General features: G+C 50.5%; 49 protein-coding genes (2 of these 49 cut by a window edge). 17 read left to right on the plus strand and 32 right to left on the minus strand.

What is annotated here, in order from left to right; translation table 11 throughout:
• From C5S61_RS02795 to C5S61_RS02860, 13 genes are all read right to left on the minus strand, one after another.
• Positions 1-489, minus strand: the start of a protein-coding gene (locus tag C5S61_RS02795; protein WP_110513597.1) for an ABC transporter permease. It extends 840 nt beyond the left edge of the window; only the first 489 of its 1,329 coding nucleotides appear in the window; the start codon lies at positions 487-489; its stop codon lies off the left edge, out of view.
• A gap of 11 nt (positions 490-500) precedes the next feature.
• Positions 501-1,178, minus strand: coding sequence for an ABC transporter ATP-binding protein (locus C5S61_RS02800; protein ID WP_110513598.1), 678 nt, complete (start codon positions 1,176-1,178; stop codon positions 501-503).
• On the minus strand, positions 1,178-3,106 hold the full coding sequence (locus C5S61_RS02805; RefSeq protein ID WP_110513599.1) for an efflux RND transporter periplasmic adaptor subunit: 1,929 nt from the start codon (positions 3,104-3,106) through the stop codon (positions 1,178-1,180). The genes C5S61_RS02800 and C5S61_RS02805 overlap by 1 nt, the downstream gene beginning before the upstream one ends.
• Before the next feature lie 353 nt (positions 3,107-3,459).
• Positions 3,460-4,326, minus strand: coding sequence for an STM4011 family radical SAM protein (locus C5S61_RS02810; protein ID WP_110513600.1), 867 nt, complete (start codon positions 4,324-4,326; stop codon positions 3,460-3,462).
• A complete protein-coding gene (locus C5S61_RS02815; protein ID WP_110513601.1) occupies positions 4,323-5,642 on the minus strand; it encodes an STM4012 family radical SAM protein in 1,320 nt (439 codons plus the stop codon). The genes C5S61_RS02810 and C5S61_RS02815 overlap by 4 nt, the downstream gene beginning before the upstream one ends.
• On the minus strand, positions 5,629-6,432 hold the full coding sequence (locus C5S61_RS02820) for an STM4013/SEN3800 family hydrolase (RefSeq protein WP_110513602.1): 804 nt from the start codon (positions 6,430-6,432) through the stop codon (positions 5,629-5,631). The genes C5S61_RS02815 and C5S61_RS02820 overlap by 14 nt, the downstream gene beginning before the upstream one ends.
• A gap of 47 nt (positions 6,433-6,479) precedes the next feature.
• Positions 6,480-7,637, minus strand: coding sequence for an STM4014 family protein (locus C5S61_RS02825; protein ID WP_110513603.1), 1,158 nt, complete (start codon positions 7,635-7,637; stop codon positions 6,480-6,482).
• The gene (locus C5S61_RS02830) at positions 7,634-8,566 is read right to left on the minus strand and encodes an STM4015 family protein (RefSeq protein WP_110513604.1); all 933 of its coding nucleotides are present in this window, start codon (positions 8,564-8,566) and stop codon (positions 7,634-7,636) included. Before C5S61_RS02830 ends, C5S61_RS02825 begins: the two co-directional genes overlap by 4 nt.
• Before the next feature lie 11 nt (positions 8,567-8,577).
• Positions 8,578-9,519 (minus strand): STM4015 family protein, encoded by a 942-nt coding sequence (locus C5S61_RS02835; RefSeq protein ID WP_110513605.1) that lies wholly within the window; start codon positions 9,517-9,519, stop codon positions 8,578-8,580.
• 89 nt (positions 9,520-9,608) lie between these two features.
• The gene (locus C5S61_RS02840; protein ID WP_110513606.1) at positions 9,609-10,550 is read right to left on the minus strand and encodes an STM4015 family protein; all 942 of its coding nucleotides are present in this window, start codon (positions 10,548-10,550) and stop codon (positions 9,609-9,611) included.
• 80 nt (positions 10,551-10,630) lie between these two features.
• On the minus strand, positions 10,631-11,584 hold the full coding sequence (locus C5S61_RS02845; RefSeq protein WP_110513607.1) for an STM4015 family protein: 954 nt from the start codon (positions 11,582-11,584) through the stop codon (positions 10,631-10,633).
• 184 nt (positions 11,585-11,768) lie between these two features.
• On the minus strand, positions 11,769-13,406 hold the full coding sequence (locus tag C5S61_RS02855; protein ID WP_110513609.1) for an aspartate:alanine exchanger family transporter: 1,638 nt from the start codon (positions 13,404-13,406) through the stop codon (positions 11,769-11,771).
• 158 nt (positions 13,407-13,564) lie between these two features.
• The gene (locus tag C5S61_RS02860; RefSeq protein ID WP_110513660.1) at positions 13,565-13,945 is read right to left on the minus strand and encodes a VOC family protein; all 381 of its coding nucleotides are present in this window, start codon (positions 13,943-13,945) and stop codon (positions 13,565-13,567) included.
• A gap of 420 nt (positions 13,946-14,365) precedes the next feature.
• On the opposite strand from C5S61_RS02860, the gene C5S61_RS02870 reads away from it, so the two are divergent.
• Entirely contained in the window at positions 14,366-15,106 is a 741-nt protein-coding gene (locus tag C5S61_RS02870; protein ID WP_110513611.1) for an SDR family oxidoreductase, read from the plus strand.
• Between the two features lie 64 nt (positions 15,107-15,170).
• On the opposite strand, the gene C5S61_RS02875 is transcribed toward C5S61_RS02870, so the two are convergent.
• Positions 15,171-16,094, minus strand: a complete 924-nt coding sequence (locus tag C5S61_RS02875) for an SDR family NAD(P)-dependent oxidoreductase (RefSeq protein WP_110513612.1) — start codon at positions 16,092-16,094, stop codon at positions 15,171-15,173.
• 157 nt (positions 16,095-16,251) lie between these two features.
• Here C5S61_RS02875 and C5S61_RS02880 point away from each other — a divergent pair, with 157 nt between their 5' ends.
• The 3 genes from C5S61_RS02880 to C5S61_RS02890 all read left to right on the plus strand — a co-directional run bounded on the left by C5S61_RS02880 (position 16,252) and on the right by C5S61_RS02890 (position 17,958).
• Positions 16,252-16,635, plus strand: coding sequence for a MerR family transcriptional regulator (locus C5S61_RS02880; RefSeq protein WP_110513613.1), 384 nt, complete (start codon positions 16,252-16,254; stop codon positions 16,633-16,635).
• A 107-nt stretch (positions 16,636-16,742) separates the two neighbouring features.
• On the plus strand, positions 16,743-17,138 hold the full coding sequence (locus tag C5S61_RS02885; RefSeq protein ID WP_110513614.1) for a hypothetical protein: 396 nt from the start codon (positions 16,743-16,745) through the stop codon (positions 17,136-17,138).
• A 70-nt stretch (positions 17,139-17,208) separates the two neighbouring features.
• A complete protein-coding gene (locus C5S61_RS02890) occupies positions 17,209-17,958 on the plus strand; it encodes a DsbA family protein (RefSeq protein ID WP_110513615.1) in 750 nt (249 codons plus the stop codon).
• 48 nt (positions 17,959-18,006) lie between these two features.
• Here the strand turns inward: C5S61_RS02890 and C5S61_RS02895 are convergent, their stop codons facing one another.
• The gene (locus C5S61_RS02895) at positions 18,007-18,786 is read right to left on the minus strand and encodes a hypothetical protein (protein ID WP_110513616.1); all 780 of its coding nucleotides are present in this window, start codon (positions 18,784-18,786) and stop codon (positions 18,007-18,009) included.
• Positions 18,787-19,152: 366 nt separating this feature from the next.
• Positions 19,153-20,340, minus strand: a complete 1,188-nt coding sequence (locus C5S61_RS02900) for an MFS transporter (RefSeq protein ID WP_110513617.1) — start codon at positions 20,338-20,340, stop codon at positions 19,153-19,155.
• Positions 20,341-20,438: 98 nt separating this feature from the next.
• Between C5S61_RS02900 and C5S61_RS02905 the strand changes: the two genes are divergently transcribed.
• A complete protein-coding gene (locus C5S61_RS02905; protein WP_110513618.1) occupies positions 20,439-21,527 on the plus strand; it encodes a LacI family DNA-binding transcriptional regulator in 1,089 nt (362 codons plus the stop codon).
• A gap of 59 nt (positions 21,528-21,586) precedes the next feature.
• On the opposite strand, the gene C5S61_RS02910 is transcribed toward C5S61_RS02905, so the two are convergent.
• Both C5S61_RS02910 and C5S61_RS02915 read right to left on the minus strand, forming a co-directional pair.
• Entirely contained in the window at positions 21,587-22,462 is an 876-nt protein-coding gene (locus C5S61_RS02910; protein WP_110513619.1) for a slipin family protein, read from the minus strand.
• An 18-nt stretch (positions 22,463-22,480) separates the two neighbouring features.
• Positions 22,481-23,791, minus strand: a complete 1,311-nt coding sequence (locus C5S61_RS02915; protein ID WP_110513620.1) for an NfeD family protein — start codon at positions 23,789-23,791, stop codon at positions 22,481-22,483.
• A 266-nt stretch (positions 23,792-24,057) separates the two neighbouring features.
• On the opposite strand from C5S61_RS02915, the gene C5S61_RS02920 reads away from it, so the two are divergent.
• Both C5S61_RS02920 and C5S61_RS02925 read left to right on the plus strand, forming a co-directional pair.
• Entirely contained in the window at positions 24,058-25,542 is a 1,485-nt protein-coding gene (locus C5S61_RS02920) for a serine hydrolase (protein ID WP_110513621.1), read from the plus strand.
• A 25-nt stretch (positions 25,543-25,567) separates the two neighbouring features.
• Positions 25,568-25,801: a hypothetical protein gene (locus C5S61_RS02925; RefSeq protein WP_110513622.1), complete on the plus strand. Its 234-nt coding sequence runs from the start codon at positions 25,568-25,570 to the stop codon at positions 25,799-25,801.
• Here C5S61_RS02925 and C5S61_RS02930 read toward each other — a convergent pair.
• The 5 genes from C5S61_RS02930 to C5S61_RS02950 form a co-directional block, all read right to left on the minus strand.
• On the minus strand, positions 25,788-26,825 hold the full coding sequence (locus C5S61_RS02930) for an HD domain-containing phosphohydrolase (protein WP_110513623.1): 1,038 nt from the start codon (positions 26,823-26,825) through the stop codon (positions 25,788-25,790). The genes C5S61_RS02925 and C5S61_RS02930 overlap by 14 nt on opposite strands.
• A gap of 2 nt (positions 26,826-26,827) precedes the next feature.
• Positions 26,828-30,964, minus strand: coding sequence for a PAS domain S-box protein (locus tag C5S61_RS02935; protein ID WP_110513624.1), 4,137 nt, complete (start codon positions 30,962-30,964; stop codon positions 26,828-26,830).
• A 285-nt stretch (positions 30,965-31,249) separates the two neighbouring features.
• Complete coding sequence (locus C5S61_RS02940; RefSeq protein WP_110513625.1) at positions 31,250-31,702, minus strand: hypothetical protein; 453 nt, start codon at positions 31,700-31,702, stop codon at positions 31,250-31,252.
• A 97-nt stretch (positions 31,703-31,799) separates the two neighbouring features.
• A complete protein-coding gene (locus C5S61_RS02945) occupies positions 31,800-32,435 on the minus strand; it encodes a lysophospholipid acyltransferase family protein (RefSeq protein WP_110513626.1) in 636 nt (211 codons plus the stop codon).
• 19 nt (positions 32,436-32,454) lie between these two features.
• The gene (locus C5S61_RS02950) at positions 32,455-33,786 is read right to left on the minus strand and encodes a DnaJ domain-containing protein (protein WP_124033367.1); all 1,332 of its coding nucleotides are present in this window, start codon (positions 33,784-33,786) and stop codon (positions 32,455-32,457) included.
• A 168-nt stretch (positions 33,787-33,954) separates the two neighbouring features.
• On the opposite strand from C5S61_RS02950, the gene C5S61_RS02955 reads away from it, so the two are divergent.
• From C5S61_RS02955 to C5S61_RS02965, 3 genes are read left to right on the plus strand one after another with little or no spacing between them, the layout of a single operon-like run.
• Positions 33,955-34,656 carry an ABC transporter ATP-binding protein gene (locus C5S61_RS02955; RefSeq protein ID WP_110513628.1) on the plus strand — a complete coding sequence of 234 codons (702 nt, stop codon included), beginning with the start codon at positions 33,955-33,957 and terminating at the stop codon, positions 34,654-34,656.
• Positions 34,653-37,202, plus strand: a complete 2,550-nt coding sequence (locus C5S61_RS02960; protein ID WP_110513629.1) for an FtsX-like permease family protein — start codon at positions 34,653-34,655, stop codon at positions 37,200-37,202. Before C5S61_RS02955 ends, C5S61_RS02960 begins: the two co-directional genes overlap by 4 nt.
• A 33-nt stretch (positions 37,203-37,235) precedes the next feature.
• Entirely contained in the window at positions 37,236-38,699 is a 1,464-nt protein-coding gene (locus C5S61_RS02965) for a potassium/proton antiporter (protein WP_110513630.1), read from the plus strand.
• A gap of 46 nt (positions 38,700-38,745) precedes the next feature.
• On the opposite strand, the gene C5S61_RS02970 is transcribed toward C5S61_RS02965, so the two are convergent.
• A complete protein-coding gene (locus C5S61_RS02970; RefSeq protein WP_110513631.1) occupies positions 38,746-39,252 on the minus strand; it encodes a YbjN domain-containing protein in 507 nt (168 codons plus the stop codon).
• A gap of 458 nt (positions 39,253-39,710) precedes the next feature.
• Here C5S61_RS02970 and C5S61_RS26555 point away from each other — a divergent pair, with 458 nt between their 5' ends.
• Together C5S61_RS26555 and C5S61_RS02975 are read left to right on the plus strand one after the other, a co-directional pair.
• Positions 39,711-39,998, plus strand: a complete 288-nt coding sequence (locus C5S61_RS26555) for a hypothetical protein (protein WP_124033368.1) — start codon at positions 39,711-39,713, stop codon at positions 39,996-39,998.
• Positions 39,999-40,011: 13 nt separating this feature from the next.
• Positions 40,012-40,263, plus strand: a complete 252-nt coding sequence (locus tag C5S61_RS02975; protein WP_110513632.1) for a hypothetical protein — start codon at positions 40,012-40,014, stop codon at positions 40,261-40,263.
• A gap of 421 nt (positions 40,264-40,684) precedes the next feature.
• Here the strand turns inward: C5S61_RS02975 and dusB are convergent, their stop codons facing one another.
• The 5 genes from dusB to C5S61_RS03000 form a co-directional block, all read right to left on the minus strand.
• Positions 40,685-41,764 (minus strand): tRNA dihydrouridine synthase DusB, encoded by a 1,080-nt coding sequence (dusB, locus tag C5S61_RS02980; RefSeq protein ID WP_240614409.1) that lies wholly within the window; start codon positions 41,762-41,764, stop codon positions 40,685-40,687.
• A 91-nt stretch (positions 41,765-41,855) separates the two neighbouring features.
• Positions 41,856-42,434, minus strand: a complete 579-nt coding sequence (locus C5S61_RS02985; protein WP_110513633.1) for a sugar O-acetyltransferase — start codon at positions 42,432-42,434, stop codon at positions 41,856-41,858.
• A 110-nt stretch (positions 42,435-42,544) separates the two neighbouring features.
• Complete coding sequence (locus tag C5S61_RS02990) at positions 42,545-43,063, minus strand: ankyrin repeat domain-containing protein (RefSeq protein WP_110513634.1); 519 nt, start codon at positions 43,061-43,063, stop codon at positions 42,545-42,547.
• Between the two features lie 2 nt (positions 43,064-43,065).
• Positions 43,066-43,839: an ankyrin repeat domain-containing protein gene (locus C5S61_RS02995; RefSeq protein ID WP_164689191.1), complete on the minus strand. Its 774-nt coding sequence runs from the start codon at positions 43,837-43,839 to the stop codon at positions 43,066-43,068.
• 204 nt (positions 43,840-44,043) lie between these two features.
• Positions 44,044-45,222 carry an FAD-dependent monooxygenase gene (locus tag C5S61_RS03000; RefSeq protein WP_110513636.1) on the minus strand — a complete coding sequence of 393 codons (1,179 nt, stop codon included), beginning with the start codon at positions 45,220-45,222 and terminating at the stop codon, positions 44,044-44,046.
• A 185-nt stretch (positions 45,223-45,407) separates the two neighbouring features.
• Between C5S61_RS03000 and C5S61_RS03005 the strand changes: the two genes are divergently transcribed.
• Positions 45,408-46,688, plus strand: coding sequence for a DUF3344 domain-containing protein (locus tag C5S61_RS03005; protein WP_110513637.1), 1,281 nt, complete (start codon positions 45,408-45,410; stop codon positions 46,686-46,688).
• A gap of 72 nt (positions 46,689-46,760) precedes the next feature.
• On the opposite strand, the gene C5S61_RS03010 is transcribed toward C5S61_RS03005, so the two are convergent.
• Both C5S61_RS03010 and C5S61_RS03015 read right to left on the minus strand, forming a co-directional pair.
• Positions 46,761-50,573, minus strand: coding sequence for an adenylate/guanylate cyclase domain-containing protein (locus C5S61_RS03010; protein WP_110513638.1), 3,813 nt, complete (start codon positions 50,571-50,573; stop codon positions 46,761-46,763).
• A 127-nt stretch (positions 50,574-50,700) separates the two neighbouring features.
• Complete coding sequence (locus C5S61_RS03015; protein WP_110513639.1) at positions 50,701-51,354, minus strand: SOS response-associated peptidase; 654 nt, start codon at positions 51,352-51,354, stop codon at positions 50,701-50,703.
• A 195-nt stretch (positions 51,355-51,549) separates the two neighbouring features.
• On the opposite strand from C5S61_RS03015, the gene C5S61_RS03020 reads away from it, so the two are divergent.
• Positions 51,550-52,275 carry a glycosyltransferase family 2 protein gene (locus C5S61_RS03020; protein ID WP_110513640.1) on the plus strand — a complete coding sequence of 242 codons (726 nt, stop codon included), beginning with the start codon at positions 51,550-51,552 and terminating at the stop codon, positions 52,273-52,275.
• Positions 52,276-52,338: 63 nt separating this feature from the next.
• On the opposite strand, the gene C5S61_RS03025 is transcribed toward C5S61_RS03020, so the two are convergent.
• Positions 52,339-53,598, minus strand: coding sequence for a cysteine desulfurase-like protein (locus tag C5S61_RS03025; RefSeq protein WP_110513641.1), 1,260 nt, complete (start codon positions 53,596-53,598; stop codon positions 52,339-52,341).
• Positions 53,599-53,817: 219 nt separating this feature from the next.
• On the opposite strand from C5S61_RS03025, the gene C5S61_RS03030 reads away from it, so the two are divergent.
• From C5S61_RS03030 to C5S61_RS03040, 3 genes are all read left to right on the plus strand, one after another.
• Positions 53,818-55,194, plus strand: a complete 1,377-nt coding sequence (locus tag C5S61_RS03030; RefSeq protein ID WP_110513642.1) for a hypothetical protein — start codon at positions 53,818-53,820, stop codon at positions 55,192-55,194.
• A 138-nt stretch (positions 55,195-55,332) separates the two neighbouring features.
• Complete coding sequence (locus C5S61_RS03035; protein WP_110513643.1) at positions 55,333-56,418, plus strand: isocitrate/isopropylmalate dehydrogenase family protein; 1,086 nt, start codon at positions 55,333-55,335, stop codon at positions 56,416-56,418.
• A gap of 174 nt (positions 56,419-56,592) precedes the next feature.
• On the plus strand, positions 56,593-57,671 hold the start of the coding sequence (locus tag C5S61_RS03040) for a diguanylate cyclase (RefSeq protein ID WP_110513644.1). The gene runs 4,246 nt beyond the window's last position; the window shows 1,079 of its 5,325 coding nt (coding positions 1-1,079); it begins with the start codon at positions 56,593-56,595; its stop codon lies off the right edge, out of view.

Raw genomic sequence — 57,671 nt, forward strand, 5'->3', positions numbered from 1 at the left:
ATTAACCACTTGAAATGCTGGCGTAATGCCAATAATCTGGGCATTTTTATCAGCAGATTTGGCTACGATTTGAGCACTTGAATTCAGCTGCGGAGCTACGCCGATGACTGGCAATTGCAAAGCTTCAATCGCCTTGGCATCATCCATGGTTAGGTTTTGGGCGGCGGTTGCATTGCCAGGCCCACGGTTTTGCGAGCCAGCAGAAATTGTCAGAATATTGGTGCCAATCGCCTCAATTTCGCCAGTAATCGAAGCGCTCGCGCCATTGCCCAGCGCCAACAGCGAAACTACCGAAGCCACGCCAATAATCACGCCCAACATTGTCAACAACGAGCGCACTTTATTCGCCAGCAAGCTGCCAAACGAAATTCGCACAACCTCCCAGAGGCTGCCAAAGCCGCTCGAACTGGCAGTAATCGGCTGAAACAAAATGCTATCGGCGGCAACAGGAGCCGGTTCAGGTGCAGCATGCACATCAAGCGTTGTCATCGTTGCATCCTTTAGTTACGCTGATCGCCGATTAACTGGCCATCGCGCATGGTCAGCACACGCGCTGCATAGGCTGCCACGTCGTGTTCGTGGGTCACGAGCACAACCGTAATGCCTTGCTCACGATTCAAGCGCCGCAGCAATTCCATAATTTCGATGCTGGTTTTGCTATCCAACGCGCCAGTTGGCTCGTCGGCCAGAATCACCGAAGGGCTGCCAGCCAAGGCGCGCGCAATCGCCACCCGTTGTTGCTGACCGCCGCTCAATTCGTTTGGGCGATGATCAACGCGCTGGCCCATTCCCACCAAATTCAGCGCAGCCAAGGCTCGACGTTGGCGCTCAGCTCCTGAAACGCCGCGATATATCATGGGCATTTCGACGTTGCGCAAGGCCGATTGGCGCGGCAATAAATTGTATTGCTGAAAAATAAAGCCCAATTTTTGCCCACGCACCAGCGCCAAGTCGTTGCTCGAAAGCTGATCGACCGCCACGCCATCGAGCACATACTCGCCCGAAGTTGGCGTATCCAAACAGCCAATTAAGTTCATGACGGTGCTTTTGCCGCTGCCGCTTGGCCCCATAATCGCCACAAAATCGCCTTTGTCGATGCTGAAACTCACGCCTTGCAGCGCCGCCACCAGCACATCACCCATTTGGTAGGTTTTGTGAATATCGCGCAAGCTAATCATTAGCGGCCTCCGCCGAACAAGCCACGGCTGCCGCTATCCGAGGCGGCGGTTGGCACGGCAATAATCGTATCGCCTGCATTTAAGCCGCTCAGCACCTCGGTAAACGAACCATCACTAATGCCCGTCACGACATCGACTTCGCGCACGCCAGCACCATCGGGCACTTGCACCGCCCGCCCGCTGCCTTTGGGCAACAAGGCCGAATTTGGCACCAGCAAAACATCGCTTTTTTCGCTGAGAATAATGTTGGTGTTGACCGTCATGCCAACTTTAACCAGCGGATCGTTGCTCGGCACGCTGATTTTGACCCGATAAATTACTACGCCATTCGAGACTTCGGCAACCGGCGAGATATAACTGACCACGCCCTCGGTATTCCATGTATCAAGTGCGTCAATCGTTAATTCTACTTTTTGATTCAGCGCCACCAAAGCAACATCGGTTTCGCTCAAGTTGAGTTCAACATAGAGGTTGCTGCGATCAAGAATGTGCATCACCACGCCGCTCGCCGAGCCACCAGGCACGATTGAAACCGAGGTGATTACGCCAGCAAACGGCGCGCGCAAGGTTGCATTATCACGTTGCAATTGGGCTTGTTTCAACGATTGTTCGCTTTGCGAAACTGCCGCTGCTTGAATTGCCAAATCGGTATCGGTTGGCGGTGCAGTCAGCTTATCGCGATTGGCTTCAGCTTGATCAACATTGGCTTGGGCCGCAGCCACATCAGCCGCCGTGCCACCTTGGGTCAATTTGCGCAAATTGGCCTTGGCTTGGTCGAGGTTGGCTTGGGCTGCTGCCACATCATCGACCGTGCCGCCTTGCTTGAGTTTATCCAAATTGGCCTTGGCTTGGTCGAGCGCAGCCTCTGCTTGGGTAATTTCGAGCGCGGTTGCACCCTTCAAAACCGTTTGCAATTGCACTTCAGCATCGCGCACTTTGGCCTCGGCGTTGGCAATATCCAAGCCTTCTTGGGTAACTGCGTTGTCGTAGGCCAATTGGGCAGCGTTGAGTTTGGATTGGGCATCTTGCTCATCGCGCTGGGCATTGGTATAGCGATCAACATCATTTTGATAGCCAGCATCGTCGGGCTTTTTCTTCCAATTGCCAGCCTCATCGTGGGTTTCCCAATAGATTTGGCTAAGGCTGGTTTGGGCATTACGCACCGCATTCGCCGCCGTGTCACGGTCAAGCCCAGCTTGGGTTTTGGCCTTCGAGGTATCGGATTTGACTTGCTCTAGGCTTGATTTTGCTTGATCCAACGTGGCTTGGGCGCTTGAAACTTTTTCTGGTTTTGGCCCAGCCCGCAGATCATCGAGTTTGGCTTGGGCTGAACGCACCGAGGCTTCGGCATTGGCCAAATCGGCAGGCGTGGCAGTGCCATTTTTGGCCTTGCGCAATTGGGCTTCTGCATTGGCAACGCTGGCTTGGGCAGCAGCAATATCCGCAGAGGTACTGTTACCAGTCACAGTTTTTTGCAAATTGGCCTTAGCGTTATCAACGCTGGCTTGCGAGGCCGCTAAATCTTCAGGCCGCGCATTGCCATCTTGAGTTTGGCGCAAACGGGCTTCGGCACTTTGTAAATTAGCTTCTGCCGAAAGCACACTTAATGCCAAATTGCGATCATCAAGCTCAGCTAAAATCTGGCCTGCAACCACATTTTGACCTTCACTCACCAACACTGTGCTCACGATTCCCGTAGTCTGAAAGCTCAAATCAAGGCTTTGCTTGGGGTTGATCGTGCCACTCCCAAGCACCGACGAAACCAAACGCCCACGTTGGATAGTTGTGGTGGTGCTGGCCGAAACGGTCGCAGGATCTTTGCCGCCAAGCACGAACGGCAGCAAGACCAACACTAAAATCACCGCACCGCCAATCACAAACCATTTGTAGCCTCGTTTTTTGGGTTGTGCTGAGCTTGATTCAGCCATGGGAACGCTCCTTGTTGGGCAATTTGGATTAAGCACAAAGCGCAACGATCAAGCTTGATCATCGTCGCTATTCAAATTATGTCAATTTAATTTAACGTTATGCATTGTGAATGGAATGTTTGCTGAGCACGTGGATGCGCTTGGCGAGCAGCGTTGTGTTCAGCACGCAAAAGCATTGTATATCCCAGAAGTAGCTTAGCCCTACCAGCAGATATTATCCAACTATTACCATTGATTGCCACGCCAATAGCAATGCGTACAACTAAATAGTTATGTCAATTTCAAACAATAACGAGACAAAAAAAAACATCCAGCCTTGCGAGAGCTGGATGCGACGGAGCAACTGCTGAAATTTAGCCCAAGGCCTCAAGCGGAATCTGTGGAATTCGTTCGAGCATGCCTTGGCCAAAAACCTGTTGCAAACCCAAATGCGGCATATGAATGTAGCCAATATGGCAGCCACAGGTAGCATTGTCACAAACTCGTTGTTGCAAGGCAGTCTGCCAAGCGGGATTGTAAATATTGCCAATTGGCTCGCGCACAAAATGACAACGCCGCATCGTGCCATCGCCATCAACTGAAATCACGCTTTCGCCGGTGGCACAAGCCCGACCCGCCGAAGGATGGCGGGTGTTGTTGATCGGAAAGAGCGGATCAATCGCTGTCAGTTGGGCAATTTCCTCAGGGCTGTAATAGCCAACTTCGCGTTTATAGGCATTAACCCAAAGGTAAATTTGCTTGGGCAGCAGTTCACGCAAGGCCACAATTTCAGCCTGATGTTCGTGCATGCCAACCACACCAACGCTAATTGGAATCCCACGCTCAATTGCTTCGTGACAACGGGCCAAAAAGCGATCGCGTGGCGTTTGGGTTGGATGATAGGTTGCCCACAAACCAAGCCGCTGCTTTGGGCAATCCTCGGCCCAATCAAGCCGCGCCGAAAGATTGGTCTGAATCGCGACTTTTTGCACATGCGCCATGTTGGCCAATTCCACGATTGCCCGTTGATAGCGCCGCCGAATCAAGGCCTCGCCCCATGGCGTGAAGAAAATGCTTAATTGCAGCTGAGTTTGTTGAGCAGACCATTCTACAAAGCGTTGCAAAGCAGCTTCATCGTGGGCATGCTCGGCGGCAGTTTCTTGGTGCTTGGCAAATGGGCAATAGCTACAACCATAATTACAGCTCGATAAAGGGCCACGATACAGAATTGCTAAATTCATCGCAGAATAAACTCCTCGCTAAGCTGACGAATCTGGGGCGAGTAGAGCCATGGCCCAATCAGATCCGAGCGTTCTAAGCCAGCAGCCGTTAATTGATAAATTCCATTGTGATGCTCAGCCCAGCCACATTCCAATAATTCGTTGATTTGGCCTAAATCGTCCAAAAGCTCGCTGCCAAACTGCGCTCGATAGGCTTGTGCATCAAGTCCGCTGACTTGCAACAACGATTGAATCACAAAGCGGCGGCGTTGCTCAGCGCTCGAAACCTCACAGCCATAATCAACTTGGCTCAAATCAAACAGGCTGCGCTGGTTGTAGCTTTGAATAATTTGGCGTACTGAACTCGCTCCAACCGCATAATCGCTGGAGTAGTGCAAGGCGCGGGTATACGAACGAGCGCCAGCACCCAAGCCCAGCATGCCATCGGTTTGGCAACAATAACTTGGCGCTTGGCTATCGTCGGTAGCGTGAGCAGCGCGAAACATGCGCATTGAAATTTGCTGATAGCCTGCCGCTAACAAGCGTTCGCGGCCAACCCGATAGCATTCCAAGCGCAAATCCTGTTCCCAACCCGTGCCACGCCGATCCAAGCCGGTCAACGGTCGCACATACAACGGATACAAATACAGTTCTTCTGGCTGCCATTGCAAGGCAATTTCCAACGATTCGAGCCATGTTGCCACGGTTTGGTTGGGCAAGCCATAAATCAAATCAATATTCAAATTGGGAATTTGGGCAGCGCGAATCGTCGTTAATGCCTGCTCAACCTCTGGGCGGCGTTGAGCACGGCCAGCGCCATGAGCTTCATGATCAAGGAAGCTTTGCACCCCAATGCTCACCCGATCAACCCCTGCTTGGCGCAAAACGGCCATACGATCGGCGGTTGCGGTGTGTGGCGAGGTTTCAACCGAAAGCGGAATCAGCCGCGAATTGACTCCTAGCCAACGTTGGCTCATGTTAAACAGCTGCTCCAACTCGGCTGCATCGAGGTAGGTTGGCGTGCCACCACCAATCGCCATACGGCTAAAATGCAATGGGCCAAGCTCGTTATGCACTGCCTGCATGTGAGTTTCTAAAGTTGCCAAATAGCGTTGCACCACCGCTGCTTGTGGGTTGGTCGTGGTGAACAAATTGCAAAAACCACAACGCATTTCACAAAACGGAATGTGTAAGTATAAAAATAATTGTTCGTGCGATTCACTAGCCCAAACGTCGCGCAACGAACGTGGCTCAAGCTGGCGATAGGCCGATTTGTGCGGGTAACTATAGCTATAGCCCATATATGGCGTAGCATTGGCATATTCACGCAGATGCATCGGCTTCCTCCAAGCAGCAATCAGCATAGGGCACGGTCCAAACGCTGGGGTGCGCCAAGCGATGGCCATAAAAACCATCATCGCCATAGGCCGTGCCATGATCCGAACAGAGCATCATAAAGGTTGGGTTGCGCTGGTGTAACGCAGCAAATAACGCAGGCAATTGGCTGTCAACATAGCGCAAAGCAGCAGCATGGCTTTCAATCGTATCGCCCGTAGCGCCAGCCAAATAATGGGCATTGGGTTGATGCAACGCTGAAATATTGATAAACAAAAAGATCCGTTGCTCAGCGGGAATCGCTTGCAAGCGCTCAACTGCCAACTCCACCTGAAACTCGGTCGAACGTGGCTCGGTCACACCCAAACGCGGCTCCCAATATGCTTCATGAAATAAATCGGGCAGCACACAACTCAAGGCAGTTTGGCGATTGAAAAAGCCCACGCCGCCAATGCAAATTGTGCGATAGCCAACTTGCGCCAAGCCAGTTACCACCTCAGGAGCATCAAACCCAAAGGTTTGGTCAACCGTGGTTTCGCTGCCAGCAAAGCGTGCCGCAAACAAACGTGGATGCGGGCCGGGCGTGGCTGGCGTTGGCATAAAGCCAGCAAACATCGCTTGATGGGCTGCATAGGTAAACGAGCCTGGGCTATGCCGCTCCTGCCAACCATCTGGCAAAAGTGCGCCTAAATTCGGCGTGCCGCCATTGGCCCACTCAGCACATGCCACGTCGTAGCGCAAGGTATCAAAGGTCAAAAGCACAATATCGTGCGTTGGAATGTATTGTTTCATTGTTTTCTCTGGGCTTTGGGGATTGGTTGTTGGGGATCGGGATAAGCCTAGATTCTATGTTCGATGTTCTTACTACCGATCCCCGACCCACAACCCCCAGCCCCTACTATTTCTGCTTCATAACTATCGTAGCCATCAACCAAAACATTGGGCAGCAAATCGCCAAAAGCATTGACTTCGCCAATTAAGCAATGTTTGAGGCTATTGGCAATCAGCAAATCAACGCCTGCGTAGAGCGAACGATCAAAACATGCCGCCGCCGCTTGGGCTTGCTGCTGCACCGTTTGCCAAAACTCAGCACCTAATTGCGCTTGCACTGCCGCCAAATCGCCGCGCGGATTCAACAAGTGCAAGTTGGTAATCGGCGAGCTACTGGTGCGCACCACTGTGTGCTGGGCTTTGCCAGCAATCACCAACATGCGCAGATCGTAGACCTTGCCAGCCAGTCGCGCCTTGGGCACCCATTCCTCGACATGAATTCGTTGCTGCGCCAAAGCATCGATTAATGGTTGAATCTCGTGCAGATGGGTATAAGTACGGATGTTGCGCGAGTTGTACAATTGCAAGCCAGCGCTGGTTTGCAGCAACTCAACCGTGGTAATGGCCTGCATCTGGCGGCCATTGGTACGATACGCTACCACACCTGAGGCGCTTGAGCCATGAGCAAGTTTGATAAACACCCGCTGCCAGCGCTGGGCTTGCATCGCCATTTGCAATTGCTCAAACGAGCCAATCGCTGGCAAACTGCGTGGCACAAGGACATCTGCTTGTGCTAATCGCGCATGGCAAGCAACTTTATCAAACATCACCGCAATATCAGCGGGATGTTGCAACAGCTGCGCATTCAACGTAGTTAATTGCTGTTCGAGTTGGCGCAACACGTGGCAATAGCCCCGATACCACTGACGACTGCCCCACAAACGCCCATGTTCTTGCGGCAAATCAGCCTCAAGCGGCCAATGCTCAAATGCTGGCTCAGGCGTTAGTTCAGCAGCAAAGCGCACCAATTCACGATACAGCTGCTCATCTTTGCCCGGCGATTCGATGCGCACCAGCTCGTTGAGCGTGATCAAGCTCGCTAGATCAAGTCTATTAGCCAGCAAATCGTAATAGCTGATGACCCGAGCGGGCGGCTGGCCTTGACGCGCCAACGCCGCCTGCCAAAACGCCACCCGCCGATCACGCGGATTGCCAATAACGATCATTCACTCACCGCAATATAGCGATCATCATGGCGAGTGGGGTCTTGCGGTTCGGAAATATCAACCTCGATTCCCAATTGTTTGAATTGCTGTGCCAACTCGCTATCAATAAAGTGATAGTGCAAATCAAGCAATTTCAGCTGTTTAATCGCCGGGCAGGCGAGCAGCGCCTTGGCACCTTCGTCGCCAAGGTTGCCCAATGAAAGATCAAGTATCTCAATGCGGTTGATAATCGGCGATTGGCTCAAGGCAATGGCCAAATCATCAGCAAACGAGCAATCGCGCAACGCCAGCACCTTGAGTTGCGGAAACAATTCGCCGCTGAGCAATGGCTCAAGATTGGTCAAGGTCACATCGCCGCCATACCAATCAGAGCCAAGCCACAATTCCAAATGCTCCAGCGCAGGCAATTTGCCTTGAAAAATCTCCTGCACAACCCGATTGGGCAGGCCGCCGCTTTGAATAACCAAGGTTTTGAGCTGGGCATGCTGGCACGAACCAAGGCTCAGGCCGTTGGCTCCGCGAATCGCAAAATGCTGCAAGTTGGGAAACGCCGAGAGCAATGGCGAAAGATCATCCTGCTCGATCCACGAGATTTCCGATTCTTCGCTCATAATATCGCCGACGAATAAGGCGCGTAAATTGGGCAATTGCGGCGCAGCACTGACTAAACTTTCAACGACTTCATCAACGGGGCCATTGCCATCATCAAGCTCCCACCACGTGCCAATCACCAAGCCGGTGGTTTTTTCAACGCTCGGCAAGGCCAAGAAATCGGCAAAGCGGTCGCTCCACGCAACCTTGCTATCATAATCATCTTCGTAGCTCAGCCCAACCCGATGCACCACACCGCTTGGTTGCAAAATACCAGGGTGATCCCAATCGGCAATATTCGATGGCAAAAGCTCTGACATCCATGGCAATTGAGCCATTCTTGTGCTCCTTACTCGCTAACGGCGATATAGCGATATTCTTCGTCACCATCTTCGTCGGCGGTTTCTTGGCCGCTAACATCGCTCTTGAGATCAATCGTTGCCCAGCAATCGCGCATGCCATCGCTCATATAGTGGTGGTGCAAATCGAGAAATTCGAGCTTGCGAATTGCTTCGCTGGTAAACAACACTTCAGCGCCAGCATCGCTCATATTGCCAAGCGAAAGATCAAGCACCTTGATTCGTTCCAGAATTGGAGCTTTCGCCACCGCTTGGGCCAGCGCATCTGCATATTCACAATCACGCAAACCCAAATTGATTAAGCTTGGAAACTGCTCGCCGCTCAAAATCGGTTGCAAATCATCGACGGTTGAATTGCCGCCATATTCATCGTTGCCCAGCCAGAGCTCCAAGTGCTCAAGCGCTGGTAGATTAGCAGCAGCCACGTCGCGCACCACTTGCACAGGCAAGCCACCAGTCTGAATCACCAAGCCTTTCAGCTGTTGATGCTGAATCGCGCCAAAACTCAAGTTCGAGCCACCGCGAATTGCCAAATATTCAAGTTGTGGGTAGGCTGCCAAAACCGCTGCATAATCGCCTTGGATAATCCACGAAATTTCCCATTCATCATAGGTAAAATCGCCGACGAACAAGGCTTTGAGCAACGGCAAGCGTTCGCGAGCATTCACGATGCCTTCAAGCACAAGGTCAATATCGTTATCCTCGGGCGAATCATGCCACCAACGCCCAATCACCAAGCCCGTGGTTTTGGCAGGCTCATCGGTCGCCAACCAGGCATTAAAATAATCCTGCCAGGTCGGTGCTGGCGCTTTCGCGCTATAGTCGTATTCCAAATGCAGCCGCACAGGGTGGCCAATCGGCTCAAGGTTTTTTCGTCCGTCCCAATTAGCGATGGTCGAATCGCCAAAATAGCCCATCCAATCAAAGATCATGTCTACCTCACAAACAACCAGCGTAGGCCGATTGAAGCCTACCTGTAGCATAGCGCGATTTGTGACAAACAATGTCACAACAACTGTGCTTATTCGGTAACCGCTGCATAACGATGTTCTTCGCCCTCATGTTCTACGGGAAATTGTTGCTCGGACACATCGCTCCATAACCCAATTGTATTCCAGCAATCAAGCATTTCGTTGCTCATATAGTGATGATGCAAATCAAGAAATATAAGGCTCCGAATGGCCTCACTGGCAAATAAAACCTCGGCTCCCACATCGCTCAACGTGCCCAGCGAAAGATCGAGCATGCTAATTTGAGCTAGAATCGGCGCATCAACCAGCGCTTGGGCCAATTCGTCTGCATATTCGCAATCACGCAAGCCCAAAACTTCTAAATTTGGAAATTTTTCAGCCTGCAAAATTGGCTGCAAATCGGCAACTGTCGAATCGCCGCCATAAAAATCAGCACCCAGCCAAAGCTCCAAATGCTCAAGCGCTGGCAAATCGGCAGCAGCAATCTCACGCACGATTTGGGCCGCCAAACCACCACTCTGAATCACTAAACCTTTCAGCTGTTGATGCTGAAGCGCCCCAAAACGCAGCTCTGAGTCGCCACGAATGACCAAATATTCAAGTTCAGGAAAGGCTGCCAACACTGGCGCATAATTGCCTTGGATAATCCAAGAAATTTCCCATTCTTCGTAGGTAAAATCGCCAACAAACAAGGCTTTGAGCAAGGGCAAGCGTTCGCGGACAGCAATAATACTGGCCAAAACGCTATCAAGTTTGCCATCATCCAGCGTATCGTGCCACCAGCGGCCAATCACGAGGCCGGTCGTTTGGGCTGGCTCGTCGGTTGCCAGCCACGCATTAAAATAGTCTTCCCAAGTTTTGGTGGTGTGTTTGAGCGTATAATCGTATTCTAAATGCAGGCGCACAGGGTGGCCAATCGGCGCAAATGCTTCTTTTCCATCCCATTCAGCAATCGTCGAATCGCCAAAATAGCCAATCCAATCGAAAACCATACCGTACCTCACAAACAGCAATAGTAGGCTCAGCTTGGCCCAGCATTAGCATACGTAGATGTGTGACAAGCACTGTCATCCTAGTCTTGTAAGTATTCGCTCACAGCGATCGCACGTGCTCTGTTGCCCGCATGGTCGCCAACAAATTGCTGGCAGCTCGCCTCAACTGCAAGCTCAATTGATGACCAACAATCAAGCATGTCATCGCTCAGATAGTGGTGGTGCAACACAAGCAGATCGAGTTTCCGAATCGCAGGGCTAGCAAATAAGGCTTCAGCTCCAATATCGCTCAAATTGCCAAGCGAAAGATCGAGCATGTTGATGCGCTCAAGCATGGGAGCAGTGGCAAGCGCTTGGGCTAGCGCATCGGCATAATCACAATTGCGCAAGCATAAGTTTTTGAGTGCAGGAAAACGCTCGCCATTCAAGATTGGGTGCAAATCGGCCACCGTTGAATTACCGCCAGCTTCATGGCTGCCCAGCCAGAGTTCCAAATGCTCAAGCGCTGGCAAATCGGCGGCAGCTAGCTCGCGCACCACCTTGGCTGGTAAGCCAGTTGTTTGAATAACCAAGGTTTTGAGCTGTTGATGCTGAATTAGGCCAAAACTTAAATCAGTGCCACCGCGAATCACCAACGATTCAAGTTGCGGGTAGGCTGCTAAAACTGGCGCATAATTGCCTTGGGTAATAGATGAAAGAGCCCATTTTCGCTCAGTAATATGGCCCACAAACAGCGCTCTCAACAGCGGCAAGCGTTCGCGGGCCTTGTCAAGCTGGGCTAATACATAGTCAGCACTCATGCGCTCAACAGGATCATTCCAAGTCCACCAGCGATCAAGCACGATGCCCGTGATTTGGGCTGGCTCATCACTGGCGAGCCAATCGTTAAAGAAAATCTCCCATGGCTCTGGTTCGTAATCGTGATCATCTTCGACATAAAAGCGCATCAGATGATCATTGGGCTTGAAATACTCCCAGCCAGTGGAGTTGCTAACCGCCAATTCAGCGTAGTGGTTTTTCCACTCAAAAATCATGCCTACCTCACAAACAGAAATGTAAGATAATCATTGGGCTTGAAATGCTCCCAGCCAGTGGAGTTGCTAACCGCCAATTCAGCGTAGTGGTTTTTCCACTCAAAAATCATGCCTACCTCACAAACAGGAATGGCAGACCAAGGATGGTCTGCCATTAGCATATGTAGGTATGTGTCAACCACTGTCATAGTAGTTGAATCAGCATCAGTTGGGCGAGAATAATTTTGATAATTAATGCTAATGGATAGACCGCAGCATAGCCTTGGTTTGGCAATTCGTTATTGCTTTGTTGCACTGCAAAACTCAGCAAGGCTGGTTGGGTCTGAAAGCCAGCCAACATGCCCGTCAGAATGCCCATTGGAATTTTCAATACTTTATAGCCAATCGTGAGAATCAGCATCGCGATTGTAAAGGTAATTGCAGCGCCAACCCCAAACAGGAGCAAGCCATTGCTGCTGAATAAGAATTTGACGAAATCGTAGCCAGCCCGTGTGCCAACTCCAGCAAGGAACATCACAATCCCAATTTGGCGCAACGTCAGGTTGGTGCTATAGGGCATGTTCCAAACCAACGGACCAGTGCGATCGAGCGCTCCCAAAATCAAGGAAACGACCAACGGCCCGCCAGCAAAGCCAAGTTTGATGCTCACGCCGCCAGGCAATGGCAAAACTAACGAACCAATCACCAAGCCCATTACCAAGCCCAAAGTGAAGGTCAAAATATCAACTTCGCTCAAAGCACGATACGAATCGCCAAAGAACCGGCTCACTTGGGGAATATCAGCGCGGCGGGCAATCACCCGCACCCGATCGCCAAGCTCCAAGCGGGTATCTGCGGTTGGCAACATTTCCACATCGCCACGTCGAATGCGGGTAATGGTTGCGCCCAGCACTTGAGGCAAATTCAGTTGTTCGAGCCGAATCCCCACAATTTTAGAATTTGAAACAAACATCCGGCGATAATCAAGCTCGCGGCGATCGTTGGAAATATCCTCGGTTTCTTGGCCAAGCACCGCGATAACTTGCTCCAGCACATCGATTGAACCAACAATGCTCACATGATCGCCGAGCATAAATTGGGTTGCGCCCGTCGTGACCGCCACATGGCCATCGCGGCGATAGCGCCCAAAAACCATCGACCAATGATATTTGGCAATCAACGCTTGAACTGACAAACTGGTTGCTTCAGGGTTGGTAATTTCAACCGTGCGGCTGGTAATATCGTGGTGATTGCCTTCTAAATCGTGGCGCGAAGCCAATTCTTTGGCATAATCGACGCGCCATAAACGTTGCACCAGCACAATTGCCAACATCATTGCCACCACGCCCATTGGGTAGGCAATCGAATAGCCCACCACCGGATCGTTGACCACAGCGGCTAATTGTTGCTCAGGCAAGGCCGATTTCAAATATTCAATTGCCGCTGCCAAGGCTGGCGTATTCGTGATCGTGCCAGTGAACAAGCCAACCGTCAAAGTTGGTTTAATGCTAAAGAAAGAATGGGCCAGCAAAGCAAACATATAGGCCACAACGATCATCCCACCAATAAAGAGATTATCGCGCAAGCCTTTGCTGCGCCACGAGCGAAAAAACTGATGCCCGCTGCTCAACCCGACGGTATAGACAAACATCACCAAGCCAAATTGATACAGCACTTCGGGTAGTTTCAGCCGCTCATCAAGCGAGCCAATTGCCAAGCCCACAAACAAAACGGCGGCAACGCCGAGGCGCACACCGCCGAGATTCAATTGCCCCAAAGGATAGCCGATTGCTGCAACCACAAACAACAGCAATAGAGGATTCGACGCTAGCAAGTCCAACATAACATTCCTTTCGCAGCGTACAGCCAGTAGGCTGTTTCTCTCGATGCCATCTTAGCATAGCCGAGCGATCCACCTTGCAGGGTTGCAGCCTCGCTACGATCATTGTGAATTTCGTAACGAGATGCTCAATATTTGGGTTTGGCTCAATTTAACTGGGTTTATTCCCAGATATAAGGATGGGTGATCAATTCAAGCCCATGGCCTGCTGGATCGAAGAAATAGCAGCCACGGCCATTGTTTTCATGATTAATTTCGTTGGGAAACTGCTGGCGGGGGTCGGCCCAAAACGGAATATTGCGTGCTTTAAGCCGTTCGAGGCTGGCATCAAACACCGCATCGCTAACCAAAAAGGCATAATGTTGGCTTAAAATCGGAATTTTCGGCTCGCCAAAATGCAAAATCACATTATTTTCCATTTCGACAGCCATAAAGAAACCAGCAGGGATAGCTTCGGGGAGACCAAGGATTGAGGTGAGAAACGAGGCCGATTCGTACTTGTCGTTGGCGAAAATCAACAGATGATTGAATTGAACTGACAATGGGTTACACATCCTTTCTGCCTCAAGGAGGCTAGTCCAAGCAAGCTTGTACTGAACTATCATAATCGTAGATTGATCAAAGTCAAGCAGATCATCGCAGTGGCGATTGGCCGAAGGCTATGGGCTATAAATTGATCCCCCAAGAACACGGAGCATTATTTTCGCCACAGATTCCACAGATTGTTTTGATTATTGTTTTGCTAGCCAAGAGCCATACATTTCGCAGAGCCGCTGCGTTAAAGATTGAAACCGCGAAGGGCACGAAGCGCACGAAGAAGGGCTATGGGCTTCTGGCTCTTGATTTTTGACTTTTGACTTCTGACTTCTGACTTCTGACTTTACTTCTTGCCAGCGTATGTATAATCGTGCTAGCTTTTCTCACAATGGGAAAACCAACCAAGCAAGGTGAAAGGATCATGTGTGCCAGAGGATTTTGTTGGGCAAGTTGCCCTGATAACTGGAGCATCGCGCGGCATTGGAGCCGAAATTAGCCGCCAACTGGCCCAACGGGGAGCCGATATTGTGCTTAATTATCGCAGCAAGGCCGCCCGTGCCGAAGCGGTTGCTGCCGAAATAACCGCCCTTGGCCGGCAGGCGTTATTAGCTCAAGCCGATTTAACTCAAATCAACGACCTAATAACCACCCAAACCCAAATTCAACAAGCGTTTGGCAAACTTGACATTTTGGTGCTAAACGCCAGTGGCGGCCTCGAAAAAGATAAGCCAGCAACCTATGCCATGGATCTGAATCTGACCGCCCAAGTGCAAACCGTCGAAACAATGTTACCCTTGATGCCTGCTGGCAGTTGCATTGTGTTCGTTACCAGCCATTGGGCGCATTTTTATGGCGAACGGCCAATTATTGCTGGCTACGAGCCTGTTGCTAGCAGCAAAAAAGCTGGCGAAATGGCATTGCGCGAGCGAATCGCCGAATTTAGCCAACGCGGCATTCACTTCTATGTCGTGAGCGGCGATATGATTGAAGGCACGATTACGCCCAAATTGCTTGATCGGGTGCAGCCTGGCTTTTTAGCAGCCCGCAAAGAACACAGTCCTGAGCCAATTCCCACCATCGAGGAATTTGCCCAAGCCATCGTCGATGCCGCCGCCGACCGCAGCCAACCCAACGGCCATACCGTTTTCGTAGGGCCGATTATTTAACTAATTCAAAAAGCCTACCGATCTAAGCCTTGAACTTGGATCGGTAGGCTTTGATTTTTAGGCTTTACAAGCCAAGTAACTCCAGCGAAACCTCCCACAAACGCTGGGCATTCTGGCGGTCAAGTGCATAGCCAGCAACCCCAAGCAGCGGGTTTTGTAGCGAACGCCGAGTTATAATTGGCTGCTCATTGCAATCGGCAAAATAGCGCCCGCCAACCTCGGCCAGCAATGGCGAGATTGCCAGCAGCACCGAGGTTGCCGCACCTTGCTCAACAGTTTTTTGAATTTCAGGCGCAACCCGCATTGTGCCACCAATATGGCGTTGCAAGTTAGTCAAAATCGCGCCTGGCATCAAGGCATTAACTCGAATACCTTGGTTGGCCCAGCGGGCATCAGCCTCAACCGCAAACAAAATATTGGCAGTTTTGGCTTGACCATAGGCCAACCATGGATCGTAGGGACGAAAGGCAAAATGCAAATCATCAAAAATTACTGGCGAACGCATATGCGCGCTAGAGCTGACCGCAACCACGCGCGCGCCACCAGCCGCCGCTAAAGCAGGCTGCAAACCAAGGCTTAGCGCAAAATGGCCAAGATGATTAACCGCAAACTGCGATTCCCAACCTTCGTTCGTATAGTGCTCAGGCGAAGCCATCACCCCAGCATTATTCACTAGCACATGCAACGGCCCTTGCCATTGAGCCACAAATCGCGCAATCGAAGCCCGATCAGCCAAATCAAGCTGGCTGACCACAATCGCATCATTGCCAGTGCTGGCCCGCAGTTCAGCTGCAACCGCTGCGCCAGTAGCACGATCACGCACGGCCAAGGTAACTTCGGCTCCAGTGCTGGCTAAAGCGCGGGCAGTTTCTACGCCAATGCCCGACGAAGCGCCAGTTACAATCATGCGCTGGCCACGGCAATCGATTCCGGCGGCAACCTCGGCGGCGGTGCTGGCAAAGCCAAATGGTGTGGTTATCAAACTCATCACAAGCATCCTTCACACTAAATCACGTGCTCAGTCTAAACCTTCGTGCGCGCTCTAAGTCAAGCCCGCATTTTTGGCGAAATTGCTACTTGCTTTAGAGCGCACTCTAGGCTATACCATAGACCGTAGCTGATTGTTATTGTGCAGGAGCTGAATCATGGTGATGCAACAAGTCGTGCCCGAAAACCTAACCATTCAACAAATGGCCCAAGTTACGGGCCTGAGCGCCCATACCTTGCGCTATTACGAACGCGCTGGCTTGCTCGATCTGGTCGATCGCAATCAGCAAAACGGCTATCGCTACTACAACGAACGCCATATCAAATGGATTCACTTTATCAAATGTTTGCGCGCCACGGGCATGCCAATTCGCGATATTCGGCGCTATACCGAGCTGTTATACGAGGGCGACCACACCGTGCGCGACCGCCTCAATCTCTTAAAAGCCCATCGGCAGCGAGTTGAGCAACAATTGCTTGAAGTAAAAGAACATCTTGAAGCGGTTACCCGCAAAATTGGCTATTATGAAACGCTTGATTAACGCTGATTAAAAATTCATGCAATTGCCCCAAAATCGGCACTTAACCTGATGTTTCTGGCCCAAGCTATGGTATGATCGCGCTAGGTTGGTCGATCAGGGGTTTGGGTGTGCTGAAATTGCGCCAAATAACCAGTGTGCTCGGAATTTTATGGCAGCCATTGCTCTGTTGGGCGATGGTTCTGCACCTTGGCGTGGGCTGCCCAGTTGGCTGCGTCGTCAATGGGGTTGCCCAAGAACAGCTTGGCCAGCAGATTCCACGCAGCGATCAATCAAGCGCCTTGGATTGTCCAAGCCAGCGCGAATTGCTGCCGAGCCAATCAATCGAACCAAGCACGCCCACCAACACGGTTGTGCAGTTGGTGGCTTGGTTTCCAATGGTGTTGATTGTGCCTCGGCTCAAGCAAAGCCTTGCAAGCCAGCGCCGCCAATGGCGCATCCCGCTGCAAAAGGCTTGCTCGTACATTATGCTGCTGATCACGCCACCTCCTCGTTCAAGCATTTGAATCCACATTTATTCGCGATTCAAGTGTTGTTAATGCTGTAAAGCTACAGCGTTTATTGAGGATGTGAACTATGGCTAGCTCAACTCGTTCTGGCAAAGGCCAGCGCCGCAATCAACCAAATCGTTCATTCAAAATGTTTTATCTTGCCTTGGGCTTAATTGCTGTTTTGGGGATTGGCTTTGTGCTATTTCAAGCCCTGAGCAAGCCCGCCAGTGTCAGCAACACCGGCCCAATGCCCAACCAAGCTGGCCTCAACGCTCCAGTTGGCAAAACCGACGATAACTATTGGTACAAAGGCAAGCCCGATGCACCAGTTAAAGTCGAAATCTACGCCGATTATGAATGCCCAGCTTGCCGCAGCTTAGAAGTTGAATTGGCCCAAGCCAATTTCGATGGTTTGTATGTGGAAACTGGCAAGGCACAAGTGATTTTCCGTGAGTTTCCACTGAAAACCATCCATAAATCAGCGCAACTCACTGCTGAAATTGCCCGTTGTGCTGGCGATCAAAATTTGTTCTGGCCGATTCACAATGCCTTATTCGATAGCCAAACCCAATGGGCCAAAAGCCTGGGGCCAAAAAGCCAAATTATGGCCGCCGTCGAGCAGGCTGGCGCAGATCGCCAACAAATCGAAAGCTGCATCGAAGCAGGAACCTATACTGGTGTGATTAACGACGCGTACGATGCAGCAATTAAACGCCAATTGCAACAAACGCCAACCGTCTTTGTCGATGGCCAGCAGGTCAATTTCGAAACCGATTTTGCCAAAACGTTGATGGCAGCTGTCGATGCGAAATTGCCAGCCAGCAGCAATAATTAATCATAAGCAACGCGAGCGATTCATAAAACTGGATCGCTCGCATTTGATTTAGGCTTGTTTGAAGAAGCGAATAAGCTCGCGGGCATGCTCCAAAAATTGGCCATCGGTGGAAATTTGAGCCACAGCATGCTCAATCTCACGGCTAATTTGGCGATGTGCTGCTTCGTTGTTGGTGCTAAGGCTTTGCAACTCAACTTTTAATTGTTCAATTTGGCGCTCCAAGTGTTTGGCATGTTTGACCTGAGCGCTTGCCCATGAATCTGGCTCTTCTAAATTCAATTGCTCAATTTTGTACTCAAGAGTGTTAACCTGACTTTTAAGCAACATAATATCGTCGCGGGGAAAGCGCACTTCCTCGTGAATTGTGGCTAAACGCTGAGCTATGTACTCGTAGCCACGCAAAGCAGGCCGTAAACCAGTCAGCAAAATTGCTGCGCCTGCTGCCACATAGCCCACGCTGCTAATATTGCTGGCGGCAATTCCATACAAGGCCAACGCCGAAATCAGATGCAAAAATACAGCCCCAATCAATGAGCGTTTGGCAATTCCCAGCGCATATTGCTGTTGGCTGGCTTGCACCGTAATGCCTCGTTGCTGCGAAATCTCAGCATCGGCCATCACTGTGCGCGCATCAAAATAAATATTCCAAGGAATGACCGTAATTGCCAGCAACCACCAAACGCTCACAATCCCCACCAACCAATCGGTCACATTGCCAGCAGGAATATCAAACCAGCGGGTCATGGCAAACAACAGAATCAAAAGCCCCGTCAAGAGGCTACTCATCAATAAAAAACGGCTAAAACTTGGGCGGCGAGCAGTAATCATCGCAAGACCTCCAGCGCATTAATCGAAGGGTGCTGCTGCTAGTCTAGCAGGCTGTTGGCTACTAGCAATGCATCATTCGATACACGCAAGGGGGTATAAAGGTCAGGGAGCGAAGATCAACCACGTTGAAACTGCGAAGAGCGCGAAGGTCACGAAGATTAATTTTTTAGCCACAGATTCCCACAGATTGGTAGGATTATGTTCTATGATCTCTGCTCTCTGCTCTTCATCCCTCATCCTTCATCCCTCATCCTTCGGTTCCCCTGCGCCTCTGCGTTAACGGATTGCTCCCCAACCCCTCCATTTCCAGCAAAATCCTGCGTGGGAACGATTGTAGAGTCGGTGAGCAAATACAGTAAAACCGATTTAAGCCGCAGGTTTTAGGCGATTCAAGGCTTCGAAAATCAACGCCATCGCCAATGCCACCACAAACAAATATGTTCCCAGCACTTCAATGCCCATCCAATCGGCAAACAAGCCGAAGCTACTAGCAATCGAAGCCCCGCCCAAGGTTGCTGCGGCAATTTGGAAGCCAATCGTATTAGCCGAATGGCGTGGCCCCATGCGCGCTGGTGTTAAGGCAATAAACGATGGGAACATTGGGGCCAGCGCCAAGCCAAGCAAGGCAATCCCAATCACGGTGAGCCATGGCGCGAGATTTAGCCAGAACAAAATCACCCCCAGAATTGCCACCAGCATGCTCAAACGCAACAAACTAACCACGCTCATGCGGCCAACAATCACGCCCGAAAGCAAGCGGCCAACGGTTAAGCTGCCCCAATAAATGCTCACCCAAATCCCAGCAAGGCCTGGCTCCATGCCACGTGAGGTTGTTAGCAACGTATACAGCCATTGGCCAGCACAAAATTCTAAGCCCGTATACAGAAAGAACAAAAGAATATTCAGCCATGTGACTGGTAGGCGCAAAGTTTGCAGCATCGTTGCGCTTGCAACCGGTTCCACCACGGTTTCAGGTTGATTGGTTTGCCACTGTTTGCGGGTGATGGCAAAGGCAGCAGCGAGCAACAATTGAGCAATGCCAACCACCACATAGCCAATCCGCCACGATTGATTTGCACTGATAATGCTACTCATAATGACCGGGCCGCTGGCTGCACCCAAACCAAACGACGCATGCATCCAATTAAGCATACGTGGATTGAAATTGTCGGCAGCATAGGTGTTGAGGCCAGCATCAATCGCGCCCGCGCCCAAACCTGCTAAAATACCCAAACTAGCCATAAATAGCCATGCTGGGGCATAGCCATAGCCCAGCAGGCTCACCGCAGTTGCCAAACAACTGAGCACCAACAGCCAACCAACACCAATTTTGTTCAAAACGCGCCCGCTGCTGAAGCTCGAAATCAAATAGCCAATTGTGCCGCTGGTAATCAACGCCCCCAGCGCATCAAGCGGCAAACCAAATTCCGCTCGGACCGATGGCCATGCAACGCCTGTTAGGCCGTCGGGCAGCCCTAAACTAATAAATGCTGCATAGGCCAAGCCAACTAAAAGCGTCGAATGCCGCCGAAGCGAAGGTACAGAATATGACACAATGCAACCTCTTGCCTTTCTGAAACGTTTTTTCTGTAACGATTCAGAAGTATAGCATGTATAATAAAGCCTGACAATCAGCCCAAAGGAGCAGATCTGTGGCAAACGAGCACGAACCCGCCAAACCGCACCGCATCACAATTAGCACCGTTGCCGCTGCTTTAGGTGTCGCCGTCTCAACTGTTTCCAACGCCTACAATCGGCCCGACCAACTTTCAGCAGAACTACGCGAACGGGTGCTGGCGGTGGCCGCCGAGCTTGGCTACCCCGGCCCGAATCCTGTGGCCCGTAGCTTACGCCAACAACGGGCTGGCGCGGTCGGGGTCTTGTTTGCAGAACGCTTGCCCTATGCCTTTCGCGACCCAGCCGCCTTGATGGTGCTTGAAGGAATCGCAAGCACGCTTGAGCAAGCCAAACTTGGTTTATTGCTTGTGCCAGGCCGCGACGACGATACAACCACCGTTCAGCAGGCCTTGGTCGATGGCTTTATCGTTTATTCAATGATGGACAACGATCCTTTGGTTGAAGCAGCATTGAAGCGGCGCTTGCCAACGGTTTTGCTTGATCAACCGCCACGGCCCGATGTACCATCGATTATTGTTGACGATGAGGCTGGCGCGCGCATGGCAACCGAGCATCTATTAAGCCTTGGCCATCGCCATTTTGCGATCATCACCGATCGCTTAATTGAGACCCACGTTCGGCCATCACATGCGCCAATCAATGTTCAAACGCACAGCGAAGCAACCTTTTTTGTAACGCAATTGCGCTTGCAAGGCTATCGCCAGCCACTCGAACAAGCGGGCATTGCCTGGAGCGATGTGCCAATTTACGATTGCAACGATAATAACGAAGCCGATGGTGCTGCCGCAATCCAAATTTTGCTGGCTCGCACGCCGCGGCCTACTGCAATTCTGTGTTTGACCGATCGCTTGGCCTTGGGGGCAATCGTCGGGGCGCAACAGGCAGGCTACAACGTACCCGAGCAGCTATCGATCGTTGGCTTTGATGATATTCCTCAAGCGACCAGAATCACGCCAGCGCTCACAACGGTTCGCCAAGATCACCGCCAAAAGGGCTTATCCGCAGGTCAAGCATTGATTGAACTTCTGGCAGGCCAAAGCCCAACCAGCTATCAACGGCTGGCAGTTGAACTTGTGGTGCGCGATTCGACAGCAGCAATTTAACTAAAAAGCCCTGCTCCTTTGTAATAAAGGAGCAGGGCAACTTTCGAATTCGATTAAGCTTATTCCAATGGTAAGCCCGTCATTGGGTCAAACAGACCGCGCCGCGCTTCAGGATTCGCAGGGCGAGCTTCGGCTGGCTTTTTCCCACCTTCCGAATAGTGATCATTCTGTAAACCACTATAGGCTCGATCAATAAATGGGCGAATCAAGTCGATTGGCAATGGGAAGACCAAGGTCGAGTTCTTTTCAACTGCAATTTCGGTCAGGGTTTGCAAATAGCGCAATTGCAAGGTCACTGGCTCGCGTGAAATCACATCGGCAGCTTCGGCCAAACGCTTTGAAGCTTGGAATTCACCGTCGGCGTGAATGATTTTGGCGCGTTTTTCACGTTCAGCTTCAGCTTGTTTTGCCATGGCCCGTTGCATCGATTGGGGCAATTCAACGTCTTTAACTTCGACGATATTGACTTTAATGCCCCAAGGCTCAGTTTGCTCATCGATAATTTGTTGCAAACGATGGTTAATTTGCTCGCGTTGCGAAAGCATTTCGTCAAGCTCAAATTGACCAACGACTGAACGCAAGGTTGTTTGGGCAATTTGCATGGTCGCGCGAATGTAATCCATCACATTAACCACCGCCTTGCCTGGATCAATCACCAAGAAGTAGAGCACCGCATTAACCCGAATGGTCACGTTATCGCGGGTAATAACTTCTTGGGCAGGCACGTCCATCGTAATCACCCGGGTGTCGATGCGGAACATGCGCTCAAGCATGGGAATCACAAAGAATAACCCAGGCCCGCGCACGCCAACCAAGCGACCCAAGCGAAAAATGACCCCTTTTTCATATTCAGGAATAATTTTGATTGCCGAAATCAAAAAGAAAAATAAGATCACGGCAATGAAAATCAAGGCAATACCGCCAAACTCACCCATTGTACTTACCTCCGCGCATTAGCGCCCACTATGTGCCACACGACGCACAATCAAGGTTAACCCTTCTAAACCAACAATTTCAGCCTGATCACCGACCGTCAAAGCATCGTCCGAACGGGCTTGCCACAAGGCTCCATCAACAAAAACTGTGCCTTCAGGTGCAACCGCTGAGCGAACTTTAGCAATCGTGCCAATCAGGCGTTCGCTACCAGCGCCACGCCCAACCAGCTTGCTGCGCCGCATAATCCAAAGACTTAGCCCAATGATCAGCGCCAAACCAACGCTCAACCCAGTAATTAAGGCCCGCGAGACGATAATCCCCGGTGCTTCTGCTGGATCAACCAGCAACAACGCGCCAATCACGAATGAAGCCAAACCGCCAACCGTCAAGGCTCCGTGCGCTGTTGCAAAAATATCAATTGCAAACAGCACAAAAGCTAAGATCAACAGCACAACCCCAACCGTATTCAATGGCAACACGCTCAGGCCATACAAACCCAAACAGATGGAAATTAGGCCCAAAAAGCCACCTACGCCTAAACCTGGGTTGGCCGCCTCGAAATAAATTCCTAGGCTGCCCAAGCTAATCAGCATCGTGGCAATGGTCGGGTCGCCCAAGAAGTGCAAGAGGCGTTCGAGCCATGTCATTTCGATTGCTTGAAAGGCACTGGCTTGGGTTTGCAATGTAACCTGGGTGCCATTAGCCAAATTAACTTGGCGACCATTCAGTTGACGCAATAAATCAGCATCATCTTGGGCAACCAGATTGATCACGCCCCGTTCGAGCGCTTCGCTGCTGCCAATCGAAACACTTTGGCGCACCGCTTGTTCAGCCCATTCTGGGTCGCGGCCATGCGATTTGGCCCAAGTGGTGATACGCGCAACGGCATCGTTGGTAATTTTATCGCGCAGATCGCCATCAATATCCGAGCCGCTACCATCAACGGGATGGGCCGCTCCAATGTTGGTGTTGGGCGACATTGCTGCAATATGAGCAGCATAGGTAATGAAAACTCCTGCCGAGCCTGCATTCGCTCCCTGCGGCGTAACATACACAATCACTGGCAGTTTGGCATTGAGCAAGGTCTCGCCAATTTGCCATGTTGAAGATGTGAGGCCACCTGGAGTATTGAGCTTGATGACTAAGCCTTGGCAAGCTTGCCGCTCTGCTTGAATCACGCTGCGTTGCAGATAATCGGCGACCGCTGGGTTGATAATGCCGCTGACTGAAGCCATACACAGCGCATTATCCGCTGCTGCATAACTTAAGCTTGGCAGCGTTACCAAACTGAGCCAAACAAATAACGCTAGTATACGAAGCTGTCTCATCGTACCTCCCTTGGCGATGCCATACAGCCTATACGAGGCAACGTGCAAAATGATGCAATGGTTCTGGCTGTATTGTAGCAGGCTTCGCAAGGGCTGCGTCAAATGGCAAGGTTAAAGAGATTAAACATTCTCATACAATCTTCATTTTAAACAGCGAACTCTAGATACCCGCAAAGCGGCAACCTGCGGTATACTTAGGGGGTTCTCACTGTGCTGGTTAGCCGTATCGTACACAATTCTATTCACTTATCAAGCTACATGCATCAATGAAAAAAGCTTTTTTGCTCTTTTGGGTGACGATGCTCTCAATTCTGGCCTGTGGGATAGCAATTTACTATCTTCCTGCCACCGAAGCAGTCACTCCCTCCAATTCACATCCTGAACGCACTGCTGCTGCTCCTTCCGAGTTTGATGCGCCACCGACGCTTTCGATGCTGGCTCCAAGCGAATGGGTTTTTCCTGATCGCGCCAAAATTGGCAGCATTGAGATTGGTGGCCTCAACGAAGATCAGGCCCTAGCCGCACTCCAAGCTGCCTATCCCAATGCCACGCTCAGCTTGACCAACCCAGCTTTGCTAGCGCCAATCGAGCTTAGTATGCAACAACTTGGCTATCAGCATGATTTTGGCCAAGCTTTGCTTGACGCACGCGATCTGGCCGACAAGCAAATTCCTGTTCGCTTGGCAATCAATAGCAGATTCGATCAGCAATTGCTCGATCAAGAATTTGCTAAAATTGAGCAAGCAATTGCTATTTCGCCAACAGTTGCCTACGATCGCGAACGCTCAGCCTTTGTGCTGACCCCAGGCTTAACCCTTGATCGCACCGCGCTGCTAGCAGAAATTAGCCAAACCTTGCAGCTCAGCCAAACCCTGTTGATTCCAACCCAAGTTGTAACCAACAATCTGCAAGCCAGCCCCGAGCAACTAACGGCGGCATTGGCCGAACGCGAAGCTGAATGGGATGGCATCTTTGGAATTTCAGTCTACGATATTAAAAGCGATCAATGGTACGATTATCGCGGCGATACGGTCTTCTCTGGCATGAGTGTGCTGAAAATTCCGATTCTGTTGCAATCGTTCATCAGCCGCGAAGAATTCACCGACGACCAATACGCCATGATCGATCTGATGATTGGCGATAGCGATAACGAAGCCTCGAACGATTTGCTGGCCATGATTGGCGATGGCGATGGCTTAGAAGGCGCAAAAATCCTCGACCAAACCTTGACCGATATTCTAGGCCTAGAATATACAACCTTGGCAGCACCGTTCGAGTCGATCGATTATCTTTCGCTGGTGCAGGGGATAGAAGTGCAAAAACGCGGCCAAGAAGGTGCGCAACCCTATACCAATGCCGACCCGTATGTGCGTTCGTCGCCGCGCGAAATGGCGCAAGTGGTCTTAGCAATTTTCGAATGTAGCCAAGGCCACGGGGTTTTGCTCGAGGTTGAAGATACATTGCTCAATGTTGAACGCTGCAACGAAATTATCGAGATTCTTAGCCGCAATCGCGATACCAACAAAATTGTGGCGGGCGTGCCTGAAGGCAGCTATGTTGCGCATAAAAGCGGCTGGGTCGAGGATGCGCGGGCCGATGCAGGCTACGTACGCGACCCCAACGGCGATGAATATATCGTCAGTATGTGGATTTGGCAGGATACCGATTTTATTGAAACTCCGGTTTCCGATCCCTTACTCGCTGATATTTCGCGGATCATCTATACTGCACGCCATCCCCAAATTCGCTAGTCGTTGTTTGGAAAGGGTCATAGGGATGATTGGAACAGAACCACTCTACATTGAACAGTTGAAGGTTGAAGCCGAACGCTTGCAACGCCGTTTTGAGCAAGCAAGCGATGTCGATGAGTTTATTCGGGTCAGCCAAGAAGCGAGCCGCCGGATTGCAGTGTTGGCTCCAATTGCCAGCATCATTCAGCGTTATATGCTGATTTCCGAGTTGGCACACCGTGAATACGAAGCCCAAAAGCCCCAAACTACCGAAGCGTAGCCGGGGCATACTGCTGCAGCAATAGCGGCTCACTCGCCTCCTCAACAAACTGCAAAAAGAGTGGCACAAGCGCAGGATCAAAGTGGCTGCCCGCCAAATTTGCAATGTGTTCGCGAATCCGTTCGACCGGCCAGCCCAAGCGGTATGGTCGGTCGGAACGCAAGGCATCCCATACATCAGCTAAGGCAAAAATCCGCGCCGCTAAGGGAATTTCCGTGCCTTTTAATCCCCGAGGATAGCCACTGCCATCCCATTTTTCATGATGACAATAGGGAATATCGAGCGCTGGCTGCAAATAATGAATTGGCCGCAGCAAATCGTAGGCATAGGTTGGGTGTTTTTGCATGACCAGCCATTCTTCGTTGGTTAATGGGCCTGGTTTATGCAAAATCGCATCGGGAATCCCCATTTTGCCGATGTCATGCAACAATGCGCCGCGCCAAATTTGCACTAAATCGTCGCCAGTAATGCCCAAAGCCTCGGCAATGCGCACGGTCATTTCGGTTACGCGCTTGCTATGGCCTTCGGTTTCTTTATCGCGCAAATCCAAAGCCCGCGACCAAGCCTCAATGCCAGCGTTGTAGGCATCGATAATTTCTTGATTCAAGCGCTCGACTTGACGGCGTTCGTCTTGCAAACGGCGGTAGCGATTCAGGCGCGTAATCGTTTGCAAACGGGTTTTTATTTCAAGGCTATCAATCGGCTTGCTCAGAAAATCGTCGGCTCCAGCTCGCAAGCCTTGCAAACGCGATTCACGATCATCCAAGGCTGTCACCATTACCACCGGAATTTCGGCCAGCAATGGGTTGGCGCGAATTTGGCGACAAACTTCAAAGCCATCCATATCAGGCATCATTACGTCAAGTAAAATAGTATCTGGCAAAAGCTCGAGGGCTTTGGCAATTCCAGTGATGCCATTTTCGGCAAAAACCAACTCATAGCCTTCGCCTTGCAACACTGCATTCATACTTGCTCGCGCAACGGCGAGATCGTCAATGATCAAAATTGTAGCAGCAGAATTCACGATCAAGCCTCCTTTGATGGATTGCACAAACCATCGATTAATCGTTCAAGCTCGACTAAATTTAATGGCTTGTATAAAACTGTATCAGCATGCTCGGCAATATGCTGATGTTCAATTATGGCGAGCGCACTCAAGGCAATTATTGGTAGATCATGGTAGTGTTTATGGCGGCGAATCGTGCTAATCATCTGAATCGCATCACCACCAGCCAATTGTAAATCGAGCACTAACAAATCGATTACTTGATTGGCAATTGCCTCATAAACGTCGTGTTGATTGTAAACAAGCGTTACTTCCCAGCCAAATTCACTCAAGAAATCACGAATCAACAGACTATTAGCCAAGTTATCAGCAGCAAATAGAATCTGCTTTGCACTATTAACTGGCAATTTTTGGGCCATCTGGTACGTCGAATCAATATATTTAAGGGTATTGAACAAACGCTGTTGATTCATTGGTTGATACATACAATGCCAATGCTCAGGAAGCGTCATATCGAGCTTGAAATCTTGATCACAGAATAAAATAACCGGATGATTATTCGTTTGCTGGCGTAATTGCTCAAAAATATGCTGTGATAAGCCGATTTGGCGCAAATCGTAGAGGATTGCTTGGTTAGCATCCTGTAAATATGGTTGTAAATCGAAATAGGGCTTGCAGAAACGCACATCCCAAGTTAATTGCTCAGCATAGGCCACCAATTGAATATTGAGCGTACGATCTTCAGTTATCGCTAAAAGCATTGGTTGTTGCACTGGCTCAAGCGCAGCGTGATCGATGCCATACCACGGCAAAATTAAGCGGAATTGGCTACCAACTCCAACCTCGCTTTGTAATTCAACCCGCCCGCCATGTAAATTGGCCATATGATAAACTAGCGCCAAACCCAAGCCGGTTCCTGCATATTGGCGCGAAAGTTTGCTATCGAGCTGCGAAAATGGCCGAAATAGTTTTGGAATATCTTGGGTATTGATCCCAATTCCTGTATCCCAAACGGTGAGCGCAACTTGGCGCAATTGACTATCAAGCTTGACACTTAAGCCAATACGGCCACCATTTGGGGTGAATTTCACCGCGTTGCTTAATAAATTGACCAACATCTGCTTTAATCGGCGCGAATCAGCACAAATCAGCGCATCTTCGGCACATGGCTCGTACAATAATTCAAGGTGTTTGTTATGAGCTAATTTTTGCACCATCCGAATGCTTGCTTGGCAGATTTCGTCGATAATCATCGTTTGATAATTAATCGTCAGCTTGCCTGCTTCGATTTTCGAAAGATCAAGAATATCGTTGATCAGATCAAGCAAATGGCGGCTATTTTCATCAATCTGGCTGAGGGCTTGGGCTTGCTCTTGGTTCAAAGCGCCATATTGCTCGTAGCGCAAGGCCTCGCTAAAGGCCAAAATGCCAGTCAAGGGGGTGCGTAATTCGTGGCTCATGCTCGACAGAAACTCATCTTTGAGCCGCGCTGCTTTGGCTAATTCGGCGTTGGCAATGCTTAATTCATCGGTTTGTTGCTGAAGCCGCTGCTCAATGCGCTTGCGCTCGGTAATATTGCGAATAACCATCACAACCTCATCGCCACCACTCGGCGCAATCCGCGCCTCAAAGACGTTGTTACCCTTGGGCAAGCTCAGTTCGTACTCAACATTTTGGGTGCTGTTGGTTTCAATCGCCCGTTGGGTTGCGCTCAAAATATTAACGACCTGGGGCTGAGGCAGCTGGTTGTTGGCATTTGCGCCGATCATCGCATCTTGGGGCAAAAAGAGATCTGATGGATCGTTGGTGTGATAATCCAAAATCTCGCCCTTGGCAGTAAAGCGAATCATCAAATCGGGCATGGCTGCCAAGAGCGCGCGATTTTTGGCTTCGCTTTGGCGCAGTTGCATTTCTGCTTGTTTGCGTTGAAACAGCGTGCCCAATTGGGTCGAAATGACCGAAATCAACCTGCTGGTGCGTTCGTTATCGGCACCTTTGCTGCTACGGAAGAACTCAAGGATTGCCACAACTTGATCGTTGGCCAAAATTGGCACAACCACTGCTGATTGCAGGCCAACCTGCTGCGCCAATTCATAGCCACGCTGGCTGAGATTCCATTCGGCCCAATATTGCTGCTCAAGCAGATACTGGGCTGATTGTTTGGTTTGCCAGACGCGCCCAGCCATGCCCGCACCTTGGGGCAATTCCAAGTTTTGCAGATACTGATAAAAATGCTGAAAGCGCTCGTTGCTGCTCCAGCGAATTGGCGCTAAGGCGAGATAGTCGTGATTGGCGTTTGGCACCCAAGCCACACTCAGATCCCAGCCGATTGCGGCACAAATATTACGCAACACCACCTCAAGCGCACTATTGAAATCGGCGGCCTCGCTCACCGAGCGGGTTGTACGATAGAGCAAATGAAATTCTTCTTCGGAACGCTTGCGGGCGGCGATATTATTGCCAATCAGCAAAAAGCCCTCTAAAACATCTGCATTCAACAGCGGTGTGATGGTTAATTCGACTGGAAAGCGTGCGCCAGAGCGATGCACCGCTTGCCATTCGTATGGCTCGGAAATGCCGCGCCGCGCCTCGGCCAGCAAAATATCCAAATCGGAATAGAACAAGCCCTGATTGCGATGTTGCTCCATCTCCCAGCGATAGGTCAAATCGGCGCGATCGAATAATTTGGTAGGGAATGGTCGACCCAACAACTCAGATTCTTGATAGCCAAACTCAAATTCGGCAGCTTGGTTGAAGCCACGTACCACGCCGCCAGGATCGAGTGAAATAATAATTGAGGGTGCATGTTGAATCATAGTGCGCTGAAATCGATACGATTGAGCTAACTCTTGGGTTCGTTCGATAACACGTTGTTCAAGCTGCTCATTCAATTGACGAATTTGTTGCTCTTGCAATTTGCGTTCGGTAATATCGCTGGCTACGCCAAGCAACTGGGCTACGCTCCCATCGGCATCGGTTGTAAAGGGGGTGATACGTAGGGCAAAATAGCGGTATGGGCCTTCAGGCGAGCGTAAACGACACTCAAAATCCAAAATTAATGGTTGACCATCGTTAGCTACTATACTACCTCGTAGAGCGTGATGGATGCTAGCCTGATCGTCAGGATGGAACAGGGACCGAATAGTACTAATATCAGTAGGATCAATATTAAAGCTTTTAAACCACTGGCGACTAACCTCATTGGTATAAATAATCGAGGCAGAATCGCGATCGTAGATAAATAATTGCGATGGAAGCGTATCAGCAATTTTCTGAATAAAATGTTGATTATCTTGGGCAGCGGTTTCGGCTTTTTTCAAGGCGCTCAGATCGTCGGTAATGCCGACAAAGCCACACAGCACGCCAGCTTCAATCACTGGTGAAATTCGCAAGCGCAGCCAGATTAATTGATTGATGTTGGTATGCAAGCGCACAGTTTGATCAAACAAAACTACTGGAATCGGCAATTGCTTGACTGACAGCGCCAAATCGAGCCAAAAACTGCTGCTGTTCGAGAGATCGGTTGGGTGCAAAAATTCCATCCAGGCATCGCCGAGCACAGCTTCGAGCTTAACTTCGAGCATCTGCAAGAGCGCAGTGTTGGCATACACACATTGGCCCTCGGTATCGCAGAAGAACACGCCATAGGGAGCAGCTTCGTTGATCGCGCGGTAGCGAGCTTCGTTGCTGCGCAGCATTACTTCGGCCAAACGGCGGCTGCTACTATCGCGGCCCGAAATATTAACCCCTTGCACAACTCGTTGCTCATCGAGGATTGGCGCAAAATGAAATTCGTAATAGCGGGTTGCCCCAGCATATTGATGCACAAATTCTTGGGCAAATGCGTCGCCCTGCAAGGCGCGGTTATAAGCATCGTTCCATGGTTTGGCAATTGCTCTGGGTAGTCGCAGCATACTGATCGGCTGACCTAACTCAATGTGTTGGTCGTACCATTGATGCAAATACTCATGAAACGTGCGATTGCTCATGATCAAATGATAACTTGTATCAATCGACCAAATCAGGCTCTCGGTATGGTCAATCAAGGCTTGGAGTTTGGCAGTATGGCCGCGTACGTGCTGCAATTCGGCCTCAAGCAGGCGCACTTGCTGCGTTAATTGCAGCTCCAGCAGCGATTCATTGGCATAACAGGTCATAACAGCAATTTCCTCAACAAGCTCTTGCAGCTTTTTTCATACGTCAAGCGGGGCAATCTTGTATTTCTGTCGCTAGAGTACGGTTGAGAGCCAACGGAGAACCTTACGAATTGCTTGTCATGAAAACGATTTCAGTCCTATTTAGGCTAGTGCTCACAGGGTAGGATCACGCTCAAAAGGGGGGAGTTTAACGACCAAGTGCGGGGTATAGCTCAAACACGCCAAGAGCAAAACTCACTAGCGTGCTGAGCGCTACGATCATCACAAAGGCTAAGGATTAAACTTTTATGGGATTTTAGATTTAACGAAATCATAGACTCCAGGCGCAAGATCACCCCGGATATCTTCAAGCAACGAACGCTCAAGCGCTCGGTTAGGGTCGCTCAAATAGCGGGTTGTGCCTGCTTGGCGCAGCGTAATCACTTCGTTAAAGATTGTTAATTGGGTTGGGAGGTCAGTGGCAAGCAAATCTAGGTTCATGCCTCTATAACCGCTGCTTGGCACTTCAGTAGGAGGAGCAATGTTGGGTGCGGTTTCGAGCACATGCTGAATATAGGCAACCTCATTGCTATTAAGTGACCATTGAGGATCGGGCATGCCCGAAAAAACAGCAATATAGCCTTTGGCTACGTTATGGGTAACTGAATAGTCATATTCGAATGCCTGAACAAAGATTTGTACCGCAAAAATTAATAAAATCAAACCCAAACAGCAAGCCAACAGCGAGCGCCAAAGCATAGAACCCTCCTAGCTCCATTAATCTAGCCAAGCGTAACAAAGCTAGATGAGCCAGCGATTAAAAAAACCGCTCGCAAAGATTTGCGAGCGGTACGATTTAGACGCTGAGAGCTTGTTTGTAGAAGCCACGCATGGTTGGCGGCAGCATCGCGGCAATCTGATGCATGGTTGTGTCCAAGGCAATTTGGCGGCCTTCATGGCCTTTAATTTTACGATCGACGACGATTGGCGCAGCATAACGCACAATCACGGTTGAACGTCGCCATGGCCAGCCCAAGGTTTTGGTGCCAATCACCGCAGCTGGAACAATCGGCACATTTGCCAATTGCGCCATCGCAATCACGCCATGTTTGCCTTCGAGCAACTCACCAGAGCGCGAGCGCGTGCCTTCGGGCAAAATGATCAATGGTTGGCCTGATTGCAACACTGCTTTACAGCGCGCCAAAGCCTCGCGATCAGCTTCGCCACGCCGCACGGGAATCCCGCCAACTGCGCTGGCGATGCGCCCCAGAATTGGTAATTCAAACAATTCTTGCTTGCCAAGCGCGCCAATCAGATGGCCGGGCGACCCCAACGATAAGGCCACAGGGTCCCAGTTGCTTACATGATTCGAGGCCAAAATATAGCCTCCTGTTGCGGGCAAATGCTCTTGGCCTTCAACCACCAAACGCGCTCGCATCCCCAACAGCACACGACAAATAAAACTAACAATCCGATAGATTAATGGCACCATGGCGCAAACCTTCTAGTTGCTATGGCAAAGCGCGAAGTCGTAGGTTATCAAAATAGACATCAGCACCATTATTGCCAGCCAATACAAAGCCATACGCTCCACCAGGGAACGCAGGCAAGATAACTTCTCCGAGGTAGGTATCATTCCAGTAGAGATGGGTCACAGCGCCGCGTTGGGCAATGACCAAGCGCCCAGGCCCCAAGCCTGCGCCAGAAGCCAGCAAATTGGTTTGACCAGCAAAACGCTGCTGAAAAGCCCATGTTCCATCGGAGGCAATGATAAAGCGATAGTAATTATTACCATCAATAAACCCCATCATTAGCCCACCGCTGCCGCTGACCGCCTCAACATCGGCGGCCAAAACCACATTTTGGGCGGGCAAGGCTGGGCCAAATGACCAAACCGAGCCAACGCCGGGCACCATGGTCATATGGTAGCGACCATTGATAAACTCAAAATTCCAGTTGCCACCATTGCCAACAGGCCATGTACCGCCATCCAAATTATCGGTCACCAACACTGGCCCACTCAGATCGTCGGGCAATGGCGCAGGCGTATTGCTTGGCACAGCACTTGGCTCAGTGGTTGGGCTTGGCTCGACGGTTGGTTCAAGCGTTGGCTCGATGGTTGGTTCAATGCTTGGCTCGACAGTAGGTTCGCTCGTCGCTTCAATTGTTGGCTCAACGCTCGGTGTAACGATAACACCTTCATCACTGGTCGCAGTGGGATTAATCGCCACTGCTCCTTCAACCGTGACAGTTGGCAATTCGGCCACAAGCGGCGCGGTTGCCGTGGCATTGGGGTTGTTGGCCCCGTTATTTGAACCAGCAAAAAACCAGACAGCACCAACCAAGGCAGCAACGCCAACGCTGCCGCCAATAATCGCTACAGCTTTTTTATTGATTGGGCGTTTGGCTTTGGCTGGCTGATTGCGTTTTAAGGCAAATTCAGCTCGATACAGCAAATCGGCGCTATCGCGATAAAATGGATCAGCATTTTGAATTTGGCGAAAAACATTCGCAGCACCAGCAAAATCATTGGCAGCCAACAAACCCCGACCATGCTCATACAACTGAGCCAAACGCTCAGGATTACTCGTTGGCTCAGGCGTTGCTGCTGCACTCGGGGTTGCACGCCGAACAGGCTTGTCTTTTTGGGTCAAACTGTAGGCTTCGGTGATCGCTGAAGCTCGTTTGCGGGCATACTCTTGTTCGTTGGCACTAGCACTGTTCCAACGATCAGGGTGATATTTGGCAATTTCTTGGCGATACGCCCGTTTGATTTCCTCTGGCGTGGCAGTTCGCGCCACCCCAAGCAGTTCATAGGAGTCAAGCTGTTCAAAATCGTACACGAGCACTATCCTCAGTTCGCTGGTGGTTCTCGGCGATTATACCACGCCGATCAAGATCATTGTGAAAATTTGGGCAATGAACCTAAATCAGTGTTACAGTTTAAGCGCAATAACCCAAACTCCCTACGCACTAGCATAGCACATTCGGTGCCGATTAAGTAGGAACATATGCCAAAAATATTAATTAATCTTGACCATGTTACAAAATCGTTTCAAGAGGCTGGCCAAGAGCGCCTGGTGCTGCGCGATATTAACGCCCAGATTCAGCAAGGCGAAGTGATTGCCTTGCTTGGCCGTTCTGGCTCGGGTAAATCAACCTTATTGAATATTTTAAGCGGCATCGATGCCCCAAGCTCTGGCAACATTACGATCAATGGAATTGAGCTAGGCAAGCTTAACGAGCATCAACGCACGCTTTTTCGGCGGCAACACATTGGTTTTGTGTTTCAATTTTTCAATTTGATTCCAACCCTCAGCGTCGAGGAAAATGTGCTACTGCCGCTTGAATTGGCCGGACGACTCACCGCAGCCCAACGCGAACGCGCCTATGAATTATTGCGCCGCGTGCATCTGTTTGATCGTCGCGATGTCTACCCCGATAAGCTTTCTGGCGGCGAACAACAACGGATTGCGATTGCCCGCGCCTTGGCCCACGACCCACTCTTGATTCTCGCCGATGAGCCAACCGGCAACTTAGATGCCACAACCGGCGAAGAAGTGCTCAATTTGCTTGATGAAATGAGCCGCCAAGCAGGCAAAACTCTGTTGATGGTCACTCACTCGCTGGAAGTAGCCCGCCGCGCCGATCGCGTGTTGAGCATGGTTGATGGCCAATTGGTTGAGCATTCGTTGGCCGAGGTTGCGCTATGAAGTTGCTCTATCGCAGTAGTTTGCGCTACTTGCTGCGCCACCCAGCTCAAGTTCTCTTGGCAATTTTAGGCGTTGCCTTGGGCGTTGCGGTCGTCATCGCCATCGATTTGGCCAATGGTAGCGCCCAACGCGCCTTTATGCTTTCGACTGAGAGCGTCACCGGCAAAACCACCGATCAAATTCTGGCAGGGCAAAATGGCCTGCCCAGCGATTTATACGCCAAATTGCGCACCGATCTGCAGCTCAAAGCCGTTGCCCCCGTGGTTGATCGCACGATTAGCCTACCCAACCAGCCAGGGCGTTCATTTCGCTTATTTGGGATAGATCCATTTGCTGAGATGCCGTTTCGTCCGTATCTAGCAACCTTATTCAACAACCAAACTGATTTGCAAGCGCTCTTGACTGAGCCAAATACGGGCTTGATTTCGACCCAAACCGCCCAAACCTTGGCCTTAACGGTCGGCCAAACCCTAGAAACGCGCATCGACGGCCAACGCCGCAGCATTACGATTATCGGCTTGATTACTGGCAACGACCAATTGAGCCAAGAAGCGCTGGCCGATTTGATTCTGGTTGATATTTCGACCGCCCAAGAATTGGTTGGCCAGCCCGATCGCATTAGTCGCATTGATTTGATTTTGCCTGAGGAACAACGCGCAGCAATCCTTGAGCAGATCAAGCCGTTATTGCCTGCTGATGCGACCCTCAGCACACCCGCTGCGCGCAGCGAAACTCTGCAACAGATGACGCGGGCTTTCGAACTCAATTTACAAGCGCTGAGTTTATTGGCGTTAATTGTTGGCGTTTTCCTAATTTACAACACCATGACCTTTTCGGTGGTACAACGGCGCGGCTTGTTTGGCATTTTGCGCTCATTGGGCGTAACACGGCGCGAGCTATTTAGCCAAATTTTGCTTGAGGCCGCCGCCATTGGCCTCATCGGCGCTGTGCTTGGTGTGTTGTTGGGGATTGTGCTTGGGCGTGGCTTGGTGCGTTTGGTCACGCAAACGATCAACGATCTCTATTTCAGCGTCAATGTGCAAAATATTAGCATCGACCCAATGCAATTGCTCAAAGGTTTTGGGCTGGGCTTGGGCGCGACGTTAATTGCAGCCAGCATTCCAGCGCTCGAAGCCATGTTCTCGCCACCGCGTACCGTGCTGCGTCGCTCATCAATCGAGGAGCGCATTAAGCAAATTGTGCCGCGTTTGACCTTGGCAGGTTTGGGCTTGGCAGGCTTAGGTGTGGCCTTGCTGCAATTGCCATCACGCAGCTTATTTCTCAGTTTTACGGCCATGTTTGGCATCATCATTGGCTGTGCCTTGTTCACGCCGTTTGTTACCTTGCAAATGATGAAATTGCTGCAAATTCCCCTCAACCGCATGTTTGGCCTGCTTGGCAAGATGGCCGCCCGCGATGTGGTGGCCGCGCTCAGCCGCACTGGCGTAGCAATTGCCGCCTTGATGGTCGCAGTTTCGGTCACGGTTGGGGCTGGCACGATGATTGGCTCGTTTCGCACGACAGTTGTGCGCTGGCTTGATCAATCGTTGCAAGCAGATGTCTTTGTTTCTGCGCCCAGCCTGAGTGCTAATCGCGCTGATACGCCGATTGATTTGGGCTTGGTTGAGCAAATCAGTCAATTGCCAAATATTGCCTCGCTGACGACGTTGCTCAATCTGCGGGTCGAAAGTGAGCTTGGGCCAGTTCAATTAACCGTTGCCAATTATCAAGACCCTGAATTGAGCAAACGGGCCTTGAGCTTTATTACTGATGCTGAGCGGGCATGGCAAGGCTTTGCTGAACAAGGCCAAGTCTGGGTTTCCGAGCCATTTAGTTATCGCTATGGCCGTGGGCTTGGCGATAGCATTACCTTGCAAACTCAGCGCGGCCCACAGCAATTTACCATCGCCGGAGTCTACTACGATTACGCCTCGGATCAGGGCTATATTTCGATGAATCGGCGTGATTTTGCCAAATATTGGGATGTTGATACTGTGCATTCGATCACCATTTGGCTAGCTGAGAATGCAGACAGTGCCACCACGATTGGCCAAATTCAGGCCTTGGCTGCGCCAATTCAAGATTTGAAAGTGCAATCGAACCAAGTTTTGCGCCAAAGCACCCTCGAAATTTTCGACCGAACCTTTGCAATTACTGCGGTTTTGCAGCTATTGGCCACAATTGTTGCCTTCATCGGCATTTTAAGTGCCTTAATGGCCTTACAATTAGAACGAAGCCGCGAACTCGGAGTTTTACGCGCCAATGGCATGACCCCGCGCCAATTGTGGTTGAGTGTGCTCAGCCAAACTGGTTTGATGGGGCTGACTGCTGGACTCTTGGCGTTGCCAGTTGGCTTAATTTTGGCAGTCGTCTTGGTCTATGTGATCAACAAACGATCATTTGGCTGGACAATGCAGCTCATCCTTGATCCCCAGCTGCTGTTACAAGCCTTGATTGTTGCCGTCGTGGCAGCGCTCTTGGCTGGGTTGTATCCAGCTTGGAAGATGGGGCGTACCTCACCAGCCTTAGCCTTGCGGGAAGAATAGTCGTCGAGCATCATCATGCTCAAAAGGAGGCCAATGAGCACAGAAAGCATTTTTGTCATTGCAGGAAGTTTGGTGCTAATAAGCATCATGGTCAGCACCGTTTCTGATCGCTGGGGCATTCCGGCGTTGGTGCTATTTATGGGAATTGGCATGCTCGCTGGCTCTGATGGCCCTGGCGATATTTATTTCGATAATGTAAAAATTGCCCAAGTTGTTGGAATTGTGGCGCTGATCTATATTTTGTTTTCTGGTGGGCTTGAAACCCATTGGAACCGAATTAAGCCAATTATCGGGCCTGGCTTATTGCTGGCCAATATTGGGGTGATGATTAGCGCCACGATGGTGGCTGCAGTTGCAGTTTGGCTGTTCGATTTGCCGCCATTGGTTGGGTTGCTGCTCGGCGCAATTATCTCATCGACCGATGCTGCCGCTGTGTTCAATGTGTTGCGAACCCGTGGCGTGCGTCTCCCAGAACCAGTTGAGTCGCTGATTGAGCTTGAATCGGGCAGCAATGACCCAATCGCTGTGTTTTTGACAATTGGTTTGACCAGTTTCCTGACCAGTAGCAACCATTCGGTTGGAGCTTTGGCCGTCGAATTCGTGATGGAAATGGCCTTGGGGGTGATTATCGGCGGGCTGGGTGGCTTTCTGATCACATGGTTGATCAATCGGCTGCGGCTGCAAGATGGCCTCTATCCAGTTTTGACCTTGACCATGACGATTATGGTCTATGGCGCGGCAGTTTTGGTGCATGGCAACGGCTTTTTGGCTGTGTATGTGGCAGGCTTGGTGGTTGGCAATCGGCCAATTATCCACCGCCGTAGCTTAATTCGCTTCCACGAAGGGATAGCATGGCTGATGCAAATTGCCATGTTCTTGACCTTGGGACTGCTGGTGTTTCCATCGCAACTACCACCGTTAATGGGCAGCGGCATATTATTAGCGCTGTTCTTGATGTTTGTGGCACGCCCGCTCAGCGTGATTATTGCCTTGGGCTTCACGCGCTTCAACATCCGCGAACGTGTGATGATTGCTTGGGCTGGCTTGCGGGGAGCCGTACCAATTGTCTTGGCAACCTTCCCGCTGATTGCGGGCATTCCTGAGGCAAACAAACTGTTCCACATTATCTTCTTTGTGGTGCTAGCTTCGGTTACAGTGCAAGGCATGAGCATTGGTTGGGTGGCTGATAAGCTCAAACTTCACTCGCATGAGATTCAAATCAATAGCAAGCCCTTGGATTTTATTCCTGAGATCAGCCCCGAAAGTACCGTTTACGAGGTGGTTGTGCCTGATGACGCACGCTTAGCTGGGCGCAACATTATGGAATTGCAACTGCCACGCGGCGCTTTAGTGGTGTTGATTCGACGCGGGCGTGAAACAATTGTGCCCAGTGGCAATACGCGGGTACAAGCCAACGACAAAATTCTGATGTTGGCCGACCAACAAGCCTTGGAAGTGATTAACCAACGCTTGAACATTGCCAAACAAGCTGGCTAAAACAACGACCCCTTGCTCAAATTGCTTGGGCAAGGGGTTGAATTGCCTATTGTTCGATGACCGTAATGGCTTCAGCAGGCGTTTTCTCGCCATACATCACCATCATCAAGCCAGGGAAATAGCGATTCATCAGATGCACCGATGGATAAATCGTGTTGCGAATCCAAATAAAGGTTAATGTTTCATCTTCAAAATCAAGGCTACTCTTGAAGCGCACTTCGCCATCGTTAAAATCAAGCTCGAAGTTGCCGATATGCAAGCCATAATTGGCACGGGTTAAATATTCAGCCACTAACGAGCGTTTATCTTCTGGCACTTTCATTGGCGCATAGGCATAAATTAACAATTGTTCTTGTTCAAGCTTAATTTGGGCCAAGCAGCGAATATCGACATTTGCGCCTTGGTAGTGCATGCGATAGGCAGGCCGATCGTCGACGCGCTGCGGATACCAGCCATCTTCTTCGAGAAAAAGCCCTAAAGTGCTGAAACCACGCCAGCCAGCGGCCTGTTCATGTTCAGGATCAAGTTCAGGAGCGTATTCTGGTTCTTCCATGAGCCACCTCGCATTGAGCATAACACACAGCGTCGCTGTGCTACACCGGTTTCGTTGCTATTATACCTGAGCAGATTGTGCATGTCATTGGTCTTTCTGCTGCTAGTATCGCACAAGGCTGTGTCAAGGGCTGTCGCAGAACATAGAACATAGAGCATAGAACATAGAACATAAGGGATCAGAAACTACCAAAGCAGCGAAGATTGATCCACGAAGAGCACGAAGGAACAGTTTTTTGGCCACAGATTGGCACAGATTGACTCAGATTGGGTTTCTTTTGGCCACGAATTGCCCGAATTGCACGAATAATGTTCCGATAGCCGATAGCCAACAGTCCATAGCCCTCTCTTCTCTGTGCCTCTGCTTTAGATATTCGATGCTTTTTTAGCCACAAATTGTGTTGCAATTGATTGGTTATAATGATCAGCAACCGCAATAAGCAGCAAGGGAGGTGTGTTTTGAGCGATATTTCCGGCTTCACTCAGACCTTAGAAGAACTAGCACAGATTTGTTATGACCCACCAATATACCCAGAGATACCGCCGTTAAATCTTAATGCGCCAACCAGCTTTGGATTCAGATTTTCATCAAATAACTGGAATGTCGCGGAAAATGAGGCCTATTCATGGCAAAGCGGGGCTTCATTGCATGGCTGGGGTTGGATCGAATATGGCAATAGCATCGCTGAAGCAGCGCAAAATTTGCTTCACATGCTTCGCAATCCACCGCCAATTGATCTGGATTAAAGGAGCAACTACGATGAATCGCATATTTCCTGCCTTGGATACAAGCATCGAACAGTTGATTCCCTATTTTGTGCAACGACCACGCTATAACAATCAATGGGCTGAATTTGGTTTTTCATTTACCCCAAAAATCTATCTTAACGAGAATCGCGGCGAATGGGAAGCAAGCGCCAGTTTCGAAGGCGAGAAGTGGGTTTGTTATGGCGATTCAATCGAAGAAGTTGCCTATCAACTTTCTTGTTTGATTCAAGAGCATGGTGTATAAGCCTCGCATGCTAGTTGGGTAGCCCATAAGGGGTCAGAAACCGCAAAGGAAAAGTAACCGCGAAGGTCGCGAAGGAACAGTTTTTTGGCCACAGATTGGCACAGATTGACTCAGATTGGGTTTCTTTTGGCCACGAATTGCACGAATTGCACGAATAATGTTCCAAATAGCCGATAGCCAATAGCCCATAGCCTTCTCTTCTCTGCATTAAATACGATGCTTTTTTCGCCACGAATTGCCCAAATTACACGAATGATGCTTATTTTTTGCCACAGATGAACACAGATTGGTTCAGATTATTGCGCCCATAGCCAATAGCCTCCGGCCAATAGACCTCTCTTCTCTGCGTTAAAATGCTAGGCTTCTTTTTAGACTATTGGCTTTTGATTTTTGATTTCTGCCTTTTGACTTCATCTTGCGGCTAATTATTCGCGCCGTTTTCGCAACCTTCTTTGATCACGGCGATTTCGTCGGGTACTTCGACGGCCTCGACCGCGCCGCTGATAAACGGCTCGAAGAACCCATGAATAATCGTTTTGGCGGCTTCAATTTCGTTGGCGCGTTGTACATCGCGGCGTAATTGGTTGCTGGCATACAGGCCAATACTAAATTGACCAATCAATTGCTTGAGTTTGCCCAGCGCTTGGCGCTCGACCATGGTTTCGGCACACATATCAACATAGCGCACCAGCAAATCACGCTTATCGCTCGGCGTTGGCACAAACATCGCTTGGCCAGCACGTAGTTGGGCAATTTGGCGAAAAATCCATGGATTGGCCATAGCAGCCCGCCCAATCATCACCGCTGCAACGCCAGTTTGCTCCAAACGTGCCAATGCCTCAGCTGGCGTGCGCACATCGCCCGAACCAATCACCGGAATCGAAACCGCCTGCACAACCTCAGCAACTCGCGACCAATCAGCATCGCCGCTATAGCCTTGCACTTTGGTGCGTGGGTGTAGGGTAATCGCAGCACAACCAGCATCTTCGGCAATTTTGGCAGTATCAATATAATTCAGCGTTTGCTCATCCCAGCCTGCCCGAAATTTGAGCGTAAAGGGGATCTTGATTGCTGCATGGACTGCTTTGAGCATTTGTTGCATTTTGGGCAAATCTTTGAGCAAGGCCGAGCCATGGCCGCCACCAGTGACTTTGGGCGAAGGGCAACCACAATTTATGTCAATCACATCTGGGCCAAGCTCTTCAACAAAGCGCGCCGCAGTCGCCACCAAATCTGGGTCATTGCCCGAAAGCTGAATCGAGATTGGCCGTTCTTCAGGCAGATAATCGAGCAAGCGATGGCGTTTCATGGCTTTGGGCGAAACGCTGGCTGCGTTGGTCATCTCGGAAACAACCAAGCCACAACCACCCAACGACAAGACCAACCGCCGAAAAACCGAATCGGTCACACCAGCCATTGGGGCCAGCACCATGTTTGGAAAAATGCGCATTGAGCCAAGTTGAAATGATTCGGGCAATGCTTGAGTCAGAATATCAGTCATAAGCTGCATCCATTGTGATTTAATTAATATGACAACAACGCCAGCATCAACTGACGCTGGCATTGAAAAAGCCGTTTTTTGTATTATACGCCTATTCGCTGGCTGCGGGATCAGCCAATTCGCGGATGACGCGGCAGGGATTGCCCGCTGCAAATACATTGGCCGGAATATCTTTGGTTACCACGCTGCCAGCGCCAATTGTGGTGTTATCGCCGATCGTCACGCCTGGGCAGATAATCGAGCCGCCGCCAATCCAAACATTTTTGCCAATCGTCACCGGAAAACCCAGTTCTGGGCCTTTAATGCGTTCGCTGGCGAGCAACGGATGGCTGGCTGCATAAATTTGCACCGCAGGCCCACACATCGTATTGTCGCCAATTGTGATGTAGTTGCAATCGAGAATCACGCAGTTGGCGTTGAAATAAACATTATTGCCTAAGCGAATGTGTGCCCCGTAATCACAGAAAAATGGCGGCTCGACCCAAACATGCTCGCCAATTTCGCCAAACCATTGCTTCAACAAGGCCCGTGCTTGCTCAGGCTGGCCCGGCTCGATTGCATGAAACTGGCGGCTTAAGTGCCGACTGCGCAACGAGAGCGCTTGTAATTCGGGATCAGCCGCCACATATAATTCGCCAGCTAACATTTTCTCACGTTCAGTTTTGCTCATTGTTTTATATCCTTAATAATTATATTGCTTGGATAGTAGCATACTGAAACGTTTTTGAAAAATCAATAGCGTGATAAAACGTGTTAATCAATGGGTTTACGCCCATACGGCTAGTGTTGTGAATTAGCAAAAAGCTGGAGCGCATCCCAATGACCAAGTTGGATGGCATAATCCCAACTGCTAAGACCAGCCCCATTGGTAAGGCTTGGATCGGCTCCATAATTGAGGAGGATTTTGATCAAATGGTTTGATGGATATGCTGCCAGCGCCATTGGTTGGCGAATGAGGCTAACTATAGTCTGAGTGTAGCGCACTGCATGGAAAATTGCCCGTTGCAACGGACGATCACCATCGGCGGTCAGCGGCGCATTTACAGCATAGCCATGGCCTAAAAGCCATTGCATTCCAATGCCACAATTCCGCTGAAGCGCAAGATCGAGTAATGGAGCTTCATTGACAGGATACCATGTCACATCGGTAAGGCGGGTTTGATCTATATCTGTCAGTTCAAGCCAATCATTCAGCGCGAGATGATAACGAATCCAGCTATACTGCTGCATAGGATTCCAATCGGGATGGCGTGGGCCAACCGTTGGCATAGGCAATACAGACTTATCAAACTCCATCATGGCTACTCCTCGGCATAATCATTAGCGTTGCAAGCAGCAAAATCAAGCTTTGCTACATGGGACAGAAAAGCTTGTTGCTTTTGGTGAGAGTAGGCTTGAATTAAATAATTAGCCAAGGCATGAGCTGCGGGGTTAGCGCTTGCATAACACGACAACAGCAAAAACTCGCCAATATCTTGGGAAATATCGTTATAATAGCGGCATTCCTCAGGATGGCTAATCGTATTAAATGCGGTGCGAATCAGTTCAAACGTCGCAACGCTGGAATTAACCTGCTTCGCCAAGGCAAAACAAGCGAGCATCGGAAGATTGGTGGACGCATAATGGCCCTCAGCCTGGAGTTGCGCAACCAGTACTGGAATTGGCTGGTTATCTAAGTTTGTTTCACGTCGAAACCAGTGGCAACGCTGCTGCGGCGAGCATTCCTCAGCACGTAGCCCTTTAGCAGCCCGCAAGATCGCAATGGCATCATAAAGACTCACCTTTTCGGCATGATCAAGGGGTGTATAACCCGTATAACACAATTGATTGACATCAGCTCCCGATGCAATTAATAGCCGAAGCATCGGCATCCAATCATCGCACCAATACGAAAGGCGACGCTCCCCAGTAAACAGATCATGATGAAACTGATCAAAGATTACCCAATGCAATGCAGTATAGCCATGGCGGTTGGCATGAGTATTCGGGTCATAGCCATTTGCCAGCAAGTAGCGGATAATCGATTCGCTTCGGGCAAAAACGGCATCATGCAAGAGATCCATTTGCTCAAACATCTGGAGCGAATCAGTAGCAACAGTTTGCCTGAGCGCGATAAAACCAGCGAGATCATCACGATCAATCAGATTCTGAAACGCTGTTTGCAAGCTAGATTGATTCAGATTGAGTTCCATACTAGCATCCATTGAGCCTACTCCATCCAAATTCATGTGGCTAGTATGGTCGATAAATCAGATAAAATCTATCCATCAAGCGAACGATTAGGCCATTGCCAAAACGCTATCAAAGCCAATCCGTTTGCCAATTGTGCGGGCCAAGCTGGGGCTAAATGCGGCACGCATGACCAAGCGCGTGAGTTGCACACCCAACCAAGTGCGCGGCACAAAGGTCAGGGCAACATGGCATGCGCCTGCCTGTTTGCGCTCAACAAAGGGTCGCATGCGCTGCTCGTAGGCGTGGAAAGCTGCTTGATGATCGGCGGTTTTGGCTAATGCGTCGGCCAGCACATACGCTCCGCCCATGGCTGTGGCCGCGCCCTGCCCAGAAATTAATGTCAAACAATGGGCAGCATCGGCGACCAAGGCTACCCGTCCTTGCGACCAGCGCGGCATACGAATTTGGCTGATCACATCGCAATAAAAGGCACTTTCATGGTTAATCGAATCGATCAATTGTGGAATAATCCAGCCAGCGCCGCGATAGGCAGCTTGGAGCATGGCCTTGCGTTGATCTGGCGCTGGCAAACGAGTTTGCTGACTGCGATAGGCCAGCATCAGCAAAAAACCACCCTGTCGATCGGGATAGATTGTAGCTTGGCGTTGCGGCTCAATCAACATCGTAGCATTCGCGCCATAATCGGCCAATTGGGGGATTTTGAAGGTTGCAAAGGTATAGCCCAATGGCTGAGCAAACTGGCTTTCGGGGCCAAACACCAGCTGGCGAGTTTGCGAATGAATTCCATCTGCGCCAATCACCAAATCAAATTGCTGCCTGCTGCCGTCATTAAAACGTACTTCAACATACTCAGCATGCTGTTGCAAATCGAGAAGCGTGGTGGCGTAGCGTACAGGAACATCAGCAGGCAAGGCAGCGGCCAAAACCGCCTCTAATTCTGGCCGCATCAGGTGCAGCATTGGGTGCGGCAAGGCTTCGCGCAAGGGAGCCAAGGGCCGTTGCACCACGGTTTGGCCATGGCTATTTTTGATGATCATTGATTCGACTTGAATTTGGCGCTTTGCTAATTCAGCCAAAATACCCATGCGTTGCGCCACATCCCAGCCGCTGCCGCTAAAATCGATGCCATAGCCTTCATCGCGGCGCTGAGGTGCTTGCTCGATAATCGTGGGCTGCTCGCCATATTGTTTAAGCCAATAGCCTAATGTCAAGCCCGCAATCCCGCCGCCAACAATCAAAATTCGTCGTCCATGGCGCTGCTGCATCCTGCTATCCTCGTTGATAATAAATTACTGACCGGTTAGTATGTTATTGAGTATAAATTGGTTTTGGGCGCTGTCAAGGGCTGGATTCAGTTTGCAATAAAAGTTGGTGATGGTTTTTACTGGCTAATTGGGCGATAATAAGTAGAAATTTCCGTGAATAATTTAGGCTCTAAGGAGTTTCGTTGATGCACCCAAATCACTTGAGGCTCATTGCTGGCGTGCTTTTGCTGAATGTGATTGCGCTTGGCAGTAGCCTATTTCACGCGTCAGCAGTAAGCAATGCAGCACCTGAGGCGAATCCTCGTGTGAATATGACGCAGCGTGGCGATGTGGTCGTCATTGGCAACACGCTTGGCCAAGATTGTGCAACCGGAACCGTTGCTCCAGTCGTTGGTACAGTCGGCGCATGTGGAACCAATACCGGAGACAGCGCGATCGATGTATTTTGGCGGGCCGATTCGCCAGCAGTTGGCCAGGCTCAAGCAAATACAAGTTTAACTAATGCCCAAGCCCGCAGCACAGCTCGCTTGGGCATCCCTAACGCTGCCAATGTGACTCAAGCCTATCTTTATTGGGCAGCCCGCTGGAATGGTGCGGGGAAAACTGGCGATCCAAACGCAACGATCGAGTTCAATCAAGGCAATAGCCTGCAAGTTACCGCACTTAACACCGATATTATCGGCACAAATTCGTACCAATCGGTTGCTGATGTTACAACCTACATTCAACAACATGGCTCAGGTGCCTATCGGGTCAGCGGCGTGGCAAGCACTGAATTGGCAAATCTAAACGATGCAAATATGTTTGCCGCTTGGTGGTTGGTGGTGGTCTATGCCGACGCGACCCAACCTAATCGCACGATTATTATTCACGATACAATGGTGGCAGTCTCAGGTGGCAGTCCCATTGTAACCACCCTGACTGGCTTTAATGTTCCAAGCAGTAGCACCAGCAACCTCACCATCGTTGGCTACGAAGGCAATAATACGAGCACTGGTGATCAAATTCAGTTTAATAACAATCTGTTGAGTAATGCCCAAAATCCTGGCAACAATATAATGAATAGCAGCCGCTCATATTTCGGCAATTCAGTTTCGACGGCTGGCGATCTGCCGCAACTCGCAGGCAACCCCGGCAGCATGGGCGGCTTGGATCTTGATACCTATGATGTATCAGATTTGACTAGCCCAGGCCAAACGGAGGCTACTATTAGTGCATCAAGTACTGGTGATGTGTATTATGTGGGCGGAGTTATTTTGGCAATTACCTCGTTGGTCGCCGATACCCCAACCCCAACCGAGACTAACACGCCAATACCAACAGCAACCGCGACCTCAACTGAAACCCCAACGAATACACCAACCAATACACCTACAGAAATTCCGACCAATACGCCAACCACCACAGAAACGCCTGTTGCAACTTGGCGCGTGTTCTTGCCAGCGGTAATTCGCGCCACCAACTAAAATTCCATAGCTCACAACTCGTTAAATAAAGCAGCCGAGGAATAACCCTCGGCTGTTTGATCAATGGAACAGCTAAATATACTTGGCGATCCGTTGCTGGAAGGCATCCATACCCAATTGGCCATAGATCGCATAGGCTTGCTGAAATGCGTGGCGAGCCTTGGCTGACTGCTGCTGGCGTTGCCAATCTTCGGCCAAGGAAACGTGGATTGCAGCAATTTCAGCCTGCGAACCACTGGTTTCGGCCATGTGCATGGCTTGCTCAAAGCAGGCTTGGGCGGTCGTTGGCAGGGTTGCGGGCAACAGGATTGGCTCATTTAATTGGCTGAGTGCACTGCCCAAAACCCGCAAAGCAGCGCATAATTCGAGGCTTTGTTGACGCTCGCGAGCAGCATGATGCGCTTGAAGAATATGTCGAATCGCCTCATCAGGATAGCCCAAACCAAGCGCAGCCTCTGCCCGAAAACGATGGGTTTCGGCGATGCCATACCATGTGGTGCTACGCGCTAAATCAAAGGCTTCGTTTAAGGTTGCAATCGCGGTTTCATAGGTTCCAAGCCCAACCAGTGCGCCACCCAAATTGCTCAAATACATGATTAAAGATTCAGGATTGCGCAACTCACGGCCAATCAGCAGGGCTTGTTGATATAACGCAACAGCCTGTTGAAAATCGCCACGGTGGCGAGCTGCTTCGCCCATCACATTCAACATGCGGCCTTCAGCTTCGCGCTGGCCAAGCTGGCGGTGCAAGGCCAAGCCTTCGGCAAATAGCGCTTTGGCGCTGCTAAATTGGCCCTGCAACACATTCATATAGCCATGGGTTTTGAGCGCCAAAGCCAAACTATGCAAATCGTCAGCATCACGGGCAATGGTGACTGCCGATCCGCTGGTTTGCCAAGCCTCGTGGAGTTGGCCTTGAAAGCTGGCAATCCAGCTCATGCGCTGCAAAATGTCGCAATGAGCGCGCTGATCGCGGGCTTGTTTGGCATATTGCAAAGCCGATTGGACGCTTTGCATCGCTACATTATGCAGGCCTTGGCTGCTTTGAACATCGGCAATTTCATACCAAACTCTGGCCAACGCAGCCACTTGGTTTTGGGGTTGAGCATGGCTCAACAAGCGCTGGTAGATCGTTTCGGCCTCATTCCAACGCCCAATTTGCTTGTAAATCTCGCCCATTGCAAAGAAAATATCCAAGCTTTCGCGCGGTTCGAGCAAGGGCAGGCAGCGCTCGTAGTAGCTCAAAGCCACGTCAGTGGCATAACGGGCCGCCGCAGCATCGCCAGCCTTGCGAAAATAGTTGCGCTGTTTATCGAGATTGTTGCTCATGCCATAATGATGGGCCAACAAATCGGCTGCGCCTTCAACCCCATAGGTTTCGACCAAATAATCGCCAACCTGCTCGTGCAGCTCGGCGCGCGTTGCCAAGGGCAGGCTTTGGTAGGCAACTTCTTGGGTTACCACATGTTTAAAGAGATATTCAAGCTCTGGTTCAGCCCGATCAAGCGGCGTAAGATCCATCCGGCTAAGTGTGTTGAGTTGCTGTTTCACTTGCTCGGCGCTACCAAGTTGGGGATATGCGCCCCAGAGCCAATTGGCCTTGAACAAACGCCCAATCACGCTGGCTACTTTGAGTGTATGCTTGGTCGTCTCCTCAAGCTGATCCATGCGGCTGATAATCAGACGATGCAAGCTGTCGGGCAAATCGAGTTGGGCCATGGCTTTGGGGTCGCTCAAATTGGGCTGACGTTCAACCACCAAATTGATCAATTCTTCGATATAAAATGGGTTGCCTTGGGCGCGCTCGGTCAATTTGCCAACAAGTTGCTCGGAAGGTACTTGGCGATTGCCCAAGAGTTGTTTAATTTTCAGGCGCACTAATTCGGCAGTCTCATCGAAGGTAAATTCTTGCAGCTCAATTTCTGTCCAATGTTCAAGTTGGCGTAACTCGTGCCACATTGTTTGATCGCGCTCGGCTGATGGGCGATAGGCTAGAACAATCAAGACTGGCACATCGCGAATTGCGTTGGTAATTCGCGCCAATAAATCATTCGAGAGCGAATCGATCCAATGGCAATCTTCAAGCACCAGCAAAAGTGGCGTTTCGTTGGCTCGATAGCGCAAACAATCCACCAGCAACGATTCAAGCAACATTTTGCGCGACTTAATATCGAGCAATTTGGTTAATGATTGATCGGGAATTGGCAAGCGCAACGCACTCGCCAGCAGTGGCATCCAATCCAGCAAATCTTGATCAATTAATGCTAATTGCGCCCGCAACTGCAACATCTGCAAATCCAGCGGCCACTCAGGGTCAACATTAAAAAACGAACGCCACAAATTATGCCAAAGCAAATAGCTAATCGTTGTGCCATACGAGAGGCATTCGCCACTATAAACCGCCACCCGTTGGGCGCGGGCAATCCGCCGAATTTCGGCCACGAGCCGCGATTTGCCCATGCCAGCCTCGCCAGTGATGCCCAAAACCTGGCCTTGGCCTTGCTTGATTTTACTCAGCAATTCGCCAACAAACTGTAATTCTTGGCTACGGCCAACCATTGGCAAGGCATACATTGGCTCTTGGCCGCGAATTGCGGTTTGGCGCAAATCGGTTAATTCGTGCAGTTCGACCAATTCGCTGCGGCCTTTGACTCGCACTGCTGGCAATGGTGCAGTTAAAAACGTGGAGCTAAGCGTAGCTTGGGTGGCTTCAGTGAGCAAGATTTGGCCTTGGCCAGCTTGCTGCATCAAACGGGCTGCCAAATTAACTGTATCGCCAATGACCGTGTATTCTTGGCGACGCTCTGAGCCAATCAGGCCACAAAACACAAAGCCGGTGTTAATGCCAATCCGCGCCTCGAATTCAGGCAACGCGCGTAGCTCTAGGGCACAATGCGCAGCCCGATCGCTATCGTTTTCGTGGGCAACAGGCGCACCAAACAAAACCAAAAAGCTGCTGCCTTTATCACCAACTTCAACTTTATTCAGATAGCCAGCGTAGCGCTCGACAATGCGCAACACGTCGCGAAAATATTGGTTGAGGCGCTCGGCAGCAAATGGATCGCGATCATAATCGGGAGCATCGAAATTAACAAACAACAACGTAACCGAGCGTCGTTCGTTGATAAAAGCTGTGCGACCTTCACGCACTTGTTGGGCAATTGTGGGGTGGAGATAGGCATCGAATTGAGCGGGAGGATGCGGCGTAATTGGTTCGGGCCAACGAATTGGCTGAGCGCGCACGGTCTGTTCTAGGCCAAGCACGCGGCTAAAGCGTTGATTAATTGGCTCGATTTTAAAAAAATTACAATCAAGCGAGTCGCAATCGACCACCACATCGCCAGAGCGGGCCTGATTTTCGGCCTCGGCGGAACGCAACAAGGCTGAGCCACCAACCACTGAAACGCAGCGCTTGCTTGGATCGCCGACTGTGGTATAGAGCACATGGCCAGCGCCAATGCCAATTTTGAGGGTTAAACGCCAACTGGTTGCTTGAATCTCGATTGCGCCCAATTGCTGCATCAAATGTTGCATTTCGAGCGCACAGCGCACGACGCGGGCAGCTACGCGCTGTGCACGCTGGGGCTGATTGATCGGAAACAGGGCAGTAATTGCATCGCCGCCAAAATTGCTAATCATGCCGCCAAAGCGCTCAATCACGTCGATCAGCGGGGCAAAACAACGATTTAACCAACGGGTCAGGGTTTCAGTGCCATGCTGATCATGGTGGCCAAGCGCTTCGCTGAGCGGCGTAAAGCCTGCAATATCAGCAAAAAGCACGACTGCTTGACCATGTTTGGTGGTTTGGGTGGCAGCGGAGGCACGTTGGTCAAGCAATCGGGGAACAATATACGGCGGCAAATAAGCAAACCAGCGTGCTTGCATAGAGCAACTCCTACGCCCAGTTAAATCATCGCGCTTATTACGCTCGCTCCTAGTATAGCCCGTACTATAGTCCTATGCAAATCCCCTGACCATAGTTTGGTTGCTTCGTAGTTAATCGCAACCCAATTTAGACCTGGGCAATCAGGCTAGGGTCGTCGTTGCTTGGCGAGTTGAGCCGCGTTGAAACTGGGTAGACGCTCATTTTTTCGCCAGCGAATGGCGTGAGCAGTGGCAGCAAATCAGCAACATCGATCTCCGGGTTCAGCCAATCGCGTTCAGTTTCGGGGTCAAGAATAACTGGCATACGATTGTGAACTGCGGCAGCCATGGCATTAGCCGAGGTCGTAATCACGCTAAATGTTGCCAAAGGCGTTTCACCGCCATGCCATTCTTCCCACAAACCGGCCATGGCAAATGGTTGGCCATCGTCGAGCACAAAGCGCATTGGTTGTTTTCCCTTGGCGGTTGCCTGCCATTCATAATAGCCATCGGCTAGCACCAAACAACGCCGTTTGCGCAATGGCTCACGAAAGCTGGGCTTTTCGAGCAAGGTTTCGGCGCGAGCATTAATCATTTTATTGCCAATGCTGGGATCTTTGGCCCAATGCGGCACTAAACCCCAACGCAACCATTGCACGCTCTGCGGATCGCTGTTGAGGATGACTGGCAAATGTTGGCTTGGCGCTGCATTGTAGTGTGCTTGCCAATCACCCGCCACTTGCACCCCAAAACGCATCGCAACCTGTTGGCCATCAGCAGTGATCGAATAGCGTCCACACATTGGTTTCACTCCTTGGTAATCACCCAAAAGCTACTATCGGTTACCCAAACTTAACTATACCGTTAAAAATCCTAAAAGTAAACACAAATGTTCGCTTTAATAGCAGTAAAAGGCTTTATGCTACAATAGTCGCTTGCAAGCCCATGCGTGGAGGGCTGCACTTAACCCTATCTGCGAACAATGGGAGTTCTCAACGTGAAAAGCATCACGGTGGCCTTACCCGCCTATAACGAAGCTGAAAACATTCCAGCCATGGTTGAGGAAGTCGTCAATACCCTCGAAAGCCTTGGCCGTACATATGAAGTGATTGTGGTGAACGATGGCAGCCGCGATAACACTGCGGCAGTTGTGCGTGAATTGGAAGCCCGCTATCCCCATGTCCGCTTGGTCGATCATGACGTTAACCAAGGCTATGGTGCGGCAGTTTGGACAGGCCTCACCAGCGCCAAAACCGATTTGGTCTTTTTTACCGATGCTGATCGCCAATTTGACCTTGGCGAATTGCCCAAATTGTTGGCCAAAATTGATCAAGCAGATTTGGTGGTTGGCTATCGCTCGCCACGGCGCGACCCACTGATGCGGCGCTTAAATGGCTGGGGCTGGAGCCGTTTGGTCACGTTGTTGTTTGGCTATACCGCCCGCGATATTGATTGTGCCTTTAAATTGATGCAACGCCACGTGGTCGATACGCTTAAAAATGAAGTTCAATCACGCGGCGCAACATTTAGCGCTGAATTTTTGGTACGTGCCAAACGGGCAGGCTTTCGCTTCGAAGAAGTGGCGATCAATGGCCATCGTCCACGGGTGGCAGGCAACCCAACTGGAGCCAAACTCTCGGTTATTTTGCGTGCTTTCCGCGAATTGATTGCGGTGCGCAGCCAATTAGCCCAGCAAGAACAAACCAAAACCAAGCAAATTTAAGTGTTAAACAGCAAAGTCCCGCTCATTTTTGCAATGAGCGGGATTTTTGATTTTTGCCAAAGCCTACATTGCTTCAAGCACGGTTAGCATGCGATCGATCTCAGCACGGGTGTTGTAGTGGGCCAAGCCAACACGCACCATGCCGCCTTGATCAAGCAACTTCAAGCGTTCAACGGCGCGCAAGGCATAATAATGGCCATCCCAAACACAAATGCCCTCGTTGCCTAGGGTTTGGGCAATCACTTGCGGGGTAAACCCAGCTAGGCGAAAAGCCACGGTTGGCACGCGCAAATGGCTGCGTTCAGGTTCCAAAATACCATACAATTGCACCCCTTTGAGCGTTTGTAACCCTTGAATCAGATAGTGACCAAGGCTTTGTTCAGCTTCGGCAATTGCATACATTGCGGCCAGCAACACTGCTCGTTGGCCAAAAATATCGCCTAATTGGGCATCGTAGTGCTCCATATAGCCCACGCCCAAGCCACCGAGATATTCCAACGCGCCGTTAATGCCAGCTTGGCCTTCAAAATTCTGAGTGCCAGTTTCCCAACGGCTTGGCAAACTTTCGGGCGCAGGCCGCACTTTATAGGCAAACAAGCGCTCCAGATGTTCGCGTTTGCCCCAGAGTACGCCAACATGCGGGCCAAAAAATTTATAGGCCGAACATGCCACAAAATCAGCATCCAAAGCTTTAACATCGCATGGAAGATGCGGCACACTTTGCACTGCATCGACAAAGCATAACGCGCCAACTGCATGCGCTTGCTGCACAATGGTTTGCACATCGTTAATTGTGCCAAAGGCATTCGAGGCCCAGCCCACTGCTACCAACTTCGTGCGCGGCGAGAGATAGCGCTCGAAGTCGCTCATCAGCAGCGTACAATCATCAGGATTGAGATCAACAAAATGCACGGTTACACCACGCTCTTCGGCGGCAAGCAACCATGGCGTAACATTGGCATCGTGGTCGAGCGTGGTCAGAATAATTTCATCGCCAGCATGCCATTCGCGAGCCAACGAACGGCTCAGGGCAAAGGTGAGCGATGTCATGTTGGCCCCGAGCACAATCTCATCGGGCTCACCACCGAGCAAGGCCGCCAGCCCAGCGTGACATTCATCAATGACCGCATCAGTGCGCTGGCTGGTTAAAAACGCGCCATGGGTATTGGCAACCGAGCGCCGCAAATAATCGGTCATCTGGCCAATAACCTGTTGCGGCACTTGCGTTCCGCCAGGATTATCAAAAAAAACCAAGGGTTTCCCCGCGTGAGTTTGGCTTAATGAAGGAAAGTGACTACGAAATGGAGCGAGATCGACCGTCATGGTAACTCCTTGGAACTAGACTAGGGTATTTAAATGCTTCCTAGTTTGGTACGACAAGCCTATGATACAAGATCTGAATAGCGCTGATGTATCACGTGTTGAATCCCGTTTAATCCTGATTTTAAGGCTTAAAATGTCTAAGCGAGACTTGCCAAAAGCCCTAACTATCGGTATACTCAGGAGGGATTCTCATTTTAAATTAATCCAGAAGGAGGAGGTATGCTCCCACGTTCGACCGTGCGGCGCAGCATGGGTTTAATCATCATCATGATGCTTTTAACTCTGATTGTTGCCCGACCTCAAGCCTCTAATGCTGCCGATCCGCCAACCTACTATCCTGAAACCGGTCACTATCTTGGTGGTGGTTTCCGCGATTACTGGGCTGCCAACGGTGGCTTGCAAATTTTTGGTTACCCCATTACTGAAGAATATCGCGATGCACGCGGCAAAACCATTCAATGGTTTGAACGGGCACGCTTTGAAATAGCCAGCAATGGCTCGATTGAGTTGGGGCTGTTGGGCCGTGAAGCAACCGTTAATCGGGTGTTTCCGCAAATTCCACCGCAGCCAAACGATGCAAACCATCGCTACTTCCCTGAAACCAGCCACATGGTTATGTGGGGCTTCAAAACCATTTGGGAAACCAAAGGTGGTTTAGGGGTATTTGGCTACCCAATCAGCGAAGAGATGGATGAAATTCTGTCATCTGATAACAAATGGCATACTGTTCAATATTTTGAACGGGCGCGCTTTGAGTTCTGGCCTGAGTATCCTGCTGGCCAACGGGTGGTTGTGAGCGATTTAGGTCGCCGCTTGGCTCCGCGGGAGTTGACTGCTCCATTGCCACCAGGCAGCCCACCAGGGTCGCCACCACCAAGCAACCCAGGCAACAAAGATGCAACGGTCAACCCAAGCTCAGGTCCACAAGGCACAATCTTTGTCTACAATGGCTTTGGCTTTATTCCAGGCGAAGAAGTTGCGCTCTGGGCAACCACACCGAGTGGTCAAGTTATGCCAGCTAACGGCACGACCAATGCTGATGCTGATGGCTCATTAACTTCATCACAAATTTTCTTTGGTAGCGATAATGGAACTGATCTTGGCAAATGGGCGATTACTGCTCAAGGCTTAAGCAGCGGTCATGCGAGCGTTGGTTATTTTGAAGTTACGCCAGCACCAGAGCAACCACTGCCAGCAGATTACAACGCGCGGGTTGATCCTCGCGAAGGTCGCCAAGATACGGTTTACAATTTCTATGCCTCAGGCTTTGTGCCAGGCGAATTAGTAGCTGTTGGTGCGTTAAACGAAGATGGTGATTTGGTAACTGAAGTCCTTGGTGTCATTGCTGATGGCAATGGATCGATTGACTATGCCAATGTTTACTTTGCACCCAACAATAATTTGCCACCAGGCATTTATGAAATCTATTCGACCAGCGAAAGTGGGCGCGAGGCCTATGCCTTCTTGCGCATGCGCAGCAATAGCGTAACCAGTTTATCAACCGCAAGCATGCGTGAAGCTGGAAAATCAGCGCTTAGCTTCAGCCGTGGCGATGGCCAAGCCAGCGAAGGCCCGCTTGATTTCTTCAAGAAGTAAGCGTTGGCTTGAGACTTGATTAAAAGAGATGAGCAACTGCTCATCTCTTTTTTTGTCGCTACAGGCCGCAGGATGCTATAATGCTCCTACGGTTCGACCGTACAAATGCAGGGGCTTTTGAATCGAAAGGATCAATCAATGGCTCATCGGGTTACCTTGATTCGTGGTGACGGAACAGGACCAGAACTTGCCGAAGCAACACGCCGGGTCTTAGAAGCTACAGGCGTGGCTTTTGATTGGGATATTCAGGATGCAGGGGTCGATGTGATGGAGCAACTTGGAACTCCATTGCCCGATTCTGTGCTCGAATCAATTCGTTCAACCAAAGTGGCGTTAAAAGCGCCGATTACCACCCCCGTTGGCACTGGCTTCCGCTCAGTCAATGTGGCGATTCGCAAAGAACTCGACCTCTATGCCTGTGTGCGGCCATGTCGTTCCTACCCCGGCGTGCGCTCACGTTTCGAAAATATCGATTTGGTGGTGGTGCGCGAAAATACCGAAGATCTCTATGCAGGGATTGAGTTTGAGCGCGGCACGGAAGAAGTTGCCGAATTGCGCAACTGGCTGCTGCAAAAACGCCCAAATGCTTTGATCAAAGAGCCAGGCGGGATCTCGATTAAACCCATGTCAGTGCCAGGCTCAGAGCGAATTGTGCGTTTTGCCTTTGACTATGCCCGTAGCAACAATCGCAAAAAAGTGACCGCAGTCCACAAAGCCAATATTATGAAGTTCAGCGATGGGCTGTTCTTGGAAGTGGCTCGCGAAGTTGCCAAAGATTATCCCGATATTGAGTTCGACGATCGGATTGTCGATAATATGTGTATGCAGTTGGTGCAAAAACCAGAACTCTACGATGTGCTGGTGTTGCCAAACTTGTATGGCGATATTTTGAGCGATTTGTGCGCTGGTATGGTTGGCGGGTTGGGCGTTGCGCCTGGTGGCAACATCGGCGAACATGGTGCAGTTTTTGAAGCCACCCACGGCTCAGCACCAAAATACAAAAACCTCAACAAAGTCAATCCAACCGCGTTGATCCTCTCCGGCGAGTTGATGTTGCGCCACTTGGGCGAAACTGAGGCTGCCGATCGGCTCAATGCTGCGGTGGCATCGATCATTGTTGAAGGTAAGGATGTTACCTACGACCTGAAAGATGATCGCAATGACCCAACCGCTGTTGGCACTGCCGAAATGGCCGATGCAATTATCGCAAAATTGCAAGCCTAATTAAGCTTTGGCTGGCGATCAAGGGCTGCCTGATCGCCAGCTACCCACAGCTTAACCAGCAATAACCCTCATTTAATTGGGCTTCATGGTACACTGCATCTCAGCCAATGCGAATGAACAATGGTAGGTAGCTATGGCATGGTGTGATCCACTGTTTGGCATTCTCGAATCCATATGACACAATCAACATGGTCATCAACATCAGAATTACCTGCAATTCCCAAGGTGCGAATCTTGGGCGAGATTGGGCGGGGCTTACATAGCACCGTCTATCGCTGTGTGCGCGATGGCCAGACCTATGCCCTGAAGATTCCGCGCCTAAATGGAACCCAATCACCAACCATGGCTGCGGCTGCATTTCGCCGCGAGGCCAGCGCCTTGGCGCTTGTGCGCCATCCCAGTTTGCCCGAAGTGATCGAGGTCGATCACCATAACGAGATGCCATATATCATCATGGAGTTGGTGCAAGGCCAAACCTTGCTCGATTTGGTGGAGCTTAGACCATTGCCCGAAAGCATGGTCATTCGCTTGGCCAAAGATTTGGCGAGTGCCTTGGCCGCCGTTCATCGCCAAGGCATCACCCATCGCGATATTCAACCACGCAATATGTTAATTCAGCCCTCAGGCGAAGTTAAATTAATTGATTTTGGGTTTGCAATTCACAATAGCCTCGACCCAGAACAAACCCACGTTTTAGGCACGCTGCGCTATAGCTCGCCCGAACAAACTGGCTACCTCAAACGCACGGTCGATGCACGCTCGGATTTGTATGCCTTGGGCGCGGTGCTGTTTGAATGCTTGGTTGGCGTGCCGCCCTTCAATTCCTCAAATATTGCCGATTTGATGCGCCAACATGCCTTGGTGCCAGCGCCTGATGTGCGTTCGTTGGCTGGGCATGTTTCGCCTGCTTTGGCCGAAATTATTGCGCGCTTATTGGCCAAAGATCCCGATGATCGCTACCAAACTGCTGAGGGCTTGCTTTCGGATATTAATCAACTTGATAGCCTAAATGTGATGCTGGCTGCTGGGCGGCCAATTCGGCTGGGAGCAGACGATCTCTGGACTGGGGCGCTCTACGATAATGCTTTGATTGGCCGCGATGCAGAATTGGCAGTGCTGCGCCAAGGCTGGAATAGCACGCGCCAAGGCCATGGCAGTGTGATTGTCATCAAAGGCGCGATGGGTTTAGGCAAAAGCCAATTAGGCCGCGAGATTCTGCATCGTGCCCGCTCGCTGGGCGGCCTGACCTTTGG

It is taken from the genome of Herpetosiphon llansteffanensis (assembly GCF_003205875.1).
GTDB lineage: Bacteria > Chloroflexota > Chloroflexia > Chloroflexales > Herpetosiphonaceae > Herpetosiphon > Herpetosiphon llansteffanensis.

Coding starts and splice junctions, on each gene's coding strand:
- C5S61_RS02880 (WP_110513613.1), top strand. CDS start 16,252: ATGGTGATGCAACAAGTCGTGCCCGAAAACCTAACCATTCAACAAATG.
- dusB (WP_240614409.1), bottom strand. CDS start 41,764: ATGACTGATATTCTGACTCAAGCATTGCCCGAATCATTTCAACTTGGC.
- C5S61_RS02955 (WP_110513628.1), top strand. CDS start 33,955: ATGCCAAAAATATTAATTAATCTTGACCATGTTACAAAATCGTTTCAA.
- C5S61_RS02835 (WP_110513605.1), bottom strand. CDS start 9,519: ATGATCTTTGATTGGATGGGCTATTTTGGCGATTCGACCATCGCTAAT.
- C5S61_RS02800 (WP_110513598.1), bottom strand. CDS start 1,178: ATGATTAGCTTGCGCGATATTCACAAAACCTACCAAATGGGTGATGTG.
- C5S61_RS02965 (WP_110513630.1), top strand. CDS start 37,236: ATGAGCACAGAAAGCATTTTTGTCATTGCAGGAAGTTTGGTGCTAATA.
- C5S61_RS02925 (WP_110513622.1), top strand. CDS start 25,568: ATGATTGGAACAGAACCACTCTACATTGAACAGTTGAAGGTTGAAGCC.
- C5S61_RS02805 (WP_110513599.1), bottom strand. CDS start 3,106: ATGGCTGAATCAAGCTCAGCACAACCCAAAAAACGAGGCTACAAATGG.
- C5S61_RS02975 (WP_110513632.1), top strand. CDS start 40,012: ATGAATCGCATATTTCCTGCCTTGGATACAAGCATCGAACAGTTGATT.
- C5S61_RS03000 (WP_110513636.1), bottom strand. CDS start 45,222: ATGCAGCAGCGCCATGGACGACGAATTTTGATTGTTGGCGGCGGGATT.
- C5S61_RS02895 (WP_110513616.1), bottom strand. CDS start 18,786: ATGATTACTGCTCGCCGCCCAAGTTTTAGCCGTTTTTTATTGATGAGT.
- C5S61_RS02970 (WP_110513631.1), bottom strand. CDS start 39,252: ATGGAAGAACCAGAATACGCTCCTGAACTTGATCCTGAACATGAACAG.
- C5S61_RS03010 (WP_110513638.1), bottom strand. CDS start 50,573: ATGCAAGCACGCTGGTTTGCTTATTTGCCGCCGTATATTGTTCCCCGA.
- C5S61_RS02985 (WP_110513633.1), bottom strand. CDS start 42,434: ATGAGCAAAACTGAACGTGAGAAAATGTTAGCTGGCGAATTATATGTG.
- C5S61_RS02945 (WP_110513626.1), bottom strand. CDS start 32,435: ATGGTGCCATTAATCTATCGGATTGTTAGTTTTATTTGTCGTGTGCTG.
- C5S61_RS02815 (WP_110513601.1), bottom strand. CDS start 5,642: ATGCATCTGCGTGAATATGCCAATGCTACGCCATATATGGGCTATAGC.
- C5S61_RS03015 (WP_110513639.1), bottom strand. CDS start 51,354: ATGTGTGGACGCTATTCGATCACTGCTGATGGCCAACAGGTTGCGATG.
- C5S61_RS02875 (WP_110513612.1), bottom strand. CDS start 16,094: ATGAGTTTGATAACCACACCATTTGGCTTTGCCAGCACCGCCGCCGAG.
- C5S61_RS02825 (WP_110513603.1), bottom strand. CDS start 7,637: ATGATCGTTATTGGCAATCCGCGTGATCGGCGGGTGGCGTTTTGGCAG.
- C5S61_RS03025 (WP_110513641.1), bottom strand. CDS start 53,598: ATGACGGTCGATCTCGCTCCATTTCGTAGTCACTTTCCTTCATTAAGC.
- C5S61_RS02820 (WP_110513602.1), bottom strand. CDS start 6,432: ATGAAACAATACATTCCAACGCACGATATTGTGCTTTTGACCTTTGAT.
- C5S61_RS03035 (WP_110513643.1), top strand. CDS start 55,333: ATGGCTCATCGGGTTACCTTGATTCGTGGTGACGGAACAGGACCAGAA.
- C5S61_RS02830 (WP_110513604.1), bottom strand. CDS start 8,566: ATGGCTCAATTGCCATGGATGTCAGAGCTTTTGCCATCGAATATTGCC.
- C5S61_RS02995 (WP_164689191.1), bottom strand. CDS start 43,839: ATGTTTGAGCAAATGGATCTCTTGCATGATGCCGTTTTTGCCCGAAGC.
- C5S61_RS02890 (WP_110513615.1), top strand. CDS start 17,209: ATGGCTAGCTCAACTCGTTCTGGCAAAGGCCAGCGCCGCAATCAACCA.
- C5S61_RS02920 (WP_110513621.1), top strand. CDS start 24,058: ATGAAAAAAGCTTTTTTGCTCTTTTGGGTGACGATGCTCTCAATTCTG.
- C5S61_RS02810 (WP_110513600.1), bottom strand. CDS start 4,326: ATGAATTTAGCAATTCTGTATCGTGGCCCTTTATCGAGCTGTAATTAT.
- C5S61_RS02855 (WP_110513609.1), bottom strand. CDS start 13,406: ATGTTGGACTTGCTAGCGTCGAATCCTCTATTGCTGTTGTTTGTGGTT.
- C5S61_RS03005 (WP_110513637.1), top strand. CDS start 45,408: ATGCACCCAAATCACTTGAGGCTCATTGCTGGCGTGCTTTTGCTGAAT.
- C5S61_RS02915 (WP_110513620.1), bottom strand. CDS start 23,791: ATGAGACAGCTTCGTATACTAGCGTTATTTGTTTGGCTCAGTTTGGTA.
- C5S61_RS02910 (WP_110513619.1), bottom strand. CDS start 22,462: ATGGGTGAGTTTGGCGGTATTGCCTTGATTTTCATTGCCGTGATCTTA.
- C5S61_RS02935 (WP_110513624.1), bottom strand. CDS start 30,964: ATGACCTGTTATGCCAATGAATCGCTGCTGGAGCTGCAATTAACGCAG.
- C5S61_RS02960 (WP_110513629.1), top strand. CDS start 34,653: ATGAAGTTGCTCTATCGCAGTAGTTTGCGCTACTTGCTGCGCCACCCA.
- C5S61_RS02840 (WP_110513606.1), bottom strand. CDS start 10,550: ATGGTTTTCGATTGGATTGGCTATTTTGGCGATTCGACGATTGCTGAA.
- C5S61_RS02940 (WP_110513625.1), bottom strand. CDS start 31,702: ATGCTTTGGCGCTCGCTGTTGGCTTGCTGTTTGGGTTTGATTTTATTA.
- C5S61_RS03030 (WP_110513642.1), top strand. CDS start 53,818: ATGCTCCCACGTTCGACCGTGCGGCGCAGCATGGGTTTAATCATCATC.
- C5S61_RS02845 (WP_110513607.1), bottom strand. CDS start 11,584: ATGATTTTTGAGTGGAAAAACCACTACGCTGAATTGGCGGTTAGCAAC.
- C5S61_RS02990 (WP_110513634.1), bottom strand. CDS start 43,063: ATGATGGAGTTTGATAAGTCTGTATTGCCTATGCCAACGGTTGGCCCA.